The sequence below is a fragment of the Methylocystis bryophila genome (assembly GCF_027925445.1).
Classification (GTDB): Bacteria; Pseudomonadota; Alphaproteobacteria; order Rhizobiales; family Beijerinckiaceae; genus Methylocystis; species Methylocystis bryophila.
On the sequence record NZ_AP027149.1, the window covers coordinates 738,328 to 795,261 of the forward strand.

General features: G+C 64.6%; 47 protein-coding genes and 1 tRNA gene (2 of these 48 cut by a window edge). 26 read left to right on the plus strand and 22 right to left on the minus strand.

Annotated features, from left to right (window positions below):
- Both holA and QMG80_RS03470 read right to left on the minus strand, forming a co-directional pair.
- On the minus strand, nt 1–765 hold the 5' portion of the coding sequence (gene holA / locus QMG80_RS03465; protein WP_085771546.1) for a DNA polymerase III subunit delta. 240 nt of this gene lie to the left of the window's left edge; 765 of the gene's 1,005 nt are visible here — the first part of the coding sequence; it begins with the start codon at nt 763–765; the stop codon falls past the left edge of the window.
- A 59-nt stretch (nt 766–824) separates the two neighbouring features.
- Nucleotides 825–1,148, minus strand: a complete 324-nt coding sequence (locus QMG80_RS03470) for a DUF1476 domain-containing protein (protein ID WP_085771547.1) — start codon at nt 1,146–1,148, stop codon at nt 825–827.
- A 253-nt stretch (nt 1,149–1,401) separates the two neighbouring features.
- Here QMG80_RS03470 and QMG80_RS03475 point away from each other — a divergent pair, with 253 nt between their 5' ends.
- Both QMG80_RS03475 and QMG80_RS03480 read left to right on the plus strand, forming a co-directional pair.
- Entirely contained in the window at nt 1,402–2,187 is a 786-nt protein-coding gene (locus tag QMG80_RS03475; RefSeq protein ID WP_245300200.1) for a hypothetical protein, read from the plus strand.
- Between the two features lie 21 nt (nt 2,188–2,208).
- Nucleotides 2,209–3,000 carry a hypothetical protein gene (locus QMG80_RS03480; protein ID WP_158658704.1) on the plus strand — a complete coding sequence of 264 codons (792 nt, stop codon included), beginning with the start codon at nt 2,209–2,211 and terminating at the stop codon, nt 2,998–3,000.
- A 21-nt stretch (nt 3,001–3,021) separates the two neighbouring features.
- On the opposite strand, the gene QMG80_RS03485 is transcribed toward QMG80_RS03480, so the two are convergent.
- The 4 genes from QMG80_RS03485 to QMG80_RS03500 form a co-directional block, all read right to left on the minus strand.
- Nucleotides 3,022–3,678, minus strand: a complete 657-nt coding sequence (locus QMG80_RS03485) for a sterol desaturase family protein (RefSeq protein ID WP_085771549.1) — start codon at nt 3,676–3,678, stop codon at nt 3,022–3,024.
- 4 nt (nt 3,679–3,682) lie between these two features.
- A complete protein-coding gene (locus tag QMG80_RS03490) occupies nt 3,683–4,663 on the minus strand; it encodes a fatty acid desaturase (protein WP_085771550.1) in 981 nt (326 codons plus the stop codon).
- A 27-nt stretch (nt 4,664–4,690) separates the two neighbouring features.
- The gene (locus QMG80_RS03495; protein ID WP_085771551.1) at nt 4,691–5,875 is read right to left on the minus strand and encodes a hypothetical protein; all 1,185 of its coding nucleotides are present in this window, start codon (nt 5,873–5,875) and stop codon (nt 4,691–4,693) included.
- 78 nt (nt 5,876–5,953) lie between these two features.
- Nucleotides 5,954–7,189 carry an aminotransferase class I/II-fold pyridoxal phosphate-dependent enzyme gene (locus tag QMG80_RS03500; RefSeq protein ID WP_085773650.1) on the minus strand — a complete coding sequence of 412 codons (1,236 nt, stop codon included), beginning with the start codon at nt 7,187–7,189 and terminating at the stop codon, nt 5,954–5,956.
- A gap of 306 nt (nt 7,190–7,495) precedes the next feature.
- On the opposite strand from QMG80_RS03500, the gene QMG80_RS03505 reads away from it, so the two are divergent.
- The 6 genes from QMG80_RS03505 to QMG80_RS03530 all read left to right on the plus strand — a co-directional run bounded on the left by QMG80_RS03505 (nt 7,496) and on the right by QMG80_RS03530 (nt 12,742).
- Nucleotides 7,496–7,571 (plus strand) — tRNA-Ala (locus QMG80_RS03505).
- A gap of 427 nt (nt 7,572–7,998) precedes the next feature.
- The gene (gene kaiC / locus QMG80_RS03510; protein WP_085771552.1) at nt 7,999–9,675 is read left to right on the plus strand and encodes a circadian clock protein KaiC; all 1,677 of its coding nucleotides are present in this window, start codon (nt 7,999–8,001) and stop codon (nt 9,673–9,675) included.
- Nucleotides 9,672–9,953, plus strand: coding sequence for a circadian clock KaiB family protein (locus tag QMG80_RS03515; protein WP_085771553.1), 282 nt, complete (start codon nt 9,672–9,674; stop codon nt 9,951–9,953). Before kaiC ends, QMG80_RS03515 begins: the two co-directional genes overlap by 4 nt.
- An 11-nt stretch (nt 9,954–9,964) precedes the next feature.
- Nucleotides 9,965–10,252, plus strand: coding sequence for a circadian clock KaiB family protein (locus QMG80_RS03520; protein WP_085771554.1), 288 nt, complete (start codon nt 9,965–9,967; stop codon nt 10,250–10,252).
- 7 nt (nt 10,253–10,259) lie between these two features.
- The gene (locus QMG80_RS03525) at nt 10,260–12,260 is read left to right on the plus strand and encodes a PAS domain-containing hybrid sensor histidine kinase/response regulator (protein WP_085771555.1); all 2,001 of its coding nucleotides are present in this window, start codon (nt 10,260–10,262) and stop codon (nt 12,258–12,260) included.
- Nucleotides 12,261–12,421: 161 nt separating this feature from the next.
- Nucleotides 12,422–12,742, plus strand: coding sequence for a hypothetical protein (locus tag QMG80_RS03530; protein WP_085771556.1), 321 nt, complete (start codon nt 12,422–12,424; stop codon nt 12,740–12,742).
- Nucleotides 12,743–12,797: 55 nt separating this feature from the next.
- Here QMG80_RS03530 and QMG80_RS03535 read toward each other — a convergent pair whose 3' ends face one another.
- From QMG80_RS03535 to QMG80_RS03565, 7 genes are all read right to left on the minus strand, one after another.
- The gene (locus tag QMG80_RS03535; RefSeq protein WP_085771557.1) at nt 12,798–13,109 is read right to left on the minus strand and encodes a CBS domain-containing protein; all 312 of its coding nucleotides are present in this window, start codon (nt 13,107–13,109) and stop codon (nt 12,798–12,800) included.
- A 71-nt stretch (nt 13,110–13,180) separates the two neighbouring features.
- Complete coding sequence (locus tag QMG80_RS03540; RefSeq protein WP_085771558.1) at nt 13,181–15,391, minus strand: amylo-alpha-1,6-glucosidase; 2,211 nt, start codon at nt 15,389–15,391, stop codon at nt 13,181–13,183.
- A 101-nt stretch (nt 15,392–15,492) separates the two neighbouring features.
- Nucleotides 15,493–16,578, minus strand: coding sequence for a glycosyltransferase family 4 protein (locus QMG80_RS03545; protein WP_085771559.1), 1,086 nt, complete (start codon nt 16,576–16,578; stop codon nt 15,493–15,495).
- A gap of 211 nt (nt 16,579–16,789) precedes the next feature.
- Nucleotides 16,790–17,608 carry a class I SAM-dependent methyltransferase gene (locus tag QMG80_RS03550; protein WP_085771561.1) on the minus strand — a complete coding sequence of 273 codons (819 nt, stop codon included), beginning with the start codon at nt 17,606–17,608 and terminating at the stop codon, nt 16,790–16,792.
- 94 nt (nt 17,609–17,702) lie between these two features.
- A complete protein-coding gene (locus QMG80_RS03555; RefSeq protein WP_085771562.1) occupies nt 17,703–18,005 on the minus strand; it encodes a nucleotidyltransferase family protein in 303 nt (100 codons plus the stop codon).
- Nucleotides 18,006–18,018: 13 nt separating this feature from the next.
- Complete coding sequence (locus QMG80_RS03560) at nt 18,019–18,228, minus strand: nucleotidyltransferase substrate binding protein (RefSeq protein ID WP_199769053.1); 210 nt, start codon at nt 18,226–18,228, stop codon at nt 18,019–18,021.
- Entirely contained in the window at nt 18,194–18,496 is a 303-nt protein-coding gene (locus tag QMG80_RS03565; RefSeq protein ID WP_199769054.1) for a nucleotidyltransferase substrate binding protein, read from the minus strand. Before QMG80_RS03565 ends, QMG80_RS03560 begins: the two co-directional genes overlap by 35 nt.
- A 78-nt stretch (nt 18,497–18,574) precedes the next feature.
- Between QMG80_RS03565 and QMG80_RS03570 the strand changes: the two genes are divergently transcribed.
- The 3 genes from QMG80_RS03570 (at nt 18,575) to QMG80_RS03580 (ending at nt 21,923) form a co-directional block, all read left to right on the plus strand.
- Nucleotides 18,575–18,862, plus strand: coding sequence for a TonB-dependent receptor plug domain-containing protein (locus QMG80_RS03570; protein ID WP_085771563.1), 288 nt, complete (start codon nt 18,575–18,577; stop codon nt 18,860–18,862).
- A 101-nt stretch (nt 18,863–18,963) separates the two neighbouring features.
- Nucleotides 18,964–20,370 (plus strand): class II fumarate hydratase, encoded by a 1,407-nt coding sequence (gene fumC, locus QMG80_RS03575; RefSeq protein ID WP_085771564.1) that lies wholly within the window; start codon nt 18,964–18,966, stop codon nt 20,368–20,370.
- A 29-nt stretch (nt 20,371–20,399) separates the two neighbouring features.
- On the plus strand, nt 20,400–21,923 hold the full coding sequence (locus QMG80_RS03580; protein WP_102938195.1) for an acetate--CoA ligase: 1,524 nt from the start codon (nt 20,400–20,402) through the stop codon (nt 21,921–21,923).
- Here QMG80_RS03580 and QMG80_RS03585 read toward each other — a convergent pair.
- On the minus strand, nt 21,920–22,126 hold the full coding sequence (locus QMG80_RS03585) for a tautomerase family protein (protein WP_085773651.1): 207 nt from the start codon (nt 22,124–22,126) through the stop codon (nt 21,920–21,922). The two genes, QMG80_RS03580 and QMG80_RS03585, sit on opposite strands and share 4 nt — an antisense overlap.
- A gap of 229 nt (nt 22,127–22,355) precedes the next feature.
- On the opposite strand from QMG80_RS03585, the gene QMG80_RS03590 reads away from it, so the two are divergent.
- Together QMG80_RS03590 and QMG80_RS03595 are read left to right on the plus strand one after the other, a co-directional pair.
- Nucleotides 22,356–22,676 carry a hypothetical protein gene (locus QMG80_RS03590; RefSeq protein ID WP_085771566.1) on the plus strand — a complete coding sequence of 107 codons (321 nt, stop codon included), beginning with the start codon at nt 22,356–22,358 and terminating at the stop codon, nt 22,674–22,676.
- 231 nt (nt 22,677–22,907) lie between these two features.
- Complete coding sequence (locus QMG80_RS03595; protein WP_085771567.1) at nt 22,908–23,201, plus strand: hypothetical protein; 294 nt, start codon at nt 22,908–22,910, stop codon at nt 23,199–23,201.
- A 147-nt stretch (nt 23,202–23,348) separates the two neighbouring features.
- On the opposite strand, the gene QMG80_RS03600 is transcribed toward QMG80_RS03595, so the two are convergent.
- Nucleotides 23,349–24,188 carry an outer membrane protein gene (locus QMG80_RS03600; protein ID WP_085771568.1) on the minus strand — a complete coding sequence of 280 codons (840 nt, stop codon included), beginning with the start codon at nt 24,186–24,188 and terminating at the stop codon, nt 23,349–23,351.
- A gap of 257 nt (nt 24,189–24,445) precedes the next feature.
- Nucleotides 24,446–24,832, minus strand: coding sequence for an AprI/Inh family metalloprotease inhibitor (locus QMG80_RS03605; protein WP_085771569.1), 387 nt, complete (start codon nt 24,830–24,832; stop codon nt 24,446–24,448).
- 351 nt (nt 24,833–25,183) lie between these two features.
- On the opposite strand from QMG80_RS03605, the gene QMG80_RS03610 reads away from it, so the two are divergent.
- Nucleotides 25,184–30,385, plus strand: coding sequence for a hypothetical protein (locus QMG80_RS03610; RefSeq protein ID WP_102938085.1), 5,202 nt, complete (start codon nt 25,184–25,186; stop codon nt 30,383–30,385).
- A 154-nt stretch (nt 30,386–30,539) separates the two neighbouring features.
- Nucleotides 30,540–36,365, plus strand: coding sequence for an alpha-2-macroglobulin family protein (locus tag QMG80_RS03615; RefSeq protein WP_085773653.1), 5,826 nt, complete (start codon nt 30,540–30,542; stop codon nt 36,363–36,365).
- A 31-nt stretch (nt 36,366–36,396) separates the two neighbouring features.
- On the opposite strand, the gene QMG80_RS03620 is transcribed toward QMG80_RS03615, so the two are convergent.
- Nucleotides 36,397–36,909: a P-loop nucleotide/nucleoside kinase family protein gene (locus tag QMG80_RS03620; RefSeq protein ID WP_085771570.1), complete on the minus strand. Its 513-nt coding sequence runs from the start codon at nt 36,907–36,909 to the stop codon at nt 36,397–36,399.
- Nucleotides 36,910–37,088: 179 nt separating this feature from the next.
- Between QMG80_RS03620 and QMG80_RS03625 the strand changes: the two genes are divergently transcribed.
- Nucleotides 37,089–38,384, plus strand: coding sequence for an O-acetylhomoserine aminocarboxypropyltransferase/cysteine synthase family protein (locus QMG80_RS03625; RefSeq protein ID WP_085771571.1), 1,296 nt, complete (start codon nt 37,089–37,091; stop codon nt 38,382–38,384).
- Nucleotides 38,385–38,517: 133 nt separating this feature from the next.
- On the opposite strand, the gene QMG80_RS03630 is transcribed toward QMG80_RS03625, so the two are convergent.
- Nucleotides 38,518–39,198, minus strand: coding sequence for a sulfate transporter family protein (locus QMG80_RS03630; protein WP_102938086.1), 681 nt, complete (start codon nt 39,196–39,198; stop codon nt 38,518–38,520).
- Nucleotides 39,199–39,352: 154 nt separating this feature from the next.
- On the opposite strand from QMG80_RS03630, the gene QMG80_RS03635 reads away from it, so the two are divergent.
- Both QMG80_RS03635 and QMG80_RS03640 read left to right on the plus strand, forming a co-directional pair.
- Complete coding sequence (locus QMG80_RS03635) at nt 39,353–41,173, plus strand: aminopeptidase P family protein (protein ID WP_085771572.1); 1,821 nt, start codon at nt 39,353–39,355, stop codon at nt 41,171–41,173.
- A 210-nt stretch (nt 41,174–41,383) separates the two neighbouring features.
- Nucleotides 41,384–42,625, plus strand: a complete 1,242-nt coding sequence (locus tag QMG80_RS03640) for a hypothetical protein (RefSeq protein ID WP_085771573.1) — start codon at nt 41,384–41,386, stop codon at nt 42,623–42,625.
- A 58-nt stretch (nt 42,626–42,683) separates the two neighbouring features.
- On the opposite strand, the gene QMG80_RS03645 is transcribed toward QMG80_RS03640, so the two are convergent.
- Complete coding sequence (locus QMG80_RS03645) at nt 42,684–45,248, minus strand: PAS domain-containing sensor histidine kinase (protein WP_085771574.1); 2,565 nt, start codon at nt 45,246–45,248, stop codon at nt 42,684–42,686.
- A gap of 301 nt (nt 45,249–45,549) precedes the next feature.
- Between QMG80_RS03645 and QMG80_RS03650 the strand changes: the two genes are divergently transcribed.
- Together QMG80_RS03650 and QMG80_RS03655 are read left to right on the plus strand one after the other, a co-directional pair.
- Complete coding sequence (locus QMG80_RS03650; RefSeq protein WP_085773655.1) at nt 45,550–45,909, plus strand: phasin; 360 nt, start codon at nt 45,550–45,552, stop codon at nt 45,907–45,909.
- A gap of 204 nt (nt 45,910–46,113) precedes the next feature.
- On the plus strand, nt 46,114–46,626 hold the full coding sequence (locus QMG80_RS03655; protein WP_085771575.1) for a hypothetical protein: 513 nt from the start codon (nt 46,114–46,116) through the stop codon (nt 46,624–46,626).
- Nucleotides 46,627–47,043: 417 nt separating this feature from the next.
- Here the strand turns inward: QMG80_RS03655 and QMG80_RS03660 are convergent, their stop codons facing one another.
- A complete protein-coding gene (locus QMG80_RS03660; RefSeq protein WP_085771576.1) occupies nt 47,044–49,341 on the minus strand; it encodes a glycosyltransferase family protein in 2,298 nt (765 codons plus the stop codon).
- 452 nt (nt 49,342–49,793) lie between these two features.
- On the minus strand, nt 49,794–50,672 hold the full coding sequence (locus QMG80_RS03665) for an S-methyl-5'-thioadenosine phosphorylase (protein WP_085771577.1): 879 nt from the start codon (nt 50,670–50,672) through the stop codon (nt 49,794–49,796).
- Between the two features lie 308 nt (nt 50,673–50,980).
- Between QMG80_RS03665 and QMG80_RS03670 the strand changes: the two genes are divergently transcribed.
- From QMG80_RS03670 to QMG80_RS03690, 5 genes are all read left to right on the plus strand, one after another.
- The gene (locus tag QMG80_RS03670; protein ID WP_085771578.1) at nt 50,981–51,544 is read left to right on the plus strand and encodes a F0F1 ATP synthase subunit delta; all 564 of its coding nucleotides are present in this window, start codon (nt 50,981–50,983) and stop codon (nt 51,542–51,544) included.
- Nucleotides 51,544–53,076, plus strand: coding sequence for a F0F1 ATP synthase subunit alpha (gene atpA, locus QMG80_RS03675; protein WP_085771579.1), 1,533 nt, complete (start codon nt 51,544–51,546; stop codon nt 53,074–53,076). The genes QMG80_RS03670 and atpA overlap by 1 nt, the downstream gene beginning before the upstream one ends.
- A gap of 103 nt (nt 53,077–53,179) precedes the next feature.
- Nucleotides 53,180–54,064, plus strand: a complete 885-nt coding sequence (locus QMG80_RS03680; RefSeq protein WP_085771580.1) for a F0F1 ATP synthase subunit gamma — start codon at nt 53,180–53,182, stop codon at nt 54,062–54,064.
- Between the two features lie 19 nt (nt 54,065–54,083).
- Nucleotides 54,084–55,529: a F0F1 ATP synthase subunit beta gene (gene atpD / locus QMG80_RS03685; protein WP_085771581.1), complete on the plus strand. Its 1,446-nt coding sequence runs from the start codon at nt 54,084–54,086 to the stop codon at nt 55,527–55,529.
- A 184-nt stretch (nt 55,530–55,713) separates the two neighbouring features.
- The gene (locus QMG80_RS03690) at nt 55,714–56,103 is read left to right on the plus strand and encodes a F0F1 ATP synthase subunit epsilon (protein WP_085771582.1); all 390 of its coding nucleotides are present in this window, start codon (nt 55,714–55,716) and stop codon (nt 56,101–56,103) included.
- A gap of 164 nt (nt 56,104–56,267) precedes the next feature.
- On the opposite strand, the gene QMG80_RS03695 is transcribed toward QMG80_RS03690, so the two are convergent.
- Nucleotides 56,268–56,537 (minus strand): BQ00720 family protein, encoded by a 270-nt coding sequence (locus tag QMG80_RS03695; protein WP_085771583.1) that lies wholly within the window; start codon nt 56,535–56,537, stop codon nt 56,268–56,270.
- 369 nt (nt 56,538–56,906) lie between these two features.
- On the opposite strand from QMG80_RS03695, the gene QMG80_RS03700 reads away from it, so the two are divergent.
- Nucleotides 56,907–56,934: the 5' end (the start) of an MFS transporter gene (locus QMG80_RS03700; RefSeq protein ID WP_085771584.1), read on the plus strand. 1,220 nt of this gene lie beyond the right edge of the window; 28 of the gene's 1,248 nt are visible here — the first part of the coding sequence; the start codon lies at nt 56,907–56,909; its stop codon lies beyond the right edge, outside the window.

A 56,934-nucleotide genomic window follows, 5' to 3' on the forward strand; every position in this document is an offset into this window, starting at 1 on the left:
CGCATAGCGCAGCGCGCCAGAGATAAGCTGCGTGGCGTCGGCGCCCTTGGTCAGCGCGTCGTCGAGTTCGGCTCCCGCCGCGCTCATGTCGCCCGAAAAGGCCTCGAGCGTCGCTGCGTCTGTCGCGATCGAGGAGGCGTGGGCGACGATCTCCGCGACATCCGCCGCTTCAATCCGCCCGCGTCCGTGCATGTAAAGGACGAGTTTTTGCAGTTCCGCGCGGCTCATCAGCCGATCTTCGCCAAGCGCCGCCTGCAGGAGCGCGCGCGCCTCGGGCGCGATGGCGAGAGAGGCCTCAGCCAGGCTTTTCTCGATCAAAGCGGCGACATCGGCGTCGCTGTCGGGCGCGCAGTCGAGCGCGGCGCCCAGTTTCGAGCCTTCGATGAGCTTGCGCAGCGGCGCGTCCCGACGCAACGCGCCGGCGGTGACGATCACGCTGCAGCCGACCGGCGGCGCGCGCAGCAACATCTCGATCGCCGGGACGAAAGACTTCGCGCTCGCCTCGACGAGCAGCGCCCGCCGGCCGCCAAAGAGCGGCGCCGTATTGGCCTCGTCGACGAGCGTCAACGGATCGGTCGCGACAGCGTCTCCCGAAAGCTCCACGAACTGAAACGGATCGTGGCGATCGTCGACGCGGCGGTCGACGAGCCTGAGGGCGCTTTCGCGCACGAGCCCGGCGTCCGCGCCATGCAACAGGAACAGGAAAATATTTTCCGGCGGGGCGGCGACGAATCGCTCGACGTCGTTCTTCCTAATCGCGACCATGGCTCATCATCATGGTTGCGCCGTCGCCCGCGGCTTCCGTTCCTACTCGCCGGCCTTGCCTACTTGCCGGCCTTGATCTCCGCCGTCGCCGTCGCCAGCAGCTCGTCCATCATGCGGCGCACCTGATGCTCGGACTGGTCGACGCCGGCCGCCTGGAAATCCTTGATCACGCGCTCGAGCACGATCTGGCTGGCGTTGGCGGCGGTCTCCGCGGCGACGAGGTCATTGGCGTAAATACGCGCCTGCTCGGGCGACTTGCCGAGCTTTTCCGCCGCCCAGAGACCCAAGAGCTTGTTGCGGCGGGCTTCGGCGCGAAATTGCAGCTCCTCCTCGTGAACGAAGGTTTTCTCGAAGGTGTCCTCCCGCTTGTCGAAGGTGCTCATATTTCGTCCTCAAGTCTTTCGGCTTCGTCCGCATCACGGCGGCCCGCCAGGGATATACTGAGATCAAGACGAAAATCCAATGGCCGGCGACTCCTATCTTCGCCATCGGGAGAGACTCGGCTGCGAGTTTTGGGCGCCTGGCGTGCGGGGCTCGAAGAGACCTAGGTGGAATGGACGACGCGCGATTTTGCTGACGATTTGCGCATTCATGGCATAAGGTTCGGAATGCTAAGCTTCTTTACAGGAGACGGCGATGGCGAAGGCGGCATCTTGGGTCAGCTCAGCCCCTGGCGGACAGGGCCATCGATGTTGGAACAAGAGCTTCGAGCGCGCCACCCGATTTCGGAGGGCGGCGGCGATCGCTCTTTCGATCCTGTGTTTTCTCGGCGCCGAGACCAAAGCGGAGCCCGGCGGGAGCGCGCCCAGCCGCGGGGCGGGAAGCGCCGCGCAGAATCTGGCGCCGAGCGACCGGAGTTATCTGAATATCTCGCCCATCTTCAGCGAGCTCGTGTTGTTTTCCGCGCCCGGCGGATTCGGCGTCGTGTTCGAGAAGACCGAGAACACAGGGACCTTCTACATCCGTGAAATGGTCCCCAAGGGGGAATCGGCCGAGCGATGGTCGCAGATGATCACGGTCACCGGCGCGCAAGGCCTCGCCGCCAACCCGGGCGTGACGGCCCAATCCTTTCTCGAGCGCATGGCCGACGGTTTCAAGCAGGCCTGTCCAACGACATTTTCCGCAAAGCCTCTCGGCGAGAAAAGGATCAGCGGGCACGAAGCCTTCGTTCTTCTGGCCGGGTGCGGCGCGCTGCAGGCGCAAGGGGCAGCGCATAGCGAAGCCGCGCTGCTCATCGGCGTGAAAGGCGCCCAGGATTATTACACAATCCAATGGGCGGAGCGCGGAGCCGCGTCAAACGAGCCGCTCGATCTGAGCGGCGCAAAATGGCAAGAGAGGCTTGCGAAGCTGGAACCGATCAAGTTCTGCCTTCGGAAAGCGGGCGAGGCGCCGCCCTACCCGAGCTGCATCGCGCAAAAGTGACCTGTGCGCATCGGGGTCATCATGAACCGAATTCACGGCCGCAACATCTTCATCGTGAGCCTCGCGGGGGTGCTCCAGCCGATAGGACCGGGGCTCTTCCTGGAGCGGGCGACGGCTTCACGCTTCTCGGCCTTATGGATTCGAGTCGGGCGCGGCGAGGGGATGGACCCAAATCTCGCCATGCCGGAATTGGATGGACTGCGCCGAAGCCTCAAGGACGCGGACGTCGACCTTTGGGGCTGGCACGTCTCTTTCTGCGCGACGCCGTCGGCCGCGCGCAAAGAGGCCGATCTCGCCCTGGAATGGGTCGAGCGCCATGAGCTCGACGGGCTCGTTCTCGATCTCGAGAAGACGCCGGACACCCCGAGATTTCAGGGCGGCCCGCGCGAGGCGGAAATCTACGCCGGCAGGCTGGCCGAGGGCCTCGCCGCCAAAGGCCGGGGGATAGCGCTTTCGACGCATGACCAACCCTCGCTTCATCCTGACGCGCCGCTCGAGACGGCCCTGGGGATCGTCGAGGATGTGACGCCTCAGGTCTATTACCGCTCCGCCGCGGTCGCGCGGCGCTTCAAAAAATCGCTCAGGGAATATGAGGCGCTGATCGGCAAGGATGCGATCCGGCGCCGCTACAAGCCGACCGGCAACATCACGACTTCGGCGAATTTGCCGCTGCATAGCCCCGCGGCCTCGCTCGCCGCGACGCGAAGCTTTCTCCATCTCGTCCGCAAGACGGGCTGCGACGCCTACAGCTTCTGGTGCTGGGACGCCGCGCCGCGCGAGATCTGGGACTTTTTGCGCCACGAGCCGGTGTGAGCGCGGAGAATCTTGGCGCGCTCAGACCGCCGCCGAGCCCGGCGTGTCGTCCTTGCGATAGGCCGTCCCGAAAGCGGAGTCCAACCAGAAGGCGTGGACGCCGAAGCCGCGCGTCGCGTCGCGGAAGTGATGCAGCATGTGCAGGCGGCGAACATGACGGCCGAGCGCCGATTTCGGCTGTCCGTGATGCGTCCAGTAATGCACGCAGTCGTAGAGCACATAGCCCGTCATGAACCCTGCGAGCGCCGGCCAGCAGAAGGGCGCGCCAAACAGCACGCGCCCGACGCAAAGCGCGATCAGTATGATCGGGCCGGAGAGAAGCGGCGGCATCACGAGCCGAAGCGGATCGTTCGGATAGATGTGATGCACGCCGTGGATGAGGAACTGGAAGCGCGGCCCCAGCCCGAAGGGCAGGGGATAAACAGGATGGAAGAGGAAGCGGTGACCGAAATATTCGGTCAAGGTCCAGAGCCCGTAACCGATGAGAACTCCGACGACGATCAGGGGGAGGCCGAGCTGCGTCGCCGAATAGATGAGGAGCCCCAGGATGATCGGAACATAGATGACCACGGGGGTCAGATGATGGACGCGCGACAGCCTGTCGAGCAGGTCATTTTCGAAAATGCGCGGCGAGGCGGCGAGCGGATCGGGGAGGCGCGTAGCGTTATCGACGGTCATGCGGTCACTCCGCCGGCTGCGTTGTGAGATTTCCCGTCTCGACGTTCTGAGAACGCGTGCGAAGCGAATATCTCGGATCGAAGATGAAGGTGAAGAACAGCGCGATCCAGGAGCGATGGCAGGCCAGATCGTCGTAAAAGTCGGGCGCCATCGCCTTGAGCTGCGGCAGTCGCGTCCAGGGGATCTCGTGGAAGTCGTGATGTTCGTTGTGATAGCCGATGTTGAGCGCCAGCGTGTTGCACGGGCCGTAATAATCGAAGGTTCCCTGGTCGGGCGCGAAGGCGAAATGCTCCTGCACCCAGCGCGCGCTCAGAAAGTGCAGGCCGCCCACTGAAAACCAGAAGGAGAGGAAAAAATAAAGCAGCGCGTTCGGACCGAAGGCCCAGAGCACGAGAAGGTCGAAGACCACGATCACCGCAATATTGATATAGGTCCATTGCCCCATAATGGGCACCGCGCCCTTGAGGCGCGAAAGCCGCATGAGCTGGATCGCGGGGAAGAAGAAGAGCCAGACCGCCTTGCGCCAGGAGCTGTCTCCGACCCATTCCACCTCCCAGCGACTCGGCACGTCGGCGTCGTAGTCATAGGCTGAAAGATGCGAATGGTGCTTGATGTGATAGCAGCGAAAGCCCATCGCCGTCGGAAAGCCGTTCGAGAGATCGGCGAGCAGCGCATTGAGCTTGTTCGCGAATGGGCTTTTGAACACGCAATTGTGGATCGAATCGTGAATGATCACGAAATTTGCGTGATTGGCGAAGGCGCCGACGCAATAGGCCAAGAGCAGCGTCAACGGCCAATAGGCGAGACCGAGCCATCCGAGTACAGCCGCGATGGCGAGCTGCAGGAGGAAGAGCGCCGCGGTGATCTTGAAGGTCAGAATATCCGTGCCGAACAGCTCGCGTACCTGTGGATATTTGGCGAGGATCGCATTTCGCCGCTCGACATGCGAGCGGTCGGCGCCCGTGCTGGTGAGAGAGAGGGTCATGCGTCTTCGGCTCCTGAGCGGTTTCGTCTATATGCGTTTCTCGTAGATTCGGTGCGTCTTGGTGATCTTACCGCCAAAGAGCTCGATCGGCTTGCGCATGGCGAGATTGTTCTCGAGCACCCAGCCGGCTTCGATTTCCTGGATCGTCGATGCGTTCTTTCCGCGCCGCCGAATTTCCTCGACCATCGTCATCAGAATTGCGCCGCCCGTCGCGCTGCCCTGCATCTCCTTGCGCATGCCGAGCAGCAGGAGCTTGATGGCGCTGTATTTATGGCTGCGAAGCCGCAAGATGACCTTGATCGCGCCGGCTGGCAGGACGCTTCCGTCGAGATCGCCGATGATCTCGAATAAATTCGGTATCGCCACGGCGAAGGCGACGGGCTGACCGTCGAGCTCGGCGACGATCGTCAGATCGGGCGTCGTCACGAAGCCGAGCACGTCGGTGATGGAGTTGAACTCATCGAGCGTGAAGGGGACATAGCCCCAATTGCCGCGCCAACCGTCGTTGAAGAGATCCGTCATCAGCTGCGTCTCTCCCTTCTTCAACCGGGAGAAATCGACCTCGCGCAGCTTCAGCCGCTCCTTCCACTCCTTGCGATTCGTCATTCGCTCGACGACGTCCGTCGTGCTGGAGTCGTTGGCGACGGAATAGGAATAGACGTCGCGCGCCTTGGCGTAGCCCAGCGCCTCGAGGTGACGACTGAGATAGGCCGGGTGCCATGGCGTCAGAAACACTGGCAACGCCTCGAAACCGTCGACCAGAATCCCCATCTCGCCATTGATCGAGGGCGAGAAGGGTCCGTGAATGAGCGTCGCGCCGCGCGCCTTAAGCCAAGATTCAGCGGCGCTCGTCAGCGCGCGCACGGTTCCGAGATCGTCCTCCGCATCGAGGGAGCCGAATTGGAAACGCGACGCTTCAACGGGCGCGAATTCCGGCTTGTAGACCTGCGCCATGATGCGGCCGATCCATCGGCCGTCGCGCCGGGCCAGGAATTCCTGCGCCTCGACGAGCTTGAAATGCGGATTGAGCTTGTGGCCGTGCAGCGTCCAGCGCTCGACGTCGAGCGGGGCCGTAAAGCCTTTCATGCCCCGGTAAAGAAGTCTCGGCAGTTTATTGTATGTCAGAAAATGCGCGAAGCCCTTCGCCTCGACGACCTCGACTTGCGGCCTGGAGGCGAGACTCTTCGCTTCAGCAATTTCGCTTTGAATCATGGGGAAAGCCTACCTGTGTTCGGCGCATCGTCATCAGCGGCATATCGACGCAGTAGCGCTTGTCTTCAACCCTACGCGTCACGCGCCGGCCATGGCGGATGCGACCATCTGGCGCGCCTCCTGCGAAGCCGGCGGCATGTCGCGCAAGCAGTCGATCACGCCTTTGATCTCGTCTCGCGTATGGCTGGCCGAGAGGAAGAAGCGAAGCCGCGGTTGATCTTTCGGCACGCCGATCTGCACGATCGGGGGCACGTAATAGCCTTTGTCCAATAGTCGCTGCGACGCCCACATCGTGTCGATGTCGTCCTGGAAAAGGATCGGCACGACGCCGCGACCGATCGCATGACCCGTCGAGAACCCCGCTTCGTTGGCGTAATCGCGAAAAAACGTCGCATTGTCGGCGAGACGGCCGATGCGCCAGCTTTCCTCCTGCATCAAGCGCAGCGCCGTGCGGGCGGAGGCCAGAATCACCGGAGAAAGCCCGACGCTGTAGACAAAGCCCGGCAAGGTGTAGCGGAACCAGTCGATGACTTTCTTCCTGCCGCAGACATAGCCGCCGCAAGAAGCGAGCGTCTTCGACATCGTGCCGACGAGGAGGTCGACTCGATCCGGATCGACGCCCGCATGTTCCGGCAGCCCGCGTCCGGTCTCGCCCAAAACGCCGAGACAATGGGCCTCGTCGAGCATCAGCCAGAATTGATGCTTGTCGCGTAATTCGACGAGCCGTGGCAGATCGCAGGTGTCGCCGTCCATGCTGTAAAGGCCTTCGACGACGACCAGAACGTAGCGATATTCCTCGCGATGGCGGGCGAGAAGATGCTCGAGATGGTCGAGGTCGTTGTGCCGGAATTTGATGACATGCGCGACGGAGGCGTCTGTTCCGGCGAGAATGCTGTTGTGCGCGAGCTCGTCGATGAAGATCGCATCGCGCTTGCCCATGAGCCAGGCGATCGTCGTCACATTGGCGAGATAGCCCGAGACGAGCGTGAGGGCGCTCTCGAAGCCGAGGAATTTGGCGATATCCGCCTCGAAGGGCTTGTGCGTCGAGCGCTCGCCGCCGACGAGGCGGGACGCCAGGGCGCCGACCCCGAGATTGTCGAGCTCGCGCTTGGCCTCGGCGACGATCTGCGGGTGCTTCGAAAGGCCGAGATAGTCGTAATTGGCGAAGCTGACGAAATGGGTTCCGGAAGCCTCGAGCTCAGCCTTGAGCTTGTCGATCTGCGCGAAGAAAGGGTCCCAGAACTCCAGTAACGCATTGCCTGCAAAGCGGAATCGTCTCGCCGCATAGTCGGAGAGGCTCTTGTGCTTAGTCACTTCGTTTCGGCCCTCGCTCCCGGCGCGGAGCGGCCGGCGAATCATGTCGCCAAGACACTGCATGCAAAACACTGCATGAACGAGCGCCCCGACAGGAAGGCGCTCCTTTACACTTTTGCGGCGCCCCGCGCCAGAGCGAGGCCCAGGCCAGAAAGCCAGGGGCCTTCGCGAAAAGCGCTTCGCGGAAACGCCTCGGCCCGGAGGCGAAACACGGCTCTTGCCGCGCGGGGCCTGCTCCATTATAGAGCCCCGATCGCTGCGACGGCTGTTGCGGCGAAGGCCGGATTCCCAAGCCGGCAAAAGCGTGGGGCCATAGCTCAGTTGGGAGAGCGCTTCAATGGCATTGAAGAGGTCGTCGGTTCGATTCCGTCTGGCTCCACCAATAAAATCAAACTGATAAATCGGGCCGCGCGGCGAGAAAGCGCGGCCGACCGATCCCAGCTCCGCATCCGGCGCGCCCCAATTGTGGGCGAGAGCGGGGCGCGCGGCGTCACGGTTCTGTCCGTCCGGAATCAATGTGGCGGCCGAAATCGCAAAATATCCAGCTTACCAAACGAACAGTCGATCGCCCTGGGTCCCGCCTCGCGGCGTCATATGTTCTTCTACGTAGCGCGTTGCTGCGCGCTCAGTCGCGCGCCCGCGTCTGTATGACCGAAGCCGGTGACTTATCCGCCGCAAACTGAAAGTCCAGCGGCGACGCGTTTCGTCGCACTATGCTCTAGAATTCTCGGCGCGCTGGACTTCACATTGACGCCGTGTGCAATATTGAATCTAGCTCAAATTGAATTGCGAACGCCGCGCTGGACGCCATGATCGAAACCGTCTCGAAAGCCCCTTCGGGAATTGCTGGACTCGATGAAATTACCGGCGGCGGACTCCCGCAAGGGCGCCCGACCCTCGTCGCCGGCGGCGCGGGCAGCGGCAAGACCCTGCTCGCCATGACTTTCCTGCTCGAAGGCGCGCTGCGCTACGACGAGCCTGGCGTATTCATCTGCTTTGAAGAGACGGAAAAGGAGCTTGCAGCCAACGTCGCCTCGCTCGGCTACGATCTCAACGCCATGGTCGCCGAAAAGAAATTCGCTCTGGATTACGTCCACGTCGAACGCAATGAGATCGAGGAGACCGGCGAATACGACCTCGAGGGCCTCTTCGTGCGCATTGGCCTCGCCATCGATGAGATCGGGGCAAAACGCGTCGCGCTCGACACGATCGAAGCGCTGTTCACGGGCTTTTCCAATCTCGGCGCGCTGCGCGCCGAGCTGCGTCGCCTATTTCGTTGGTTGAAGGATCGCGGGGTGACCGCGATCATCACGGGCGAGCGCGGCGAAGGAACTCTCACCCGTCACGGTCTCGAGGAATATGTCTCGGACTGCGTCATCCTGCTCGATCATCGGGTCATCGATCAAATCGCCACGCGCCGGCTGCGCGTCGTCAAATATCGCGGGAGCGAGCACGGGACCAACGAATATCCGTTTCTCATCGACAAGAGCGGCATTTCGGTTCTGCCCGTCACGTCGCTGGAGCTTGCCCATTCGGCCTCCGGGGAACGCATCCTCAGCGGCGTTCCGGGCCTCGACGAGATGCTCGGAGGGGAAGGGTTCTGGCGCGCTTCGAGCATATTGATGTCGGGCGGCGCAGGCAGCGGCAAGACGACGATCGCCGCGCAATTCGTCGCGGAGGCGTGTCGGCGCGGCGAGCGGGCACTTTATTTCGCCTTCGAGGAAAGCCCCGGCCAAATTGCCCGCAATATGCGTTCGGTCGGGATCGATCTGAGCCCCGGACTCGAGTCCGGCGCGCTACGCTTCGTCGCGGCGCGCCCCACGCTCACCGGTCTCGAGATGCATCTCGCCCGCATGCACCGGGAGGTGGAGCAATTTTTGCCGCAAGTCGTCGTGATCGATCCAATCATCAATTTCGCGGCTGTCGGCAGCGTTACGGAAGTGCGGTCCATGCTGCTGCGCTTGATCGACTATCTCAAAAGCCTGGGCGTCACCGCGCTTTTCACTGCCGTGGAGGGCGGTCGCGCCCCGGATACGGAGCAAGCGGCGGTTTCCTCGCTCATGGACGCCTGGGTGCGGCTGCAGATGATTGAAGGGTCAGGCGAACGCAATCGCGCGCTTTACGTTATCAAGGCGCGGGGCATCGCGCATTCGAACCAGGTGCGGGAGTTTATCTTGACCGATCACGGCGTCGTCTTGCGCGACGCCTATCTTGGCCTCGGCGGCGTGCTGACAGGCGCGGCTCGTGTCGCTCAAGAGGCGCGCGAGAGCGAGGCTGAAGCGGAACGACAGTTGCTCATCGCCGGCAAGACGCAGGAAATAGAGCGGAAACGGCAGGAGGTGGCGGCTCGGATCGCAGCGCTTCAGGCCGAGCTCGCCGACGAGGAAAGCCAGGCCGAGTTATTTTTCGCCCGTCAGCGATCCGCAACGGCTTCGGCCGCGTCGACGCGCCAAGGCCTCGCAAGGCGGCGGGGAGCGGCGAAATGAGCGACCGGAAGTGGAGTCTGCGGCTTTACATCGCGGGAAAGACGCCCAAATCCGTCACGGCGATCGCCAATTTGAAAAAACTGTGCGACGAGCGTCTGGGCGGACAATATCAGGTGGAGGTCATCGATCTCGTCGAGCGTCCCGAGCTCGCCCGGGCGGATCAGATCGTCGCCATTCCGACCCTGGTGCGGAAGCTGCCGCCGCCGCTCAAGAAAATCATCGGCGACCTGTCAGACCAGGCGCGCGTCCTCAAAGGCTTGGAGCTCGAGCGTCTATAGGGAGCCTCGCGATGGATGCAGCTCTGAAGGAACATGTGAATCTGCGGCTGTTCATCAGCGGCGCGACCGCCGGCTCGATGCGCGCCGTCTCCGCGGTGCGCCGCCTTTGCGAAGAACGCCTTGCTGGGCGATTCTCACTCGAAGTCACCGACATTTATCAAGAGCCCGAAGCAGCGCGCCGCTACCAGCTCGTCGCTCTGCCGGCTCTGGTGAAGCTCGCGCCGGCGCCCAAGCGCCTGTTCATCGGCAACATGACAGAGACTGGGCGCCTTGTCGCTGAACTCGACGCGCTCGTGTGAGGCTTCCATGCAGGGGCAAGGCGTAAATCAGCTCGGTCGCCAATTGTCTCCGGTCGGCGTCGAAGCGGAAGAAACTCTCCAAGCCATCGTCGTCGGCGAAGCCGACGCGCTCGTCATCGAGACCAAGAACGGGCCGCGCGTTTACACGCTCAAGGACTCGAACGACGCCTATCGGCTTCTGGTCGAAAATATGGCGCAAGCGGCGCTGGTTCTCGAGGCCGAGGGCACGGTTTTGTATTGCAACGGCCGCCTGCCGGAGCTTCTGTCGCGCAAAAACGTCATTGGCCACAACTTCTTGGAATGCGTCGCGCCTGCCCAAAGAGAGCGCGCGGAAGGATTGCTGCGCGAGGGCGCGGTGAGACCGGCGAGCGCCGAATTCTCGCTCCTCGCCGCGAACGGCTCGTCGGTCGCTGTGCAGGCGGCGGCGACACCGCTAGAGTTCAACGAGCAGGCGAGCGTCGCGCTCGTGGTGAGCGCGCTGGACGACATCGAGGCGCTCAAAGTCTCCGAGACGAAATTGCGCGCGAGCGAAGAGCGCTTGCGACGCGTGCTCGAGACAGAGGCCGTGGGCGTTCTCTTTTTCGATCGCGAGGGCGTGCTCATCGAGGCCAATGACGTGTTCCTCCGCATGGTCGGCTACGAGCGCGCCGACATCGACGCAAAGCGGTTGGATTGGCGCAGCTTCACCCCGCCGGACGGGATCGCCGAAGCCAAAAAGCAGATGGCGCAATATCTGCAGGTTGGCCGCATCGGGCCGCACGAGAGGGAATATCTTCACAAGGACGGCTCTCGCCGCTGGATGCTGTTCTCCGGGCGCGATCTCGGCGACGGAACCTTCAGCCAGTTTTGCGTCGACATTAGCGATCGCAAGCGCGCCGAAGCCGGTCTGCAGGAAGCGGGCCGCCGCAAGGACGCCTTCCTCGCGACGCTCGCCCATGAGCTGCGCAATCCGCTCGCCGCCATCAGCAACGGGTTGGGAGCGCTGCAGCGCCTGAACACCGAAGATCCAGATGATCTCCACGTCATGTTGAGGCGCCAGGCTGCGCATCTGGTGCATCTTGTCGACGACCTGCTGGAGGTCTCGCGCATATCGAGAGGCAAGATCGAGCTGCGCAAGCAGCCCGTCGATCTTTCCGAGATGGTCCGCCAAGCGGTCGAGGCGAGCGGCCCGATGATCGAGAGCAAAGGTCATGAGCTCACGGTTCGGCTCGACGAGGCGCCGCTGATCGTCGAGGGAGACGCGACACGGCTGTCGCAGGTCGTGACCAATCTTCTGGATAACGCCGCCAAATTCACGCCGCGCGGCGGGCGAATCTTTATCGAGACGGGGCGCGCCGGGAACACGGCCACGCTGCTGGTTCGGGACAGCGGCGTCGGCGTCTCGCCTGAAGAATTGGCGACGATCTTTGATCTTTTCGTTCAGCTCGACCCCTCGGTGCGAGGCTCCCAGGGCGGGCTCGGCATCGGGCTTGCGCTCTCGCGCCAGCTCGTCGAGCTGCATGGCGGCCGCATTGAGGCGCGCAGCTCCGGCCTCGGATGCGGCTCAGAGTTTTACGTTCAGCTGCCGCTCATACAGCAAATATCGAGCAACGCGCCGGGTCCGCGCGTCGTTGCGCCTAGGCCGCGCGGCGATTCCGCGCCGACGAGGGTGCTGATCGTCGATGACGATGCGGATGTCGCGGAAAGCCTCTCCTTGCTTCTCCGTTGTCTCGGCATCGGGACGCGCATCGCGAATAACGCGTCGGCCGCCCTCGCGGCCGTTGCGGACTCGGCGCCGCAGCTCGTCTTTCTCGACCTCGGCATGCCCGGCGTGGACGGCTATGAAACGGCGCGGCGCATCCGCGCGCTGCCCGAAGGCAAGTCGCTGATCCTCGCTGCGCTCAGCGGATGGGGCCGCGAAGAAGACAAGCAGCGCGCCGCGGCCGCCGGCTTCGACCATCATTTCGTCAAGCCGATCGAGTTGGACGCCATAGAGGCGCTCATCGCAGCTCTACCGCGCGTCGTGTAGCTTCCAAAACGCCCCGCTGGCCCAACTGTGCGGCGAAATACGTACGACCGCACCGGTACTTTTCACAATTTCGAGTCTTCTCAACTCTCCTTTCTTACAGATTGAGACCGAAACCATGATCCCGAATTCCGACGCTTGCGCGTCATTCGAGGAGACAAGCCATGTCGATCAATTTCGACACCCACAGGGCGCCGCGCCCGCAGCTAAAGCCGAGGCCGGAGCTTCCGCCTTTCGTGCGAAACTACATTGATTGCGTGCGTGGAAATCCGCAAATCAGCGGCCGAGTGCCGATCGACTATCTCGATAAGCTTTGGGTCCAAGCGACCGACTTTGCTAAACGCAACGGAGTCGATTGTCCGATCCATCGTGAAGAGCTGGACGCGCTGCGCATCGTTGTGGAAGCGAGGATGACCGCATCGCAGGCGAGGCGCTTGGATCAGACGATGCTCGTGGAAGAAGAAGGCTTGCTGTCGCTCGCCTGACCCCGCACCGCGCCACGCAGACGGTCGCGTTTCGCGCCATGTCCTAGCACGAAGCTTAGCGAGGACCCCGTCCTGTTCGAGGCTTTCCCTCGGACTTGGCCTCGGCCGCCTGCTCGACCCCGTCGTCGTTGAAACAATAGCCGATCTTCTCGATCATAACCTCCCGTATTCTCGCGTCGGCGGCGACGCCTTTCGCAATTCCGCGCACGACGATGTCGGGGTCGGTGACGATGCCGATCAGGCGGTCGCTTTCGCCGACGGGCAAAGCTCCGATGTCGTCCACAGCCATCGCCTTGGCGGCTTCGACGGTGCTCTGATCGGGTTGCAGGAGCGTGAGGCGCCGCGTCATGACTTCGGCGACTTTCACGTGAACCTCCCCATCTGGCTGTCGGCTAGATCACGCTGCGTTCAGGCGGGACCGCTCGAGGGCGGCACCATCTAAAGCGTCACTTCCACCCGCGCATGGCCGTTGTCGTCGGAGCTCAACGCGCTCACCGAAACGTCCGCGCCATGGCGGCGAACCAAGAGATCGATGCTGCTGTTCCCGACGGCGAGCGAGCGGATCGCCACCTCGTCGAGAAACGGCGGCAATTTCGGTTGCCGTAGCCGCACGCGATGCGCGCCGGGTTCGAACTCGAGGCCGAGGCTCGCCTGCAACAGCGCGAAGGGCGCGCAGGACGACCAGGCCTGTGGCGTGCAGGCCACAGGATAGAGCGTGGGACCTTTGCCACGCATGCGCTGAAAGCCGCAGAAGAGTTCCGGTAGCCGCCGCAAGTCCATGTAGCACGCGGCGTCGAAGAGTCCGGAGAATAGAGTCTGCAAGCCGTGCTTGAGGCCGTAGCGCGCCATCCCCATGCCAATGAGCGCATTGTCGTGCGGCCAGATGGAGCCGTTGTGGTAAGACATCGGGTTGTAGCGGATCTCGCCGGCCGCGATCGTGCGGACGCCCCAGCCGGAAAAGAACGGCTTTTTCAGAAGCTGGTCGCCGACTTGGGCGGCGCGATGGGCCGGCGCAATGCCGGCGAATAGCAGGTGCCCCGCGTTCGAGGAGCGAATGGCGCAACGACGCTTGTCGCCATCGAGCGCCATCGCGTAAGTTCCGATCTCCTCGCACCAAAACGCGTCGTCGAATCGGGCGGCAAGCGCCTCCGCCTCTTGCGTGAGACGCTCGGCTCGTTTCACATCACCGAGAGCAACGGCGATCTTCGCCGCAGCGCGTTTGGCCGCAAAGACGTAGCCCTGCACTTCGCATAGCGCGATCGGACCTTGCGCGAGCGCGCCGTCGGCGTGGAAGACGGAATCGGACGAATCCTTCCAGCCCTGATTGACGAGTCCGTTCTCGTCGGCCCGGAAATATTCAACGAAGCCGTCTCCATCGCGATCGCCGTCACAGTCGATCCAGTTCAAAGCCGCGTCAATGCTGGGCCAAAGCTCGGAGATCGTGTCCAGGTCGCCCGTGCGCTCGAGATAGAGTCCGGCGAGCGTCACGAATAACGGCGTGCCATCCACCGAGCCGTAATAGCGCGCGAAAGGCACCTCGCCGAGCCGCGCCATTTCGCCCCGTCTGATCTCGTGGACGATCTTGCCGGGCTGCGCGTCGGCCTCCGGCTTCGTCTCTACGGCTTGCGTCGCCGCGAGATATTTTAGAACGGCTTTGGCGACCGCAGGCTCGATCCAGAGCGTCTCTATCGCCGTTATGATCGAGTCGCGCCCGAAATTCGTGCTGAACCAAGGCACGCCGGCGTAGGGGAAAGGTCCGTGCGCGGTCTCCGTCACGAGCATATAGAGGTCCGCCATGGAGCGGCGGAGCACTTCGTTGAAGACATTGTTCGACGTCTCGACGGTCGCTGCGCCTGACGCCAAGCCGCGCAGCTCGCGTCGCGCCCGTCGCGTCGCCAGCAGGAAGCTACGGGGCGCGTTGACATGGTCTTCGTCCTGCATGCAGCGAAAGGTGAAGAACACTGACGCCCTGCCGCCTGCGGCGAGATTGATGCGATAGCGCGCGCGGCCTCGATCGAGCGCTGACGGGCGAGGATCGAAATCGATGACCGTGCGCCTGACGACGTCGTCGAGCCCGCGATAGGCGATGATGGCGCGATCCTTCGAAATCTCGGACCGTTTTTCCCCGCGGCTCGCGCGATGCTTCCCGCGCACCTCGAAAATATCGGCGAAATCCGCGTCAAAGAGAATGTCGAGGTCGATCCAGGAATTGGCGGCCGCGAAGTTCCGCAGCCCCAGGCGTTCGTAGCAACCGCTGCGCCACAAGAATTTAGAGCGCAGGATGTGCACCATGTCGCGTTCCAAGACGAGCGCGCCGTTCTCTCCCTCCAAAAGGTCCGGATTGGTGAGATCGACGCTCAGCGCCGCATTATTGTCCTCGATCTTCGAGCTCAGCAGCAACGGACGTTGGCTGTTGACGAGAATCTGGAGGGAAGAAAGGAAGCGCGTGTCGTCGTGAAACAGCCCCTGAGGACTACCGAAGCCCGGAATAATGTCTCCGTGACGGTCGAAGATCCCGAATGTGTCGCCGTGCTTCAGCGTGCGCGTGCTGAGCTCGGAGAGCGACTCGGTCGCGGCGATGTAGAATTGCGAAGGAGGCGCATCCTGCGTCCCCTTGGCGCTTGTGGCGGGAAACGCGGGCTCTTTCATGAGTCGCTCGATCCTGTCCGAAAGCTCCCGCGGGCGTTGACGCCTCGCCTGAGAGCGCGTCCCGATCGCGTGGAATCGCGCGCACTTTCTCGGGACATGCTCTAGGCGCGCAAGAGCGGGAAATCTTGCGAAGCGGGCGCTGCCGCGCCTCTGGCGCCCGTTGTCTGCAGGCGCGCGAGTCGTTCGTAGAGTCTTACATAGCTGCGCGCCATGATTTCGGCGGTGAAGCGCGCCTCGAAGCAGCGACGCACGGCGGCGCGGTCGAGGCCGTCGATGGCGCCCGCGGCCGCCACAGCCTCTTCCAGGCTGTCGACGATGAATCCGCTCACGCCATGCTCGATAATTTCCGGCACGGACCCGCGCCGATGCGCGATGACCGGCGTGCCGCAAGCCATCGCTTCGATCATGACGAGGCCGAAAGGCTCGGGCCAATCGATCGGGAACAACAGAGCCTTCGCCTGGCCCAGAAACGCGCCCTTCTGATCCTCGCCGATCTCCCCGATAAATTCGACATGCGATTGGTTGAGGAGCGGCCGCACCATTTCCTTGAAGTATTCTTGGTCGGCCATGTCGACCTTCGCCGCGATCTTTAGCTTCATCCCGGCCCGCCGCGCGATCTCGATCGCGGTCGTCGGCCCCTTTTCCGGGGAGATCCTGCCGAGAAACGCCAGATAGCCGCCCGACGCCTCGCGCGAGAGCGCATAGAGATCACGCGGAAGGCCATGCGGCACGGTCGCGACGAAATTGGCGCGCAGCGGCCGCCGCTGATGCGCCGAGATCGAGACGAGCGGCGTTCGATGGAACTCGTGAAAGAGCGGGGCCAGCTCCGGGAAATCGAGCCTGCCGTGCATCGTCGTCACAGCGACTGCCGCCAGATCACGCAGCATCGGAAAGTGCATGTAATCAGTATGGAAATGCAAAACGTCAAATTCGTCTAAGCGCTGACGGACATGCTCGAGTTGCAGCACGTTATAGGGGGCGGGATCGCGGACCCGCGACAGACGCAAAGGTCGGGGCGCGCTGGCGACAAGCTCCGCTGCGGTGCGCGATCCGCCGCTGGCGAAGAGCGTCACCTCATGGCCTTGGCGCACCAGCTCTTCCGTCAAATAGGAGACGATCCGCTCGGTTCCGCCGTAGAGAGTGGGCGGCACGCTTTCCATCAACGGAGAAATTTGCGCAATTCTCATTGTCCGACCCGATCGAACCGGCGAGCGGCCAAACCTCGCGCGCCGCTCTCTCGAGGCGGCTGAAGCCCAGCGGCATAGGCTATGATTGCGGGGAGGAGGACCATCGGGAGAGTCAACGTCTCCATCGGCAAAATGTTCCGACGCAAGACGCCGAGAGGCGACGCGAGCCTCTCGCAACGCTCTCTTGCAATTCGCGATTCGCGACTGCGTCTCAGCTGCAGAAAGTGCAGAGCGTGTAGTGATCGAAGAGTCGCGAGCCCGCCGTCTTCTCCGGCCAATAGAGTCGGTGAAGCTCGGCGATGGTGAAGCGGTCGGCGACGCACAGGCCGATTCTTCCAGCCAGGCTCTCGACGTCGCTCATGCCGTAAGTCCAGGGCGCGCCCATCGCAGCGAAGCGCTCGACGACGGCGGTGATCTCGGGGTCGCCGGTTTCCTTCGCGATCACTTCCGGAGCAAGGTAATCGAAGGAGATGGAGAAGCGCCGCAGATTTTGCGCGATGCTTTCGAGCACGCCCGTGACGGCGGCGCGGCTCAGATACATCGTATTGCCTTCCCAGATGAAATGCGTCGGAAGCGAGAAATCGAAGCCGTTGCGCGCGAGAAGCTCGCCAAGGTCCTCAGTGACGTAATCGCCTCCGATATAGGCGGCGCCCGGCGGGATCCCTCTCTCTTCGAGCCGCTTACGCTTGAAGGAGAGGATGGCTGGGTTGTCGATCTCGAAAAAGGCGACGCCGGGCTTGGCCTTCCTCTGCGCGCGCGTGTCGAGCCCGGCGCCGAGGATCACCACTTGGCGGGAGCCGTTCTCAAGTTGCGCGTCGAGCCGGTCGTCGAGATAACGCGTTCTGACCCACACATTGACCTTGACCGGCGGGAAGAACGCATAAATGCGATCCGCCGCGCGCTTCGTTTCCTCGTCGAGAAACGCCTGCACGATCGGGTCGCGATAAAGGGGATTCGGCTTGAGGTTCTCTTCGGCCCGGAATTCCGCGACGACGAAAGCCGTGCCTGGGACGTTCTGAACGAGACTCATGGCCTGCTCGCAGTGTTCGATTGACCGGCGGCCGCGCCGCATGTGCGCTGGCTTAGCTTGCGCTATAACCCGCGACGAAGCAAGCAAGCGCCTTCTATTCCGCTTTTTGCACGAGGATTCTCCTTGCCTCGATGATTTGGCGGAACGTCGCATTCGTCGTCGCCCAATCCACAAGGTCGACCTTCCAAGGCAGATCGCTTTCCGAGAAAGCCTCGCGCAGAACGGCGAGCGTGTCGAGCGGGAGCGGCGTGTCGCCGATCAGCGCGAGATCGAGGTCCGAATAAGGTTTTGCGGCGCCCGTGGCGCGCGAGCCGAACGCCCAGACTTCCCGGCCGGGAACCACGGAGCGCAAAATCCCGCTGACGATCGCCCATTCCTTAGGATTGAGATTTAGCATCTTCGGCGCATCCCTATTCACGGCTGCGTCGCCTCAGTTGGTCGCGGAGGTATTTTGCCTCCGCGAGGAAAGGTTCGACGCCGGAGACGACGCTCAACGCCTTGGCCTCGTTATAGGCGTGGCTGACGATGTTGCGCATGTCGCGGAATTTCCGCCACGCCGGCCAGTCCCCGAGCAAGAGCCCGCGCTCATTGCCGGTGCGAATGAGATCCTGAAAGGCCATCGTATTCGCTCGGCGTGGCGGAGGTTGCCTCCAGGTAGCGCTTCAGCATCTTATGACTGAGCTCATAGGTGAATTCGAAGCGTTGAATCAGCCCGTCGCGAATTTGCGCGTCCGAGACATCCATGTGGTAGCGGGCGAGCCCCTCCCCGAGTCGGTCGATCGCGTTTTCCAGGGAGCTAATGTCCAGGGTCACGCGAAACTCTCCAATGTAATCCGGGGGAGCCGGACCGACGGCTCCGGTGATCGCTCCGGCGCGAGCGAGCGTCAAGCCGCGCCTTGAAGACAGGGTCCGGCGCGCGCAACCCGGTCGCGCCCTCGCGCGTTCTATACGCGAAGGAGGCCACCGATGTCCCCCCGTGTCCCGTTCATGCTGCTCCTCACAGGGATGCTGAGCCTCGCCGCCGCCCCGGAGGCTCTCGCCAAGAAGCGCAAGACCCACGCAGGTCCGGGGGCGGCGCTCGCCGAGCACGGCTATTACACGCCTTATCTCACCGGGCCGAACGGCGAACGCACGCCGATCATGGAGGTTCCGGGCTCGGCCACCGTCATCAACCGGCAGATTCTCGACGACCAGCAGGCGACCACGCTCGAGCAGGCGCTGCGCAACGTGTCCGGCGTCACGGTGCGCCACTGACGGGCCCCGCCCCGAAGATTGCCGCAAGGCGCAAAATCTCCCATAGGAAGGGCTTCGCGCGCGCCTTGCGCGCCACCACCCATTGACGAGACGAAGACGACATGACGAGCGCAAACAGCCGCCTGGAGCGCGACTCCTTTGGCGATATCGCAGTTCCTTCCAGCGCTTATTGGGGCGCGCAGACGCAGCGCTCGGTCGAGAATTTTCCGATCGGCGGCCAGCGCATGCCGATCGAGATCGTCCATGCGCTCGCCCGCATCAAGCGCGCCGCCGCCGAGGTCAACGCCGCCAAGGGACTGATCGACAAAAATATCGCTGAGGCGATCGTCGCAGCGGCCCAGGAGGTCATCGACGGCAAGCTCGATCAGCATTTCCCGCTCGTCGTCTGGCAGACGGGCTCGGGAACGCAGTCCAACATGAACGTCAATGAGGTGATCGCCAACCGGGCCAATGAGGGGCTCGGCGCGCCGCTCGGCGCCAAGGCGCCCGTGCACCCCAACGATCACGTCAATTACGGCCAGTCCTCGAACGACTGCTTCCCGACCGCGATCCACATCGCGGCGGCCCTCGTTGTCTCGGGCCGGTTGATCCCGGCGGTGAAGCGCCTGCACGAGGCGCTCGACGCCAAGGCCAAGGCCTATGCCGATATCGTCAAGATCGGCCGCACTCATCTGCAGGACGCGACGCCGGTCACCCTCGGCCAGGAATTCTCGGGCTACGCAGCGCAGGCGGGCTATGCCGCGGCGCGGCTGGAGAAGACGCTTCCGGACCTCTTGGGCCTCGCCCAGGGCGGCACGGCGGTCGGCACCGGATTGAACACCGCGCCCGGCTTCGCCGAGGAGGTCGCGGCGAACCTCGCCGAGCAGACGGACCTGCCTTTCGTGACCGCGCCGAACAAGTTCGAGGCGCTCGCCGCGCATGACGCGATCGTATTCGCGCATGGCGCGATCAACGCGCTTGCGACAGGTCTCTACAAGATCGCGAGCGACATTCGCCTGATGGGCTGCGGCCCGCGCGCCGGCTTCGCCGAGCTGCGTCTGCCCGAGAACGAGCCGGGCTCCTCGATCATGCCGGGCAAGGTGAATCCAACGCAAGTCGAGGCGATCACGATGATCTGCGCCCGCGTCTTCGGCAATCATCAGACGATCACCTTCTCGGCGTCGCAGGGGCATCTCGAGCTCAACGTCATGAAGCCCGTCATCGGCTTCGCCTTCCTCGAATCCGTCGCGCTGCTCGCCGACGGCATCGACAGCTTCATTCTGCGATGCCTCGACGGGCTCGAGCCGGACGAAGCCAACATCAAGCGCTTCCTGGAGCGCTCGCTGATGCTGGTGACCGCGCTCGCGCCGAAGATCGGCTATGATGCGGCGAGCAAGATCGCGCGCGCCGCGCATAAAAACGGCACGAGCTTGAAAGAGGAGGCCCTCGCCTCCGGCAAGGTCACCGAAGCCGAGTTCGACGCGATCGTGCGGCCGGAAAAAATGCTCGCGCCGGGCGAGGAGGGGTGAGGCGAGAGTCTCGTTGAAGGCGCATGAACATGGCTCATTCCGCGCGCGAAGCCGTTCCCGCGCGTTTCAACCTTGCGCGCTATTGCCTTGCGGAGAACGCGCGCACGCAACCCGGCCGCGTCGGGCTCACCATTGTCGGCGACGCGGACGCGCTGCGGCTCTCCTATCGAGACATTGACGAGAAGGTGCGCCGGCTCGCCGCCGGATTGCGCGCGCTGGGCTTGCCGCGCGGCGCGCGCGTCATGATCCGAATGGGCAATGAAGCCAATGCGGCGCTCGCCTATTTCGCGGCGATCGCGGCGGGTTATGTCGCGCTCATCGCCTCCTCGCAGCTCACCTTCGAGGAAGCGGCGTTCTTGCGCGCCGACAGCGGCGCCGAGGCGCTGCTGCTTGGCGCCGAATTCGAGTCCGAACCCCACGCCGGCGACGGCTTTCACGCGCTGCGCGGCGAGTCCCTCGCAAGACTGTTCGAGACGGCGCCCCAGGAGGGTTACGAGGACACGGGATGCGACGAGCCCGCCTATCTCGTTTACACCTCGGGCACGACGAGCCGCCCGAAAGGCGTGCTGCATGCGCATCGCGCCGCATGGGCGCGCCGTCTCATGTATCCGCATTGGATGGGCCTGACGCGCGCCGACACGATGCTGCATGCGGGCGCGATCAACTGGACCTACACGCTCGGCGTCGGGGTCGTCGATCCCTTCGCCTGCGGCGCCGAGGCCGTGCTTTATAATGGCAAACCGGATCCTTCGGTCTGGGCCCGGCTCATCGAGGAGAGGCGCGCGACGATTTTCGCCGCCGTGCCGGGCGTCTATCGACAAATTCTCAAACAGGGCGGGCTCGAGTCCCACGATCTGTCGTCCCTTCGCCACGGGCTGTCGGCGGGCGCGTCGCTGCCGCCGCAGCTTCTCGACGAGTGGCGGGCCCGCGTCGGTAAGGAGATTTTCGAAGCCTATGGCATGAGCGAGATCTCGACCTTCGTCTCGAGCGGCCCCACGACTCCCGTTCGTCCCGGCTCGCCGGGAAGGCCGCAGCCCGGAAGAATCGTCGCGGCGCTGCCGCGCGACGGCGGGACGGAGCCGCTGCCGACCGGCGAGACCGGCCTCCTCGCCGTGCGCGAGGACGAGCCGGGCTTGATGCTGCGCTATTGGAATCGCGACGCCGAGGAGCGCGAGGCGCGGCGGGGCGCGTGGTTCGTCTCGGGCGACCTCGTCTCTTTCGACGCCGACGGCTATGTCCATCTGCACGGGCGCGCCGACGAGCTCATGAACGCGGGCGGCTATCGGGTCTCGCCCGCCGAGGTCGAGCGCTGCCTCCTCGCTCATCCCGATGTCGCGGAGGCCGCGGTCGCCGAGCGGCCGGGACGCGACGAGGGAACCTCGATCATCAAGGCCTATGTGGTCCCACGCGACGGCCGCGATCCGCAGGAGAGCGAGCTGCTCGCCTTTTGCGCGGAGCATCTTGCGGCTTACAAGCGCCCGCGCGCCGTGCTGCGACTCGAGCGCCTTCCGCGCAACGCCAATGGAAAGCTCATGCGCGCGGCGTTGCCCTAATCTGGCTGTTGCGCTTTTTTCCAATCGTCCGTCAGGAGTCCCGCAAAGCCCCAATCTGCTTCTTCAATCTCCTGGATAACGATATGAATATGTTCGGGGCGCTTGCCGAGCACGCGAACTAACGACTCGGTAAAATCTTTGACAATTTCAGCCTTTTGCGCGCGGGACGCCCCTTTTGTGATCTGGACATTGATATACGGCATCGCCCGCTCCCAAAGTTCAAAAAACCATTCCACCATAGCGGTCGTAAGGGCCGTCGCCTATCGGCGCGCGCCGACGCGGGGTCTCCGACATCCTCGATCCTGAACGACGGCTGAACGAACCGCTCAGCTTTCATTCACGGGCTCGCTCTTAACTTTTGCGCAACGGTTCGATTTCGACCGGCGCCGAGAAGGTTTAGGCGGCGCCCGCGAGTCGTTGGAAAGGTCAGCCATGATCTCAAAGCGCGCCAAAATTTTCGCCGTCGCGACATTGTCGACGCTTCTTCTCGCCTCTCCGGCGCTCGCCGGCGGCTGGGGATATGGACCTCGCTGGGGCTACGGCCACGGCTATGGAGGCGGCTACGGCTGGGGCGCGGCTGCGGCGGCCGGCGCGCTCGGCGGTCTCGCCGTGGGCCTCATCGCGTCGCAGGCGGCGGCCTATCCCGCCCCCTATCCTTACTATTACGGGCCGCGCTGCGGCGTCGTGAACGAGCCGCTCTACGACTCTTACGGCTATGTCGCGGGCTATCGTCCAACCCGAGTTTGCGAGTGACGATCGGCAGCATGCCGCCTCGTTCCCGCAAGCCCCGTCGCCTTCCCAGCTCCCCGCCCCAAAGGGCGACGGGTTCGGCCTCTCGGAGCCATTCTCCGGGAGGCCGTCTTTTCTGTATCTTGCGACGCGAAAGCGAATCCGTTGAGCGCCGCGTGATCTGAGTGGGTGGCTCGGACGCTTCCAAGCCGTTATGAATACGAGACGAGTCGGATCAGCGGAGGAAGCTGCGTCATGGCCTCAATACGTCTCAACGTCTTCGCCTTCGCGGCGATCTCATGCCTCCTCCTCGCGTCGACGGCGCGCGCGGATGGGTGGTGGGAGCCGGAGCCTCTCGCCAGCGGATGGGCGCCCAAGCCCGATCCGAAGCTGGATCCGGCGCTCCATACGATGTTCAATCTCGTCGCGGCGCCGACGTCCTGGCCGCTCCTGTTTCCGCTATGGGCGCCGCGCTGCTACGTCGTCGTTGCGCCTGTGTCCAATCACGGCCGCGCGCGCTCGGATCAACCGACGCAAGTCTGCGAGTGACGTTCCTTCGCGGGCCGGGCAAAGCGCTTCGGGCTAGTGCATTTCCCGCTCGAACGGAATCGTTCGAGCGATAAGGAACCGAGCCAAATCAATAGTTTAGAGCATGTCCTGACCGGAAAACCGCTTCGCACTTTTCCGGGACATGCTCTAAAGCCGAAGCCCTGAGAATTTGTAATTCACCCCGAATTTGGCGGTGTGGACGCCGCTGACTGTGTCCGAGTTTGTCCAGCGAAAATTGCAAGAGCAATAGCCGTATGACGACTGGGTGTTGTCTATCGCAAAATACAAATATTCGATCTTCAGGGAGACATTCTCCCAGCCTCGAAGCGGAAGCGCATATTCCACGCCGCCGCCGACGGCGAAAGTAAGTTGGTTGACCGAGCTGCTGGTGCTCAAATGCGGCAAGGGGCTGATGACGTCTTCCTTCTTGACCGCAAAATAGCTGGTGTCGATGGTCGTGAAGAGCGCCGCCGCTTTTGCATAGATGAGCACGTTCTCGACTGCGTAGCCGATGCGCCCGCCGACCAGGCCATAGCCGTAATGGCTGCCGATGCTGGTTCGATGCCTCGAGCCCTCGGACACAACATCGCCGATGAGCGCGCTGTAAGAGAGCTGATTGACGTCCCTGCCGGAGCCGTATTCTCCCAGATAGCCGTATTCGCCCTCGACGCCGAGCACCAACGGAATTTGGGGAAGCTGCAGATTATAGCCGATCGTCGCGCCGCCTATGGGAGAGGCGTCGAGGCCATATCCATAAGGGCTGCTGAACGGCCGAAACCAGAAATTGAAATTATCCAGCCGGATCGGCTCGGTCGTGTTGAGCCGTCCGCCGCTCGCGCCGCCGACAAAACCCCCGACATAGAAGCCTTCCCAGTTGCGGGTCGCCGCGAGCTCGCTCGGCGGAGACGGCTCTCTGAAATCTGCGGCCAGAGCCGGAGAGAACGGTAGCGCAGCGAGAAGCGCGACGAGCGAGGGATAGTTTCTCATGGCGCCGCCAATGTGACGACCGCCGTCCCGGATCGAACGCAAAGCGTCAAGAACGAGGCGGCAGTTCAGACAATGTTGACGGAAGATTTAGCCGATTAGGGTAAACTGACGATTAATCCCGCCCGCCGCCTAGATCACGCTGCGTTCAGGCGGAATCGCCTGAACGCAGAAAACGTGATCGATTCTAAAAGTTTAGAGCGCGATTGGCGCGAAAAACCGGTTTCCACTTTTTCGCATCGCGCTCTAGCGCCGAAGGCTCACATCGGGCGCAGGCTCAAGGCTTTGCCTTCCTTGGCGTCGCGCCGCCAGACGCCCCCGGACTCGCGATCGAAATGAGCTTTATGGCCCTTGCGCGCGACAAGCGACAGACGGCCATGATCCATGCTCCAGGCGACGGGATCGAAGACGACGAGGCCGTTGTCGCGGCAGGCGGGAGCCAGTTGCGCCTTGAAGCCGCCCGCGGCCGGCCGCGGCTCGAGAGTCAGCATGCAGCCCGTGTCCTTATCCTCCGCGCGAAGGATCGCGTAGCGACCCGCAGCCTCGGCGCGCGATTCCGCCTGAGCGGAGACCAGCGACGCAAAGAGGGCCGCCGCGATGACAGAGAACCGCAATGTGTCGCGTCTTGCAAATATTCCGAACGCCATCCAGTCGAACTCCAAGGGTGAGCCTGCGTCTCCGCCAGTCCGCGGCGCTTCGCCTTCCGGCGCGCATGCCGAAGAATAATTCGGCAATTAAACCTTTGTAGCGAGGGTTTCTTGACATGCGGCCAAACGTCGCGTCAAGGCGCGCGGACGCGCCTTCGCCCCGCGAGCCTTAAGTGCCAAAACGTCACGAGATTTTCCTTCGAGGAGGGCGGCGGCGCTCTAGAAAATCTCCCTGTGGATCAGAGGAGACTAGCGAATCCCTATTCGCAAATATCTGTGAAATTTTGGCGGATTCGCTCTAAGCTAGCGCCTCGAAACTGGCCGCCTCGGCCTCGGCCCTTCGGGAGTCTTATGCGGCAGCTCGTTTTCGCCTTCCGCGCTTCGATCCACGCGAGCGCGCTGGGAGTGCTGATCCTCCTGGTCGCTCCCACGGCGCAAGCCTTGGCGGAGAAGGGCGGAAGCGCGGCTTCGGCCCGGCTCTCCCCGTCGGAACTGCCCGCCGACCACGACGGCGCCGCAATGCTTTCTGTTCCTGCCGCGGGGCGCTACGCGATTCGTGTCCGGAGCCCCTCCGGCGCGCGTATAGAGCTCGTCGACATGATCGAAGGCCCTTTGGACGCCGCCGGCGCTCCGGGCGGCCGCGACGGGCGCATCGACGCCATTCTCGACCAGGGCGTTTATAAGCTGCGCGTTTCCGGCGCGAAGGGCGCGTCCGGCGCGGCCCGGCTTTCCGCCGAGCCCTTCCAGGAGCTCAATGAGCGGCGGCTCCCGCTCGCTCCAGAGACTATCCAAAGCGCCGAGCTCACTGATCTGCAGCAACGCTCTTATGCGATCGAGGTCGGCCCCGAGGGGCGGATCTACGTCGAAGCCATCGGCCGCAGCCTCGCCGATCTTCGGCTTTGGCGCGAGAATGGCGAGCTCCTCGATCTTGCCTTCGAGAAGCGGGGCGCCGAGCCCAAGCCCGGGCGCCCGATGACCCGCATCCGTCTCGAAGGCCCCGTCGCCCAGGGCCGCTACACCGTCACCGCCTATGGCGGGGAGCCGATCGTCTGGAGCGAGGGCGGCAAGGCGCAGCCCTTCATGATCCGGCTGGCGTCGCCGACGCCGCTCGACGCGGGCGTCGCCGAAGGAACGCTCGGTCCTTTTGGCTCGGCGCGCTTCGTCGCCCAGCCGAACAGCAACGCTTTTCGATTGGAGGCGCCGCAGCCGGCGCCGCTACGCCTCGACGAATGGCGTGGCGGCCAACGCCGAGGCTTCGCGGAGATTGCAAAGAAAAGCCGCGACGCCTTCGCGACGCTGCGCGACGAGCATGAAGAGACCGAGCCCGCGACTCTCGAAGTCTCGGGCGTGGAAGGGCAAGCCTACAGACTGCACGCGTTGCACAGCGACGCGCGCTTTTCGATAGAGGCTGCGGGCCCGTATCTCATCGGGCTCGACGTCGCAGGCCAAGGCGCGGATGAAGTCCCCGCGACGGCGATTTTCGCGCGCATCGAAAGAGACGGCAAAACCCGCGTGCTCGCCTCCGACGCGCCGCGCGTCAGCCCTCGCCGGCCCTGGCGCGGCCGATTCAATCTGCGTGGGCCCACGGGCCTTCTTTTCGAGATGGCCGAGGCCGGTCCCCTTGCGGTTGAGGCGAAGGGCGTGAGCCTGCGCCCCACGATCGAGCCGGCGCTCTCCGACGGACTGGCTCCGCGCGCCGACGGCAAGCGCCCCGGACGCTACGACCTCGCAAAGGGCTTCTACCTTCTCTCCCTCGACCCGGCCCAAGGCGCGGGCGGCGTGGTCGACGTCACGCTCGGCGCGCCGGGAGTGGCGGCCCCCGAGCCCGCCCCGACACCGGCGCGCCTCGGCATTTCCTTCGGCGAGCAGAAGCTCGAGAGAGACGGCGCTTATCTCATTCTCGGCAATGTCGCGCCCGAGCTCATCGTCGGCCCGCGCGTCGTCGCTCTCCCCTCGGATCTCTCCAGGGGACCGCTCGCTCTTTGGCAGGGCGCGGGCGAGACGATCTCGATCCCGGTGCTCGAACCCAAGGACGGCCGGATCGTCGCCCATAATGCGCGCGGCGCCGAAATCCTTTTCAAGCTCGGCCCCAAGACCGTCCACGACGGGATTGCGTTGCAGCGTCTGACGATCGATCCGAGCGGAGAGGAGCGCGCCCTCGGGCTGTCTTTCGTCGCCAATCCCGCGACGGCGCAAGCCGCACCGGAGGGCGGAGAGGCGAAGGAAGAAAAGCCGGAGAAGAAGACAGCGAAGGGCGCGAAGCCGGGGCATGCTCCGCTCGCGGCAAGCCCGGGTCGGCCGGTCTATTTCGACCTCGGTCGGGACGAAACGCGGGAAATTCGCTTCGAGGCGCCCGAAGGCGGTCTCTACCGGGTCGAGACGCTCGGCCGGCTGAAGACCCACGTCGCGGTCGCCTCGAACGTCTCGACCCATCTCGGCGAGGGCGAGGACGATGGGCCGGGCCACAACGGCCTCGTCGTGACCTATCTGCGCGCCGGCCCTTATCGTGCCCTGGTGACCGCGAAGGAGTCGGCGGGTCGCGTCGGGCTTGCGGTCACTCCCGTCGCCCGCGTCGAGACGGCGACGCTCGCGGGCGAGGGCTCAGCGCGCGCGACCCTCGATCCTGGCAAGGGCGCGGCGATTCCTTTCGACATCGCGACAGCCGGGCCTTACCGGCTCGATCTCTATGGTCTCGGGAGAGCGTGGCGCGCGCGCCTCGAGGACAAAGACGGCTGGCCGCTCGCGAAGCCCGGCTCGATCACGCGGCTCGATCGCGCCTTCGAGAAGGGGGGCTATCGTCTCGTCGCGCTGCCAGAGGCCGTCGAGGCGCGTCTCGCCTTCCGCCTCGCGCGCGTCGAGCCGGAGAAGCTGCTTTCCGGCCACGGTCCGCATCCCTTGCCCTTCGACGCTCCGCAAAAGTTGCAATGGCGCGAGCCGGCGGCGCGCGGCGCCAAGCGCGACCCGGACGTCTGGCGGTTTTCGCTCAAAGGCGACGCGCAGATCACGCTGTCGCTGTCCGAAGGAATGATCGGCGACGTCATCCGCGGTGAAAATGAGGTGGTCGGCAAGGTCGCCGGAGGCCGCAACCTCGAGCAGCGCCTGCCGGCTGGCGACTATCGAGTCGAGACGCGGGCGCTCTCGAGCGACGACCGGCTCGACTATGAAATTTCGCTTTCGTCGAAGGAGCTGCAGCCGGAGGCGCCGCGCGTCGTCGAGCTCCCCGCCAAGCTGACTTTCGCTCTCGCGAAAGAATCCCTCGTTGATTTGACGAGCTTCGGCGACAAGGCGTTTCACGGCGTTCTGAAGAACGAGAAAGGCGAGGTCGTCGAGCAGCTTTCTGGCCGCACGAACGATTGGAACATGGCCTTGGCGCGCCGCCTGCCCGCGGGCGCCTATCGTCTGTCGCTGCATGGTTTCGGCGTCGCGGCGCCTCGCGAGACGCCGGACGAGGAGCTGAGCGAAAGCCCGCAGAGCGTCGGGGGCGAGGAAGGCCAGGATCAGAAGGACGCGGCTCCGCCGGCGCGGCCTTCGGGGATAGAAATGCGCCTCGCATTCCCCGAGGAGCGCGACGAGGGCGCGCTGGCGAAGATCAATTCCAGGACCTTCGCCGGCAAGTTTGCGCATGTGCTCGCTCTGCCTGCCGCGGAGCCGGGCATGCTGGCCATGGTCGTCGCGAAATCACCGGATGAGGTCGCGCTCTCGATCGAGCGGCGGGACGAGGCGGGCGTGTGGCGGGCAGTCGGCGCGAGGCGGGGCCTGTCGCCCTTCGCGGCCTGGCTCGCGCCGACGGACGGCTCCGCCTGGCGCGTCGTCGCCTGGACGGTCGGCGACGCCGGCGCGCCGATCGAGCTCGCCTATCGCGACGTCGATCGCACCGGCCAACGGCCGGGCGAGATCGCGCTGAAGCCCGTCGCGGATGCGCCCGTACAGCCCTGCGTCGGCCTTGCGAATCTGGGCGGGCCCTCGATCGTCGAGATCGGGGATTGGCCCTTCGAGCTTCTCGCCGGCTCCTCGCCCGGCCAGTTGCTCCATCCCGTCAAGGCCGGAGCGCTGGCGTCACAAACTCAAAGCCTCTGGCTCGCCTCTGGCGGGGGCGACTGCCAGGGGAAGCTCTCGGTGGCGCCGCTCGATTGGCGCGGCGAGGAAATCGCTCTCGATCTCGGCGCCGGGGAGACCGCTTTCGCGCCTAGCGGTTCACCGCCGAGCGGCAAGGTCCGGCTGTTCTACGCGAAGAGCCTTGACGGACGCGTGGGTCTCGACGCCGGCCGCGGCATGGCGGTGGCGTCGGACGCGACGCTGGCGCCTGCCGGCGACGCGCCGCTGCGGCTCTGGAACGCCGGCGGCGCCGGGCCTCTGCGCCTCAGCCTTCGCGCCCTCGATGTGACACTCGATGCGCTGGCGCGCGCCGAGGGGGCTTTTCGGACGACCCTCGCGCCCATGAGCGCCAAGCCCGTCGCGCTCACGATCGGCGAGGCGCCGCTGGCGCTGGAGATTCCTGCCGGAGTCGCGGTCTTCTCCGCGCCGGACGATCCCGCGCGACTGGCGCTTTACGGCGGCGGGACGGCGCTCGCCGCGACGCATCACGGGGTCGGAAAGTCCTCGAAACTCTGGCTCGTCAATCTCACCGACGCGCCCGCGCCCCTCTCGCTGCAGGCCGCGCCGGGCGCGCGCCAAACGCTCGACGGCCCGCATGTCCTCCAAGGCTTTTTCGGCGCGGCCGGCCAGATCGTCGCGCCCGTCGCGCCGCAAAAAGGCGACGTGCTGGTTACGCCGAACGTGACGATTCGCTTCGTTTCCGCAGCGGGGGCAGTTCGCGAGGGCGCGCGTATCGCGCTCGACGGCCCGGGGATCGCCATTCTGGACCACGCGCCGGGCCTTGCGGCGATGGGCATTGAGCGCGACGGCAAGGGTCCCTGGCCCGAGGCCGAGGCCAAAGCCGTGGCGCTCCCGCAGCGCGTCGCGCTTTCCGGTCCCGCAGCGCGCTTTCTCTTCACGGCCAAGGCGCCGGCGCTGCTCGTCGCGAGCGGCGCGGCTCCGGCGATCGCGCGCTTCAGTCAAGGCGGGCGCCGCGATCTCGAGGCCTTCCCCAATGGCGTCCGCCTGAGCCGCTTCGTCGCGGCGGGCGACGCCCTGCTTGACCTCTATTCGCCGCATGACGGCCCGCTTTCCGGCGCGCTCGATCTTTCGTTGAAGCCCGCGATCGAGGCGCATGACGGCGTCAACGCCGCCGCGACGCTCGCGCCGGGCGACGTTGCGCTCTCCTTTTTTGACGTCAAGGACGAAGCCGAGATCGGTCTCGGCCTTCGATCCGATCCCGACCGCGTGACGATGCGGCTCCTGTCGAAAGACGGCGATCTTCTGGGCGAGGGCGTCGCGCAAAAAAAGAAGCTCTCCCCAGGCCGTTATTTCGTCGAGGCGAGAGCGCCGGCGGCGGGCGCGACGACCGTCGTGCGGCTCGCGATCTTCGGCCTCTCGCCGCCGCCCGCCGGCCCGCCCGAGGACGTCGTCGCCGATTATCTCGACAAGGCGGGGCTGAAGAAGAGCAGAAAGTGATGAGCTCGCTTCGCGCTAATTGGCTCCGCGCCTGTCGCCCCCAGGATTTGCGCGCCGGGTGGCGCGCGGTCCACGTCGAAGGGACCGCACGCCTCGAGGCGCACGGCGGTCCCCAACCGATTTCGCTAGGCGTTTGAAAGGCTGGACGCTCGACATGAAGAAACTCCTCCTTGCGCTTTTCCTCGCCGTCTTCGCCGTCGCGGCGGACAATCCGCTGCGCGCGCAAAGCCTCGATTTCACCCAGCGCGCCGATGGCGCTCGCGTGGTGCCGGAGCGTTTTTTGCGCGAGTGGGACCCGATCACGATCTTCTTTGCCGGGGACGCCGGCCCCAAGACCGGCGGGCCGGCCGAGGCGCATGAAAAATTCGCGACGATCCTCGACGAGCCGGCCGGCGAATGGCGCTGGCTCGGTCCGCGCGCCCTGCAGTTTCGACCCGCCGAAGCTTGGGCGCCATTGAAGCGCGTGACGATCAGGACCGGCGAGACGGAGAGGCGGCTTGTCTCTCTGCTGCCGACGCCCGTTTCGACTCTTCCCGCCGCCGGCGCCGATCCTGTTCCGGAGCTGACGCAAGTCGCGCTGACCTTCGCAACGCCGGTCGATCTCGCCGCGCTCTCGCGTCTCGTCTCGATCGAGGTCCGCCGTGCGCCGGGAGTCGCCGAGGGCGAGCGCCTCGCCCAAAAGGACTTCGACATCGCCCCGATTGAGCGCGGCGCGCGCAACGAACAGCAGAACTATGTGGTCAGGCTGCGCAACCCGATCGGCGAGGGCAAGGTGGCGATTCTGCGCCTGAAGCTCGCCGACGAGCCGGGCTTCGAGGACGAAATCTTCGAGCTGCGCGCCGCGACCTCGCCGCCCTTCGCCGTGCTCGATGCGAGCTGCGGCCGCGGCTGGAACGACGAGAAGCTCGATGCGGCGCTGCGCTGCGCTTCAAACGGAGGCAATGCGAACGGCGACTCCGCTTTTTCGGCGGCGAGCGCGCGGCGCATCACGCTGCGTTTTTCCGCCGAGCCGCAGGCGCTGTCGATCCTCGAGGCGCGCGAGGCGCTGCGCATCGCGCCGCCGGTGGACGACCTTTCGCTTGAGCCCGATGGAAACAGCTTGCGCATCGCGGCAAAATTCCTGTCCGACCGCGTCTATGAGATCTCACTCGCTCCGGGCGCCTTGCGCGACTCGCAAGGGCGGCCGCTCGCGCGCGCTTTCTCGCAGCGCTTCGCCTTCTCGCGCGACACGCCGGCGCTGCAATGGGATGCGGGCTACGGCCTCGTCGAGCGCTTCGGGCCGCAGATTCTGCCGCTGCGCGGGCGCGGCTATGAGCACGCGGATATCCGCATCCACCCGATCGATCCGCTCTCGCGCGATTTTTGGCCGTTCCCCTCGCAGGGTGTCGCGACGCTCGACGCCGACGCGCCGCCGCTTCCCGGCAATGAGCCTCAGCGCTGGGCGGAGCCCGCCGACATCCAAGCCAATGCGATCAAGGATCGAATCAAGGCCCTGGGCTCGCCGGCCGTCTCGCGGCTCGCCCCGCTGCCGCTGCGCCGCGCCGGCGCTGACGCGCGCTTCGGCCTCGATCTTTCCGAAGATTTCGCGCGCATCAAGGGTCGCGAGCAGCCCGGCGCCTATCTCGTCGGATTGCGCGCGCCGGGCGAAGCCGCGCGGCGTTGGCTGCGCGTGATCGTCACCGACCTTTCGCTCTCCGCGATCGAGGAGCCCGCAGGCGTCCGCTTCGTTGTGACGTCGCTTGCGATGGCGCGGCCCGTCTCGGGCGCCGAGATCCGCATCGAGGGCGTCAAGGACGATAAGTTCGTGACGCTCGCGCAAGGCGTCACCGATGAATTCGGCTATTTCGCCTGGCCGCTCGCAAAGCGCGGCGAAGCGGAGTTGCGTCGCGTCGTCGTGCAGAAGGGCCTCGACACGCTCGTCGTCGATCCCGAGAGCGCGCCCGCCGAATACGCCAAGGAGAACTGGACGAAGCCCGAGGCCGCATGGCTTTCCTGGACGACCGATCCCCAGCTGCCGCGCGTCGAGGCGCCGCGCACCCTCTGCCATCTCTTCAGCGAACGGCCGATCTACCGGCCCGAGGAGCCGGTGCACATCAAGGGCTATGTGCGGAGCTATTCGGGCGGCGCGCTCACGCCCGCGAAGGCCGCTGGCGCCTTGGTCATCAACGCCCCGGGCGGACAGGAATGGCGCATTCCCGTAAAGCCCGACGCGCTCGGAAATTTTTATCACAAATTCGACGCCGAGACGCAGGCGACGGGCGACTACTCCGTCAAATACGAGCCCGCCGCCGCAAAGCCGAAGGAGGCCGAGAAGAAAGCCGACGCGGGGAATAGCGCGCAGACGCCAGAAGAGGGACAGGACCAGACCGCCGCCGCGCCCGCGCCGATCGAGGACGCGTCCTGCGGCGCCTTCACATTCAAGAAAGAGGCCTATCGTCTTCCGACCTTCGAGGTCGTGCTGAACGCGCCGCAAATGACGCCGCTCGACGGCGAGTTCAGCGTGGATCTGATCGCCCGCTATTTCGCCGGAGGCCTGGCGGCCGATCGGCCGGTCAAATGGCGCGCCGCGCAATTTCCCTATGTCTTTCAGCCGCCGGGTCGCGAAGGCTTCCTCTTCTCGACCGACCAGCGCTTTTCAGGCGAGAGCAAGTTCAAATCCACCGCCGTGCTCGAGCGCGATCAACGCACCGACGCCGGCGGCGCGGCGCGCATGAGCTTCGACACGACGATCGAGCCCACGGCGCAGCCGCGGCGTTATTCAATCGAGGCGACGGTGACGGGCGACGACGGCGTCGAGGTCCGCAATGTTGCGAATGTGATCGCCGTGCCGCCCTTCGTGCTCGGCGTGAAGACGCCGCGCTATGTGGAGCGCCCCGGAACGATCGCGCCCGAGCTCATCGCCATCGACGGCAAGGGCCAGGCGGTCGAAAACCTGCCGATGACGCTGCGTCTCATCAAGCGCAATTGGATCTCGACGCTGCAGGCCTCGGACTTCGCGCAAGGCGCCGCGAAATATGTGACGCAGATCGAGGACGAGACGATTCTGGAGCGCAAGGTCGCGAGCGCCAAGGAGGCGCAAAAAATAGAGCTCGAGATCAAGAACGCCGGCGTCTATCTCGTGCAGCTCGAGGCCTATGACCGGATCGGTCGGCGCCAGCAGGTCAGCGTCGATTTCTTCGTCGGCGGAGACACGCCGGTGACCTTCAGACGCGCGCCCTCCGCCATGGCGACCGTCACCTCCGACAAGGAGAAATACGCGCCCGGCGAAACCGCGACGCTGCTCGTGCAATCGCCTTTCCAGAAGGCGCGGGCGCTCGCGATCGTCGAGCAGCCGGACGGACGTTACGACTATCAGTTCTTCGACATCGCCAACGGCTTCGGGCGTTTCACCCTCACCTTGAAGAAAGAGCAGACGCCCAAGCTCGCCGTACATTTCCTCATCATGCGCGGCCGCCTCAAGGACAGCGGCGAGAATGCGAGTGCGAGCTTCGATCAGGGCAAGCCCATCACGATCGCCGCGACCAAATGGATCGAGGTGACGCCGGTCAAGAATATCGTCGCCGTCAAGCTCGACGCGCCGCAGAAGGCTCGGCCCGGCCAGGAGGTCGAGGTGACGCTCACCCTTGCGGATGACCAAGGCAAGCCGCTCGCGGGCGAAGCGACCTTCTGGATGGTCGATCAGGCGGTGCTCTCTCTCGCCAAGGAGCAGCCGCTCGATCCGCTCACGAATTTCATCGTGCCGCGAGAGACGAAGATGGCCGCGCGCGACACGCGGAACATGGCCTTCGGCGTCATCCCGCTCGAGGAAATCCCTGGCGGCGACGGCGGGCTCGACGAATGGGGCGCCGAGACGAATATTTCGGTGCGCAAGAATTTCACGCCCGTTCCGATCTATCTGCCGAGCGTCAAGGTCGGCCCTGAGGGCAGCGTGAAGATCAAGGTGAAGCTTCCCGACACGCTCACCGTCTTCAAGCTGCGCGCCAAGGCCGTGAGCGGCGCCGACCGCTTCGGCTTCGCGGGCGGCGAAATGCTCATCCGCCAGGAGCTCGTGGCGCAACCCCTGCTGCCGCGCTTCGTGCGTCCAGGCGATACGCTCGACCTTGGATTGGTCGCGCGCGTCGTCGAGGGCGCGGGCGGCGGCGGCTCGGCCTCGATCGTCGCCAAAGGCTTGGAGCTTGCGGGCGCGACGACGCAGAAGCTCGATTGGCCGCAGGGCAAGCCCGCGCGCGTCGCGTTGCGCGCCTCTGTTCCGAAGCCGAAAGCCGGCGTCGAGACGGTGAAGCTCGGCTTCAGAATCGAGCGCGACGCCGATCATGCGAAGGACGCGGTCGAGGTCGACCTGCCGATCAAGCCCGATCGCATTCCGACGCAGCGTTTCGAGGTCGTCGAGATCGGCCCCGGCGAGACGAAGACTCTTTCGCCGATTGACGAGCCGATCCGTCCGGCGAGCTTCTCGCGCAGAATCGTCTTCGCGGGCGACCCGGCCGTTGCGAAGCTCGTCGCCGGACTGAACGCGCTCGTGCAATATCCCTATGGCTGCACTGAGCAGCGGGTCTCGTTGGCGCGCGCCGCGCTCGCGCTGAAGGCCTTCTCGCCGCTTCTCTCGGCCGCGGGCTTCGAGGGCCGCGTATCGTCGGCGACCAAAGCCACGGCGCAAGCGATCGATCAGGCGATCGACAATGACGGTCTCGTCGCCTTTTGGCCGCGCGCGCAGGGCAATGTGTCGCTGACCGCCTGGGCCTATGCGTTTTTGAGCGAAGCCGCCAAGGCCGGCGAGCCAGTGGATAAGACGCTTACGGAGCGTCTCGCCAATGCGTTGAAAAACGCGCTGCGCTCCGACTTCCCCCGGCTTCTGCGCGGCGAGGAGCTGCGCGAGCGGGCGACGGCGCTGGCGGCGCTCGGCGAAGGCGGCAAGCTCGACGACGCCTATCTCGCCGAATTCACGCGCCAAGCGGATTTCCTGCCGGCGAGCGCCATTGCGGAGCTCGCATCGGCGGCGACTGCGCAAGGCTCGAGCGCGGATCAGCGGATCGTGGCCTCGCTCATCGACACCTTGTGGACCCGCGTGAAATTCATGCAGCGCGGCGGGCAGAAGGTCTATGGCGGGCAGGCGGAGGACAATGGCAATCCGATCATCCTGCCGAATGAAGCGCGCGCGCTCGCCCTGATGACGCGCGCGACGGCGCTCGGCGCGCCGACGGATCCGCGCTCGGGCCTGTTGCGCGACGCGCTGCTGCGGCTCGGCGAGGGCGACGGCTGGGGGGAGACCGACGCCGATTCCGCGGCCATTCGCGCGCTCGCCGAAAGCTGGAGGCGGCCCTCGGCGCCCATCGTTCTGACGCTGACGCCAGGACAGGCCGCGCCGCAAAAACTCACGATCGACGCCAATGCGCCCGCGCAGAATTTTACGACCGGCGAGAACGCGCCGCTTACGGTCTCGAACGGCGCCAATGCGCCGGTCGTGGCGCTCGTCGAGACGCGCTTCGAGGCGGCGGAGCCCGGCGCCAAGGCGAAGGCGGATTCGCGCGGCTTCGCGCTGACGCGCGCGCTTTGGCGCGTCAAAAGCGACGGGGCCGCAGCGGAGAGAGCGGAGCCGGACGCCAACGGCGTCATCAAGGTCAAGGCGGGCGAAGCGATCGAGGAGGTCGCGGAGCTCGTCAATCCGCAGGACCGAACCCATGTCGCGATCTCGCTGCCGCTCGCGGCGGGGTTCGAGCCTCTGAACCCCAATCTCGCAACGGCGCCGCGCGAGGCGCAGCCCTCGGCGCCTTTGACGCTCGCGCCGAGTTGGACGAGCTATGGCGACGACCGCGTGTTCTACGCCTATGACAGCTTGCCCAAGGGCAATTACCGCTTCGTCTTCCGCGTGAGGGCGCAGACGAAGGGAAGCTTCACGCAGCCCTCGGGCGTCGCGGAGACGATGTATAAGAAGGGGATCCTCGGAACGAGCGCGGGCGCGCGCGTCGAGATTGGGGAGTGAATGCGGTCCGCGAGTTCGAAGCTCCCGTTTCTCAGCACGCGACAACCACGCCGCGGAGCGCCGCAACTTCTTCTGCGCTCGGCGGCTCCCACAAGGTTTCGACAAAGTCGAACATCTCGCGCGTCACGTCGAAAGGCAGCTGATTACTCGTCCCACGCCCGTCATTGCGCAGGCCCACGCGGCGCCATCGTTCTTCGGCGGAAATATCGAGGACATGCAGCTTGACGGCCAGCGAGGCCTGTGCCGCGAGCGCGGCGTATCGCGCCCTCAATTTCGCGCTGCCGAAGCCCCAGTCCAGCACGACCGGTAGGCCGCGGCCCGCAACCTCGCTCGCCACGCGCCACATCTGCGCGTAGCAGCGTTCGATCCGCTCGATCGACCAAGCCGGGTCCAAAGGTTGAGGCGTATCCATCCAAAAAAGCGCCGTCATCCACTCGTCGATGGAAAAGCGAACCGCGCCGATCTCGGCGCAAAGCTTGATTGCGTAGGTCGTCTTTCCGGCCCCCGTCGAGCCGCAGATGAAATGAATCAATTGTCGCTTCATCACCTTTATCCGCTCCGCGCCTAGAGCATGTCCCGGAAAAGTGCGAAGCGGTTTTCCGGTCAGGACATGCTCCAAACTTTTGATTTGGCGCGATTCCTTATCGCTCGAACGATTCCGTTCGAGCGGGAAACGCGCTAGGGCTAAGCTCCGCCCGATTTTCCTTCGCGAGAACCAAACCCATGGCCATCGAGTCAAAACATCCCGAGACTTTGCAGCTTCACGCTGGCTGGCGCGCCGATGCGACGAACGGCGCCGTGGCCGTGCCGATCTATCAGACGACGAGCTATCAGTTCCGGGATACGGAGCACGCCGCCAATCTCTTCGCGCTGAAAGAGCTCGGCCATATCTATACGCGCATCGGCAATCCGACGACGAGCGTGCTCGAGGCGCGGCTTGCGGCGATCGAAGGCGGCGCGGCGGCGCTGGCGCTCTCCTCCGGTCAGGCGGCTTCGGCCTTCGCCGTGCAAAATCTCGCAAAAGTCGGCGACAATGTCGTCTCCTCCACCGATCTTTACGGCGGCACCTGGAATCTCTTCGCCAACACGCTCAAGGACCAGGGCCTCGAGGTTCGCTTCGTCGATCCGTCGGACCCGGAGAATTTTCGGCGCGCGACGGATGAGAGAACCCGCGCCTATTACGCCGAGACGCTGCCCAATCCCAAGCTTATCGTCTTCCCCATCGCGGAGGTCGCCGCCATCGGGCGCGAGCTCGGCATTCCGCTCATCATGGACAACACGGCCGCGCCGATCCTCGCGCGCCCGCTCGATCACGGCGCGGCGGTCGTCGTCTATTCGACGACGAAATATCTAGGCGGTCATGGAACATCGATCGGCGGGATGATCATCGACGGCGGCAATTTCGATTGGGAAAAATTTCCGCAGCGCCAGCCCGCGCTGAACACGCCCGATCCTTCCTATCACGGCGCGGTCTGGGTCGAGGCCGTGAAGCCCATCGGCCCCGTCGCCTATGCGATCAAGGCGCGCACGACGCTGCTGCGCGATCTCGGCGCCGCGCCTTCGCCCTTCAACGCCTTTCTCACCTTGCAGGGAATCGAGACGCTGACGCTGCGCATGGAGCGCCATGCGCAAAATGCGAACGCCGTCGCGGCGTTCCTCGCGAAGCGCTCGGAGGTGACGAAAGTCATTCATCCGTCGCTGCAAACCGGCGAAGCCCGGGCGCGCGCCGACAAATATCTCAAAGGCGGCTATGGCGCGCTCGTCGGCTTCGAGCTCAGGGGCGGGTCAGAGGCGGGGCGGCGTTTCATCGACGCGCTGCAGATGTTCTACCACGTCGCCAATATCGGCGACGCGCGCAGCCTCGCGATCCATCCCGCCACGACGACGCATTCGCAGCTTGCGCCGGAAGTGCAGCTCAGAACGGGCGTGACGGAAGGCTATGTGCGTCTCTCGATCGGCATCGAGCATATCGACGATATTTTGGCCGATCTCGAACGGGGCCTGAAGGCGGCGGGGTAGTCTTAGGCCCCCTCCCTTACCCTCCCCCGCTTCGCGGGAGAGGGAAGCGGCCAGCGCTTCGCAGAGCCTCGATGACGCCCGCAACCTCACTCCCTCTCCCGCGAAGCGGGGGAGGGTAAGGGAGGGGGCGTTCTTACGCCGCGGCGAGATCGGGCGACAACATCTTGTGAACGCGCACCATGAAGGCCGTCGCGAAGAGCGGCGTCAACAGGTTCAACCCCGGCGTCGCGACGAAGATCGCGATGAAGAGACCCGCGATGAAGAGCTTCAAACTATTGAGGCTGCGCATGTCTTCGGCCTCGGCGCCGCCGCGAAAACGCATGGCGGCGAGCATGAAATATTCTCGTCCGAACAGATAGGCGTTGGCGAGGAAAAAGGCGATCAGATTGATCCCCGGCACGAGCAGCAGCATCAGCGCGACGAGGTTGACGCCGAGCGAGACGAAGGAGAAGCGAATCGCCGAGCGCAGCGCCTCGACATGATGCGCCGGCGTTCCTTGGCGGCCGGCGGGATAAATCTCGCGTTCGACCACGCTGGCGAGATCGTCGATGAAAAATCCCGCGACGAAGATCGACACCGGGCCGATCAGGAAGGCGAGCGCGAAGACGATGCCGAAGCCCGTCGCGAAGGCGAGGATACTGTGCAGCAACGGATGCTGGACCGCCACCACCGAAAGGGCGAGGCGATCGAGCCCGGCCCAGGCCAGCGCGAGCAGGAGGAGGGTGAGGCCGAGGCTCTTGAGGAGAACCGAGCGAAAGGGCGGCGTCGGGATCTGGCGTAGCGCGTCGAAAGCGGCGTCGAGCATCGCGAGCATCAAAGGGTCTCCCCAGGGTTGCCGCACACATGGCGCCGCAAGCGCAGCCGCGCAAGAGGCGCGAGGCTTGCGCGCTCCGTCCCTCGCGGAGCCGCTTTGTCCCGTCGCGCGCGCGGCCCTTGCCACTCCTTCGGTCCGGGACTAGCTTGCCGGCATGTTCGAAGCGAAATTCCAAAGCTTTGCCGACGCCGAGCACGGCGGGGAAGCCGGGGTCAGACTCAAAGCGCTGCGCGCGCGGCTCGCCGAGCTCGGCCTCGACGGCTTCATCGTGCCGCGCGCCGACGAGCATCAAAATGAATATGTCGCGCCCTGCAGCGAGCGCCTCGCCTGGCTGACCGGCTTTTCGGGCTCGGCCGGCCTTGCGATCGTGCTGAAGAAGGAAGCGGCGATCTTCGTCGACGGCCGCTATGTCTTGCAGGTCAAAGAGGAGATCGACGCCAAGCTCTTCAGCCCGCAAGAGCTGGCGGCGACGCCGCCCACGCGCTGGCTCGCCGAGCGCGTCCAAAAAGGCGCGCGCATTGGTTACGACCCTTTCGTCCACACCAATCGTCAGATCGACGCTTTCGCCAAGGCGCTCGGGGTCAAGCGAGCCGAGCTCGTTCCGGTCCAGCCCAATCCCGTGGATGAGATCTGGAAGGACCGACCGGCGCCGCCGCTCGGGGCTGTGCGGCTGCATCCGGCCCGGCTGGCCGGAAAGGGCGTCGCCGAAAAGCTCGCGGAGCTGAGGCGCGGTTTCGACGGCGCCAATGCGCTGCTGCTCTCCGACCCGCATTCGATCGCCTGGACTTTCAACATTCGCGGCTCGGACGTGGCGCACACGCCGATCGCGCTCGCCTTCGCGCTGATCCCCGCGCGCGGCGCGCCGACGCTTTATCTCGACGGCCGCAAGATCAGGGGCGAAGCCCGCGAGACTTTGGAGAAAGTTCTGGAGATCGCCCCGGCGCACAATCTACGGCGTGACCTGGAGGCGCTCGGAGAGAAGAAAAAGATCGTGCTCTTCGATCAGGCGACGGCGCCGGTGCTTCTCGTCGAGGCCTTGCGCGAAGCCGGCGGCAAACCGCGTCTCGTCGAGGACCCGGCGGCCCTGCCGAAAGCGATCAAAAACGTGCGCGAGCTCGCGGGGATGAGGATCGCGCATGTGCGCGACGGGTTAGCGCTGACACGGTTTCTCGCCTGGTTCGAGAAGGAGGCCCTCGAAGGCGAGCTCACGGAAATCGGCGCGGCGCAGGCGCTCGAAACCTTTCGCCGCGAGAGCGGGCTGTTGCGCGACATCTCCTTTCCGACCATCTCGGCCTTTGGCCCGCATGCGGCGATCCCGCACTACCGCGTCACCGAGCGCAGCAATCTCAAGATCCAGCACGGCGTTTATCTCGTCGATTCAGGTGGCCAATATCTGGATGGCACGACCGATGTGACGCGCACGGTGGCGGTCGGCTATGCGGCGCGCCCGTTGCGCGAGCATTTCACCCGCGTGTTGAAAGGTCATATCGCGATCGCGAGAGCGGTCTTTCCCAAAGGCGTGACGGGCGCGCAGCTCGATGCGATGGCGCGACGACCGCTCTGGGAGGCGGGGCTCGATTTCGATCACGGTGTGGGCCACGGCGTCGGCGCCTATCTCAGCGTGCATGAGGGGCCGCAGCGCATCGCCCGAATGGGGCACACGCCGCTCGAGCCCGGCATGATCCTCTCCAACGAACCCGGCTATTATCGCGCAGGCGAATATGGGATCCGCCTTGAGAATCTCATCATCGTCGAGGCGCGCGAGATTAAGGGCGCCGAGCGCGACATGCTCGGCTTCGAGACGATCACGCTCGCGCCCTTTGATCTCAACCTCGTCGAGCCCGCGCTGCTCGCGCCCGAGGAAGTCGACTGGCTCAACGCCTATCACGCGCGCGTGAGAAACACGCTCTCGCCGCTCGCAGACAGCGAGACGCGGAGCTGGCTCAAGAAGGCGACAAAGCGGCTTCCGCTTTAGAGACGCCCTGTCCTCGTGATTCGCGTCGCGAGGCCTGAATACATCAGTCTATATTTCGGACATGCTGATCATGATCTAGGCATTGTTGTATTTTCGCAACATGGATTGAAAATCGCTCTGAGCGCCAGCTGAGCTATTGCCGAATCGATATGTATTGTGATTGCATAATGATGCGCCTCTCGCGCAGCCAGCCAGTTATAGGAGCTAAAGATGCGGGCCTCTTCGCGCGCAATCCCTCGGTCACGACTCTATTCGTGTTGGCGGCGCGGCTTCCTCGCAAATCTCGGCGCGGCGGCTCTCCTCGCGTCGGCGTCAGCCGCGCAGGCCGTGGATTCATCGGCGTCGGGCGCCGATTCCGGGCATGCCGACATGAGCGTGACGACCGACATGAGCCTCGGCTCCGACCATGGCGGACCCGGGATGCCGGGCGCTCATATTCCGGCCGGCGTCACCGGCGCGTATATGGTTCCCGCCGGTGAAGGCATGGCGAATTTCACGCCGAGCTTCATGCACATGAGCGGCAATTACATCGGCTCCTCGCAGGTCTCTCCCGCGCAGATCGCCTCCTCCGTCTTTTCCGGACAATGGATGAAGATGACGATGAGCATGGGGGGCATGATGCCGCCGAAGACCATGATCAAGCCAGTCATGCTGCGTATCATTCCATCGAGCATGGACATGCAGATGTACATGCTCAATACGATGTACGGATTGACGGACAAGCTGAACCTGATGTTCATGGCGAGCTATGCCGAAAAATCCATGACGATGACGACCTTTGCCGGCATGTCGGGCGTGGCCGTTCTCGGTCAAAGCTCCGGAACCACCTATGGCTTCAATGACGCCATGATCGGCGGGGCCTACAGAATTTATCAGGACACGATCAATCATCTTCAGTTCAATCTCATGCTTGCGCTGCCCATCGGCACGCAGGATCGAACGGTCCAGATGCTCAGTCCGATGGGCGCCTATATGACGATGCGCGCCCCCTACGCCATGCAGATTGGCACGGGAACCGTCGATCTGGTGCCGACCGTCGCTTATTCCGGAATTTTCGGCGCTTGGTCCTGGGGTGCTCTGTATCGCGGGCGGTTCCCGCTCGACTACAACAGCGAGGGCTATCAATTCGGCGCGGCGAACGAGCTCACGGCCTGGGGCGGCTACAGCTTCTTCAAAGGGGTGACCGCCACCGCGCGCATCGCCGCGAGCACGCAAGACCATGTTCATGGCGCCGACGCGCTGATCACGGGCCTCTCGCCGCCGGCCAACCCGCTCTACTATGGCGGCAAACATCTCGACATGTTCGGGGGCCTCGAGATCGCCGGCCACCCGTGGGGTTTCGGACACACGGTCCTCGGCGTCGAAGCAGGCGGCCCGCTGTATCAGGAGGTGAACGGGCCGCAACTCGGCAGAGGTTGGCAGCTTTCTCTGACGGGACGCGTCATGTTCTAAGCTGGGAACTCTCGCCGAAGCCTCGGGCCGGCGCGCAATTGGAATGCAGCTTGGGAGTTCATTCCGCGGCGGCGGCGGCCGCCGCCGCAGGGAAGGCGATCTCGATCAACGTGCCTTCGTTCTTGCGGCTTTGGATGAGGAAGCTCGCGCGATTGGCTTCGATCAGCGCCTTCGTCACCGGAAGGCCGAGCCCCGTGCCATGCGAGGGGCGTGTGCTCGGCACTTGACGAAAGGGCTCGAGCGCGAGCGCGATCTCGTCGTTCGACATGCCGATGCCCGTGTCCTTCACGCGCAGAAGAACATGGCCGTCGTCCGCCGACGCGCTGGAGACGATCACTTGGCCGCCCGGCTCGTTGAATTTGATCGCGTTGGAAAGCAGGTTGAGCAGGATTTGGCGCAAGGAGCGCTCGTCGGCGACGATGCGCGGCAGCCGCGGCGCGAGCGACAGCCGCATGATGACGCGCTCCCGATTGGCCTCGTTTTGCATGATCGAGACGCATTCCTCGATCACGGCGTTCGCGTCGAGCCGTTCGACGGCCAGCTGCATCTTGCCCGCCTCGATCTTGGAGAGATCCAAAAGGTCGTTGACGAGGCTCAGCACATGCGCGCCGGAGCTGTGCACGTCCTTCAAATATTCTTTGTAGCGCTCGGAGCCGAGCGGACCGAGACGCTCCTCCATCATCACCTCGGCGAAGCCCATGATCGCGCTGATGGGGGTGCGGATCTCATGCGAGATTCGCGCGAGAAACGCGGTCTTCGCCGCGCTCGCGCGTTCGGCTTCGGCTCTTGCCTCCTGCGCCTCGCTCATGAGCTCCCGCGGCGCCTCGCTCGTGGCGGCGCAGAATATATGCCTCGCGCCGAGCCGGCGCGCGGTGAGGCGCCAGAGCGTCCCCGTCGGATCGCGCAGCCGAATGAGATCGACGCAAGCGGCGCTCTCGAAGGCCTCGCCGAGCGAAAGACCGAGAAGTCGCGCCCGCGTTCGATGGCATTCGTCCTCGCCGACCAGGGGCGCCAGCTCCTGAGCGCATATTTCGTCCGGCGTCTTGCCGAAGAGCTTTGCGAAGGCGCTATTGGCCCTCTCGACGCGCCCGTCGTTGGCGATCAACGCCGCCGGCGCCGGACTTTGCTCAAAGCTCGCGTCGAGCAGAGCCAGCCGGGCCCCGAGCCCGGCGATCTCGGCGTCTTTCGCGCGCAGCCGCGCGTCTTCGGAGGCTTTCCGCGAGCTCTGGCGACGCAGACTGATCAGCGTCGCCGGCGCGCCCTCCCAATCGATCGTCTGCAAATGCGCTTCGACGTCGATCGGCGCGTTGTCCTGCGCTCTCAGCTCGACTTCCGTCACCTGTCCGCCAAGCGGCGGGCGCCCCGTGAAAATGCGCGCGAGACCGCCGTCCGCCGCCAAAGCCGCCAGATCGGCGTAGCCGAGCTCGTCGAGCAGGGCGCGATTGGCGTAGAGCGGTTCCGATCCTCTCGCGACGATGACGCCGAAAGGCAGGAGGCCGAGCAGCTTCGCTTCGTGGCGGAGGCTTTCCTCTCTATCGACCGCTGGCGCGCGGCTCTGTCCTAACGCCTTGGCCACCTGGTCGATCAGCCCGCGGGCCGACCCGAGCGCAGGCGTGGGCGGCGCATCGCCCAAGGCTCTCCCGATCTCCTCAAAGGCGTCGCGCTCGGAGGCGCTCAGCCGATCGGATGTCTCCCGATGCGGGGCGCCCGATGGCCGCAGAGCGACGACGTTGTCGATTGCCGGCTCTCTATGCGCTGTCGCCACTGGCGCGGCGGGCGGCGGCGCTTGTTCCTCGATCGGAGGCGGATTGCGGGTCTCCGCCTCATCGAGGCGCAGCAGCCCAAAGCCTTGAAAGCCGAGGAAGCTGCGCGCCTCGTCGAAAATCGGCATGCCGCCGAGGAAGGTCGGGGCCTTGCAGTCGGGTTTTTCAATCGGCCAGTCGACCCTGATTCCGCTCCAGGAACGCCGAGAAGCGAGGGCCTCCCCGAAGGCGGGACCGAGATCGAGCGCCCGCGCGACGTCTTCGACGGAGCGTCCGCATAGCGCCGCGTATTTTGCCCCGACCACTTCCGAAAGAATGGGCGAGGTCTCGATGAAAACGCCCTCGGCGTCGGTCTTCCACAAGAACCGCGGCGCGCTCTGTCCGTAGCGCGCGGCCAAAGCGGCCCGAACTTCGTTTGCGTCGTCGGCGGTCGATGAAGGAGAGGCGGCGCGCTCTGACCCCTTGGGCGCAACGTTTGTTGCGGGCGGCTCTGACCGCAGGCCAAGAGCCGCGAGCACGAACAACGGATCGCGAGGCGCCTGTTCAAGGCGGCGGCAGAGGATCGTCACCGCACGAGGTCCGTCGCGAAGCTCGATCGGCGCGCGCTCCAGTCGCGGCGCCGCGCTATGCCGCGCGGATTCGATAAGGGCCTCGAGCCTGGAGGCCCCTTCTTCTTCCCCCAAGAGACCGCTTGCGTCGACGTGATCGCCGAGCGCCGCGAGCGCGGCCTCATTGCGATAGACGATCCGCACCGGGCCGCCGACAAAGGCGACGATAGGGGCGCCAGAGGCCTCGAGCGCGGCGAAAGCGGGATCGGCGGCAATGAGAGCCGCGGCGGCTTGGCGCTCCTCCTCGACCATCTTGGGTTGTTCCCGCCTGTTTTCGGCGCCGGACGATCCTTGCCCGCCTTTGCTTTCAATTAACGCAAGATTAACCGCTCTCTGCCCTGCGGTCCACGCTATGACTCAGGATTTTAAGGATTTGGGCGTTCATCGTAAATTCGGCAATGGCGTGCGCGAAAACTTTCCCCCAGCGCGTTTCTGGCGCTATGTTGCGCTGCACAATTTTTTGGTCCATACTGTTTTGCGCTGGCACGATTCGCGAAGCCCCCGCGGGCGCGGGGCCGGATTTTGCGAGAGTTACATAAGCGTGGAGAGAAAGATGTCCGCTTCGAACTATCAGATTCCCAGCGAAATGCGTGATTTTGCCGAAAAAAGCGTCGAACAGGCTCGCAAAGCCTTTGAAGGCTTCTCCGGAGCCGCGCAAAAAGCAATTTCCTCCGTTGACGCTTCGGCCGTTCCCTTCAGCGAAGGGGCCAAGGATTTGAGCATCAAGGCGCTTTCCTACGCGGAAGCCAATGTCAAGGCGAGCTTCGATCTCGCGCAGAAGCTCGTCCAGGCGAAGGACGCTCAGGAAGTCCTGGCGCTCCAATCGGATTTCTTGAAGTCGCAGTTCGAGTCGTTCCAGGAGCAGGCCAAGGAGCTCGGCGCTCTTTTCCAGAAGGCCGCCTCGCCGAGGTAAGGCTTGCCGGCAGGAACGCGACGCAAAGAAACGGAAGCCGCTCCTTCGCAGGAGGCGCCCCCGTTCTTTGGCGTCGCTCATGTTTTCTGCGTTCAGGCGGTTTTTTCGTCTGAACGGCAGCATGATCTAGGGTCGCCGTTCCCGGCAAGGACGCGGGCGCGTCTCCGTGGAGAGCAAACAAGCAGCCCAGAAAGGAGCCTAGATATGACGAAGCAAAGACCGGGCCCAGACGAGAAGGTCGGCTCGACGCGCACGCGCGGAGCCAAGATTCCCTCGGCCGCGGCGATTCCACCGGCCGAGGAGAGCGTCTCACCCGTCGAAGCGACGGTTTCGCTCGCGGAAGAGGAGCAGCCCGCAGCCTTCGCGGCGCCCGTCGTCTCCGAAGCGGCGCCGGAAGTCGCTCCTCCGGCTCCTCCGGCTCCTGCGTCCGAGCCCGTCGAGCCCGCAGCGCAGATTGTCTTGCTGGCCAGCGAGGCTGAGGCGGATCTGCGTGAGCAGCCGTCGGCCTTCTCCTTCTCCTGGTCCGTCAAGAGCCTGGAGTTCTGGAGGGAGAACACACAAGCGTTTTATCGTCTTGCGAGCGAGCTCGGCGCCGCCCGGACGCCCGGCGAGATCGTCGAGGCGCATTCGAGATTCGCGGTCGAACGCCTGCGCGCTTTCGGCCGTCACGCCGAAGAAATGTCTACGGTCCGAGTGAAATATTTTTACGCGGCATAGAGCGAATTTCCCAGAGCTGGACTTTCGCGCCTAGAGCGCGTCCCGATCGCGTGGAATCACGCGATCGAAAGGGACTCGCTCCAGATCAAAAACTGAGAGCATGTCCTGACCGGAGAAGCGCTTCGCACTTTTCCGTGACATGCTCTAGAATTCGCTCCCGCCTGGATGTGGCGCGAATTCTTCCGGCGCGAGCGGCTCCCGCGAGAGCGCAGGTCGCGACAAAGCGCGCTCTAACCTTCCCAAAATCGATCACGCTGCGTTTGAGCGATTTCGCTGAAACGCGGCGCGATCGCGCTTCGCATGTCCGGCGCCGAATGACCCTCGGGGAAGGCGTATTGTGGTGGTCGCCGCCTCGGCGAGCTGGTGTGACGCCAGCATAAATTTGATATTGATATCAACGCCGTCAGACCCGCCGGCTCAGCCCAGCCATCCCTTGAGGGCGCCGCGCAGGGGCTCAAACCGAAATTCAATTCGGTGGCGCCCTTCCGGCGCATCGACGGCGCGAAACATCACATTGGCCCGAAGCACCGGCGTCTCGACCCCGTCGACATAGGCGAACCACCAGGGGTGCCAGACGTCGTTCAAGACGAGCCAGCCGCCGCCCGGAGGCGCTACGACGTCCACGACAACGCGCGTGTTTTCGTATGATGCGATACGCGCCTCGCCGGAATGAATTGTTCCGGCGTGTCGGCACATGGTCGGCTTCTCGAGCAGCACGGTCTCGTGAAAATCGACGTTGGGCCAGACGCCGTCCTCCATCATGTCTTCGAAATTGGCGCGCTGCACGCAGGCTGGCAGCAGCACGCGCGGCAGCGCCCGCGAATATTCGTAGACGTGAGCGTCTTTCGTCCGGGCGATCTCGACGACGTCGCCCGGCTCGAGACGCGGATCGATCTCTTCGATTGGAACGCCCGTCGCAATATAGCGAAGGCCGAGCAGATCCGAGATCGGCGAGCGATAGCGGGGATAAAGTTTCGAGAATCGGCGCTGGTCCGGCAGCGCAACATGGTCGATCGCGCCGGTCGTGTCCTCGAAGAGCTTGAGGCGAATCGGATTGTAGCCGAGATCGTGATCGAGATCGTGAACGAGGCTCGCGTTCGGCCAATGGAAGTCGATCGCCGCGAGCTCGATGCGATCGCGGTGGTCCGGCGGCTGCCCCTTGAGCTTCTCTTTCAGTAAAGCGATCGTTTCGTTCTTCGTCCCCGCTCGCAGCACGTCGAACTGCGAAGGCGGCAGCGCCGTCGACTCATTGGGCTTGTTGCTCACGCCGAGGTCGAGCGCGGTTGCGGCGCCGATCAGCGCGAGCGCCGCGACGCCTTGCGAGGAGGCGAGCCGAGGCGCGAAGATCGCGACGCCGATGGCGAGCGCCCATGAGAAGGCGGCGATCATGAGTGGCCCGCTTACTTGAGCAAGCCTGCCCTTGTCGACGGCGACGCCGACACAAAGCGCGAGCAGCAGCGTCGCGAGAAGCGCGAGCGCCCCCAGATTGGCGCGCGCCTCGCCTTTGAGCAGCAGGCTCAGCCCATAGCCGCCGAGTAGCGCGAGAATGACGCCGATAAGAAAGGTCGCGTCGGCTGGCCGCCGCCACAGATCGACGCCGGGAATGTGGAAGATCGCGGCAAAAAGCGGCGTGTAACGGCCGAGCGCATAGATGACGAGGACGGCCAGTGCGGCGACGAAGAATCTGATCTCCGCCGGTGCGAGGAAACGCTTTCCAAAACTTGCGGCCAGAGCGACGAGCGGCAGCGCGCCGAGATAGATCGTCGCCATGTTGCGCGCGAGGTAAATATCGGTCGTGCCGAAAGCCTGCGACGGCGGTCCCCAGAAATCCTTGAGCGGCCCGTCAACGCCGAAGAGATTGGCGCAGATGAGCGTGAAAAAAGAGCCGGGCGGCAGCGAGCCCTTGAAGGCGCCGTCGAGATCGATCGAAGGGCGGTTCGATTGCGCGGCCAGGAGCAGCGTGAAGAGCAGAGGGACCGCGATGAGCGCGCCGCCAGCGAGGGCGCCGGAGACGAGCGGGCGGATTGCGGTCTTCCAGCTTGCGGCGTCGGTCGCGAATCGAAACACGGCATAGGCCGCGAGCAGCAGCACGGAAAGAAAGGCGATCTGATCGCGCCCCAGCACCATGAAGGCTGCGGAGACCCCGGCCGCCGCGCCCCAGAGCGCCGAGCGCCCGTCGAGCGCGCGCGCCAAGAGCCAGAGCGTCACGGGGAGCCAGGCGAGGCTCATGATCTGGCCTGTATGCTGAATGCGCCAGCTCGCCGAGCCCCCGAATGCGAAAGCCAGAGCCGCGAGTAGAGCGCCGCCGGCATGCCAACCACGGTCGCGGAAATAGGCCATCAGCGCGAGGCCGCCCATCGCGAGCATGGCGAGGATGATGAAGTCCTCGAGCCAGAAAGAGGGTTCGGGGACGATCGCCGCGGCCAGGAGGAAGAAGGGCGAAAAGATTAGCGATTGCGGATCGGCGATCTGCGGCATGCCCGCGAAGACGTTGGGCGTCCAAAAAGGCGATTCCCCCCGATGCAGCGCATGCGCGAGGAAAGCGAATTGCGGCTGGAAATGCGCCTTGGCGTCCCAGGGGATCGTGTATTCGCCCGAAAGAAAGGGATAGGCGAGCGCCAGCGCGCAGAGGAGGAATATCCCGCCGGCGGAGCGGTAGAGTCCGGCGTCTTCGCCTTGCGGCGCCGCGCGAATCTGCGCTTCCCACGCCTTCATGCCGAAGGGCCTTGAAAAGGGGGCTCGCGACGCAGAGCCTCAAGAGGTTTTGAGCGCCCACATCCTTCGAGACGCGTCCTGCGGACGCTCCTCAGGATGAGGGCGGGGGAGTTCAACCGGCTGGCTAATGCCCCACTACTCATCAGTCCCCTCGCCCTGAGGAGCGCCCGCAGGGCGCGTCTCGAAGGGCGCTCCGCGCCCGCTTCCACCTCGCGGCGCATTATTCCCGCGCAATAGCTGCTGTCTCGGCAAAGCGCGATGTAAATGCTCGCTCCCGACACGCAACGCTTCCTTTCGACTCATCCTTCGAGACGCCCGCTTCGCGGGCTCCTCAGGATGAGGGCTCGCGGATTCACTCTACAGACCAGCGCCCCCTCGCCCTGAGGAGCGCCCTGAGGGCGCGTCTCGAAGGGCGCTGTGTCAGCGCATGGGCGCCATCGCGCAGAGCGCGTTCACCTTGCGCGATTCAGCCGTCCCATGACGGCGTCGAGCTTTTTCAGCAGCGCCGCGTCGCGCGCTTCGGGCGCGGTGATGATCGCATTGTCGAGCGCGCGGTCGGAGCCGATGGGGCAGGGCTCATGCGTCTCGGGGAAATCGTGCAGCAGCCGCGCGAGCAGCCGGCTCGCGCTCGCGGCGTTCTTCTTCACGACATCGATCACGGCGGCCACGTCGACATTGTCGTGTTCTGGATGCCAGCAATCGAAATCGGTCACCATTGCGATCGTCGCATAAGAGATCTCCGCCTCGCGGGCGAGCTTGGCCTCCGGCAACGCGGTCATGCCGATGACGTCATAGCCCGCGTTCTTGTAGGTCAGCGATTCCGCGTAGGTCGAGAATTGCGGTCCTTCGATGCAAACGTAAGTCCCGCCCGCAACGCAGGCCACCTCTTCGGCCTGCGCCGCCGCATGAATGCGCTCGGCGAGCTGTGGCGCGACTGGGTGCGCCATGGAGACATGCGCGACGCAGCCGTCGCCGAAAAAGGAGGAGGCGCGCGAGAAGGTGCGGTCGACGAACTGATCCACGAGGACGAAGAGTCCGGGATAGAGTTCCGCCCGAAAGGAGCCGCAGGCGGAGACCGACACGATGTCTGTGACCCCGACGCGTTTCAGCGCGTCGATATTCGCGCGATAATTGATGCCGGAAGGCGAAAACGCATGACCGCGCCCGTGGCGCGGCAGAAACACGGCGTTTGTTTTGCCGATGCGTCCGAAGCGCAACGCGTCGGAGGGCGCGCCCCAGGGCGTGTCAATCCGCTCCTCGCGCACGTCCTCCAAGCCGGGGAGGTCATAGACTCCCGAGCCTCCGATGATGCCCACGACGGCCGCCGTCATCTCGATCTCCCCCGTTTTCAGCACGCCTTCGCACCTGCGGCGCGATCGGAGCCTTAGATAGCTCGCGCAGACCTTGCTGTCGCGACATTTTCGTCTCGGCCCCGATCGCCCAAGAATTGGCCATTTCGCAGGGTTGCACGTCAAATTGGCCTGTGTTAGGGGAGCCGCGCGTCGGAGCCCTGGACGTTGCAGTCCGGGCTCCTCCCGACCTTACCGTCGCTCAAGCGCTCCATGCTGCATCGCGGCCGCGTTTCCCAAGCGCGTCCGGAGAGCAAAAAAGCGACGCCGATCTGAAAGAGCAAGGCCAAGTGGCTCAAGAAGGAGTCGACCTTTCCAGCGTCGCAGGACGCTATGCTTTCGCCTTGCATGAGCTCGCGACGGAACGCGGCGCAAGCGAAGCGGTGTCGGAGGCGCTGAAAACCTTCCGGCAGTTCTACGACGAAAGTCCGGACCTGCGTTTGCTGATGCAGAGTCCCGCCTTTTCCGCCGCTGAGCAGCTTCAGGCGCTCGACGCCCTGCTCAAGAACGCGAACATCGAGGGCGTCGCCGCCAACTTTCTTCGCCTCGTCGCGGCCAAGCGCCGTCTTTTCGTTCTACCCTCGATAATCGACGCCTATCAGCGCCTCGAGGAACAGGCGAAAGGCCTCACGCGCGTTGAGGCGACGGTGGCCAAACCGCTTCTCCCCTCGCAGGAGCTCGCCTTGCGCGACGCCGTGCAGAACGCTGCGGGCGGCAAGGCGGTCAGCCTCGAAGTTAAAACCGATCCGACGATCGTCGGCGGCATCATCGTCAAGCTTGGCTCGCGGATGGTCGACGCCTCCCTGAGGACCAAGCTCAACTCCATTCGAACACGCATGAAAGAGGTCGGCTGATGCATGACGTCCGCGCCGCGGAAATCTCCGCGATCTTGAAGCAAGAGATCGCCAATTTCGGCAATGAGGCTGAGGTCAGCGAGGTCGGCCAGGTGCTCTCGGTGGGCGACGGCATCGCCCGCGTCTATGGTCTGGACAATGTCCAGGCCGGCGAAACCGTCGAGTTCGAGAACGGCGTGCGCGGCATGGCCCTGAATCTCGAAAGCGACAATGTCGGCGTCGTGATCTTCGGCTCCGACCGCGACATTAAGGAAGGCCAGACGGTCAAGCGCTCGGGCGCCATCGTCGACGTTCCGGTCGGCCGCGAGCTTCTGGGCCGCGTCGTCGACGCGCTCGGCAATCCGATCGACGGGAAGGGTCCGATCAAGACGGAAAAGCGCGCCCGCGTCGATGTGAAGGCGCCCGGCATCATTCCGCGCAAGTCCGTGCATGAGCCCATGGCGACCGGCCTCAAGGCGGTCGACGCGCTGATCCCGATCGGCCGCGGCCAGCGCGAGCTGATCATCGGCGACCGCCAGACCGGCAAGACCGCGATTGCGCTCGACACGATCCTCAACCAGAAGTCGCTCAACGAGGGCACGGACGAGAAGGCGAAGCTCTACTGCGTCTACGTCGCCATCGGCCAGAAGCGCTCGACCGTCGCGCAATTCGTGAAGGTGCTCGAGGAGCGCGGCGCGCTCGAATATTCGATCATCGTCGCGGCGACGGCCTCGGACCCGGCGCCGATGCAGTTCCTCGCGCCCTTCTCCGGCTGCGCGATGGGCGAGTTCTTCCGCGACAACGGCGCTCACGCCGTGATCATCTACGACGATCTCTCCAAGCAGGCCGTCGCCTATCGCCAGATGTCGCTGCTGCTGCGTCGCCCGCCGGGCCGCGAAGCCTATCCCGGCGACGTGTTCTATCTGCACTCGCGTCTTCTGGAGCGCGCAGCCAAGCTCAATGACGAGCGCGGCGCCGGCTCGTTGACGGCGCTCCCCGTCATCGAGACGCAGGCGAACGACGTTTCGGCTTACATCCCGACGAACGTCATCTCGATCACCGACGGCCAGATCTTCCTCGAGACCGACCTCTTCTACCAGGGCATCCGCCCCGCCGTGAACGTGGGTCTGTCCGTGTCTCGCGTGGGCTCCTCCGCCCAGACGAAGGCGACCAAGAAGGTCGCCGGCAAGATCAAGGGCGAGCTCGCGCAATATCGCGAGATGGCGGCCTTCGCGCAGTTCGGCTCCGACCTCGACGCGGTGACGCAGCGCTTGCTCAATCGCGGCGCGCGCTTGACAGAGCTCCTGAAGCAGCCGCAGTTCTCTCCGCTCAAGATGGAAGAGCAGTGCTGCGTGATCTACGCCGGCGTCAACGGCTACCTCGATCCGCTGCCGGTCAATCGCGTCAAGGCGTTTGAGGACGGGCTGCTGACGCTGCTGCGCACCCAGCACAACGATCTGCTGGAGGCGATCCGCACGTCGAAGGATCTTTCGGACGACTCGGCTGCGAAGCTGAAGAGCGTCGTCGAAGGCTTCGCGAAGGCGTTCGCTTGATGGGCGAATAGGGAGTGGCGAATGGCGAGTAGTCAGATACTCCTCGCCGTCCCTCTCTGTTCACTCATCGCTACTCACTACTCGCTTCCAAAGAAGAGCGCCCATGCCCTCGCTGAAGGATCTTCGCAACCGCATTTCTTCCGTCAAGGCGACGCAGAAGATCACCAAAGCCATGCAGATGGTCGCGGCGGCGAAGCTGCGCCGCGCCCAGCAGGCGGCCGAGGCCGCGCGCCCCTACGCCGAGCGCATGGAGAGCGTGCTGGCCAATCTCGCCGGCGGCATTTCGGCGGGCGGCGCGCCGGCGCTGCTCAGCGGCAATGGGAAGGACGACACGCATCTTCTCGTCGTCGCGACCGCCGAGCGCGGGCTCTGCGGGGCCTTCAACTCCTCCATCGTGCGGCTTGCCCGCGAGCATGCCCAACGCCTTCAGGGCCAGGGCAAGAGCGTGAAGATTCTCTGCATCGGCAAGAAGGGCTACGACCAGCTTCGCCGACAGTTCGAGAAAGACATCATCGAGCTGATCGAGCTGCGCGGCCTGCGCCAGATCGGCTTCGAGAACGCCGATCCGATCGGCAAGAAGGTGATCCGGCTGTTTGAAGAGGGGCAGTTCGACGTTGCGACGCTCTTCTACTCGCGCTTCAAATCGGTCATCTCGCAGATTCCGACAGCGCTGCAGCTCATCCCGGCGCAGATCCCGGTCAATGAGAACGCGCCCGCCGCTTCCGGCGCGCAGGCCGCCTATGAATACGAACCCGGCCAGGACGAGATCCTCGCCGATCTCCTGCCGCGCAACATCTCCGTGCAGATCTTCCGCGGTCTGCTCGAGAACGCCGCCTCCGAACAGGGCGCGCGGATGAGCGCGATGGACAGCGCGACGCGCAACGCCGGCGACATGATCAAGAAGCAGACGATGCAGTACAACCGCTCGCGGCAGGCGATGATCACCAAGGAACTCATCGAGATCATTTCGGGCGCCGAGGCGCTCTGAGAAAGAAAGAGGACGTAAAATGGCGACGGGCAACCAAGCTACGGGGCGCATCACGCAGGTCATCGGCGCGGTCGTCGACGTGGCTTTCGAGGGGAATCTTCCGGAAATCCTGAACGCGCTTGAGACCGAGAACCAGGGGCAGCGCCTCGTGCTCGAGGTCGCGCAGCATTTGGGCGAGAACACCGTGCGCGCGATCGCGATGGACTCGTCGGAAGGCCTGACCCGCGGACAAGCCGTCACCGACACGGGCGCCCCGATCTCGGTCCCCGTCGGAGACGAGACGCTCGGCCGCATCATCAACGTCATCGGCGAGCCGGTGGATGAGGCCGGCCCGCTGAACACGCAGGCCCGCCGCGCGATCCATCAGCCGGCGCCCTCCTACGCCGAGCAGGCCACCGAGGCGCACATCCTCGAGACCGGCATCAAGGTCGTCGATCTGCTTGCTCCTTACGCGAGAGGCGGCAAGATCGGCCTCTTCGGCGGCGCGGGCGTCGGCAAGACCGTGCTGATCATGGAGCTCATCAACAACATCGCCAAGGCGCATGGCGGCTACTCGGTCTTCGCGGGCGTCGGCGAGCGCACGCGCGAGGGCAACGACCTCTATCACGAGATGATCGAGTCCAAGGTCAACATCGACCCCAAGGAGAACAACGGCTCGACCGCTGGCTCCAAATGCGCCCTGGTCTATGGCCAGATGAACGAGCCGCCGGGCGCCCGCATGCGCGTCGCGCTCTCCGGCCTCACGGTCGCCGAGGACTTCCGCGACCGCGGCCAGGACGTGCTGTTCTTCGTGGACAACATCTTCCGCTTCACGCAAGCGGGCTCGGAAGTGTCGGCGCTGCTCGGCCGTATTCCTTCGGCGGTGGGCTATCAGCCAACGCTTGCGACGGACATGGGCGCGCTGCAGGAGCGGATCACCACGACGACCAAGGGCTCGATCACCTCGGTTCAGGCCATTTACGTCCCGGCCGACGACTTGACCGACCCCGCGCCCGCGACTTCCTTCGCGCATCTGGACGCCACGACCGTGCTGTCGCGCTCCATCGCGGAAAAGGGCATCTATCCGGCCGTCGACCCGCTCGACTCGACCTCGCGCATGCTCTCCCCCGCCATCGTCGGCGAGGAGCACTATGAGGTCGCGCGCAGAGTGCAGTCGACGCTGCAGCGCTATAAGTCGCTGCAGGACATCATCGCCATTCTCGGCATGGACGAGCTCTCGGAAGAGGACAAGCTCGTCGTGGCGCGCGCCCGTAAGATCGAGCGCTTCCTGTCGCAGCCCTTCCACGTCGCCGAAGTCTTCACCGGCTCGCCCGGCAAGCTCGTGTCGCTCGCCGATACGATCAAGGGCTTCAAGGGCCTCGTGAACGGCGACTACGACCACCTGCCGGAAGCCGCCTTCTATATGGTCGGCACCATCGACGAAGCCGTCGAGAAGGCGGCTAAGCTCGCCAAGGAAGCGGCGTAAACGCGAACGCAAACGAGTCTGCGCTCCCTTCTCTCCCAGCGGGAGAAGACGCCCCTCGAAGGGCGACGGATGAGGGGTCGGCGGGCGCAGACTAGGACAAAATAGAGGTTGGAGGGCCCCTCATCCGGCCTTCGGCCGCCTTCTCCCGCGAAGGGAGAAGGGGAAGCCTCCCGAGGGTTCGCCTATGACAGCATTCCACTTCGAGCTCGTCTCCCCCGAAAAGCTCCTCTTCTCAGGAGAGGTGCAATCCGTCGTCGCGCCGGGGTCGGACGGCCAATTCACCGTGCTCGCGCATCACGCGCCGGTCATGACGACTCTCAGAGCCGGCGTCGTGACGATCAACGGCGACGAGAAGCTTTTCGTGCGCGGCGGTTTCGCCGATGTTTCCGCGAGGGGATTCACGATCCTCGCCGAGCAGGCCATCGCGATCAGAGACGTCGACGCGGCCAAGCTGGATCAGGACATCAAAAACGCGCGCGAGGACGTCGCCGACGCCAAAACCGACGAGGCGCGGCGCAACGCGGATGATAAGCTCCAGCAACTGCAAGAGCTGCGCGCCGCTATTGGCGGGTGACCCGAGTACGGCCTCTCCTGTCAGATCAGGGTTCGAAGCGCGCCGGCTGGGCGGGCCTCTCCTGCGCCCAGCCTAGGGAGCCCGCAAAACGGGCCTTTCCAAGCGTGAAAGCTGCCGACAGCTAAGAAGGCCGCATCCCCGTTCCCCATTCCCTGGGAGCAGACTTAGTGCAGGCTGACGGGCAGCAATTGGTTTTCATAGGCGCTGCCCAAGGCGCCTTCCTTGGTGTCGGCGAGCACGATCGGCTGACCGTCGGCCGAGAGCAGGGCGAAGACCGTGAGCCCTGGGGCCAGCTCCGGCGCCTGCGGATAAAGCCGCGTCACGTCCTCGGACCGCATCGTCCGCACATAGGCCAGCGCACCCGCGCCGAGATGCGCGAATTGCTCCGGCGTCAACTGCGGAGTCCGGGTTTCGGATGAGGTTTTGGGCTGCATAACCAATCTCCCGGCGGCTCTATGAGCCCACCCCTTGCGGCGCCTCCCCAAGCAGCGCGCCTAGAAGATTAAATACGTAGGCATCGTTGGATTTTAAAGACCTCGCCGGCGCGTCCCGCTCCAGCGGGTCCTGACCTTCTTGAATGGGGCTGCATCGGCCGGGGTGAAGCCACAAACAGCGAAACTCACCTCCGACGACAATACGACACTGGAGGGGCCAGACGCTGGCCCGACCCGCGCTATCTGCGGATACAAGCGATTAGACGAAGCAGAACGAGGCGCCGCCTAGGCCGCGATGCGAAAAAGCGGGAACCTGTTTTTCGCGCGAATCGCGCGCCGAAACTTTGGATCTAGGGGAGCGCCGCGACCATGGCTTTCACCGCGCTCGACGGGCTTA

Excerpts from the sequence above, each read along its gene's own strand:
- QMG80_RS03470 (WP_085771547.1), bottom strand. The coding sequence starts at position 1,148 with ATGAGCACCTTCGACAAGCGGGAGGACACCTTCGAGAAAACCTTCGTT.
- QMG80_RS03475 (WP_245300200.1), top strand. The coding sequence starts at position 1,402 with ATGGCGAAGGCGGCATCTTGGGTCAGCTCAGCCCCTGGCGGACAGGGC.
- QMG80_RS03480 (WP_158658704.1), top strand. The coding sequence starts at position 2,209 with ATGAACCGAATTCACGGCCGCAACATCTTCATCGTGAGCCTCGCGGGG.
- QMG80_RS03485 (WP_085771549.1), bottom strand. The coding sequence starts at position 3,678 with ATGACCGTCGATAACGCTACGCGCCTCCCCGATCCGCTCGCCGCCTCG.
- QMG80_RS03490 (WP_085771550.1), bottom strand. The coding sequence starts at position 4,663 with ATGACCCTCTCTCTCACCAGCACGGGCGCCGACCGCTCGCATGTCGAG.
- QMG80_RS03495 (WP_085771551.1), bottom strand. The coding sequence starts at position 5,875 with ATGATTCAAAGCGAAATTGCTGAAGCGAAGAGTCTCGCCTCCAGGCCG.
- kaiC (WP_085771552.1), top strand. The coding sequence starts at position 7,999 with ATGATCGAAACCGTCTCGAAAGCCCCTTCGGGAATTGCTGGACTCGAT.
- QMG80_RS03515 (WP_085771553.1), top strand. The coding sequence starts at position 9,672 with ATGAGCGACCGGAAGTGGAGTCTGCGGCTTTACATCGCGGGAAAGACG.
- QMG80_RS03520 (WP_085771554.1), top strand. The coding sequence starts at position 9,965 with ATGGATGCAGCTCTGAAGGAACATGTGAATCTGCGGCTGTTCATCAGC.
- QMG80_RS03525 (WP_085771555.1), top strand. The coding sequence starts at position 10,260 with ATGCAGGGGCAAGGCGTAAATCAGCTCGGTCGCCAATTGTCTCCGGTC.
- QMG80_RS03530 (WP_085771556.1), top strand. The coding sequence starts at position 12,422 with ATGTCGATCAATTTCGACACCCACAGGGCGCCGCGCCCGCAGCTAAAG.
- QMG80_RS03540 (WP_085771558.1), bottom strand. The coding sequence starts at position 15,391 with ATGAAAGAGCCCGCGTTTCCCGCCACAAGCGCCAAGGGGACGCAGGAT.
- QMG80_RS03545 (WP_085771559.1), bottom strand. The coding sequence starts at position 16,578 with ATGAGAATTGCGCAAATTTCTCCGTTGATGGAAAGCGTGCCGCCCACT.
- QMG80_RS03550 (WP_085771561.1), bottom strand. The coding sequence starts at position 17,608 with ATGAGTCTCGTTCAGAACGTCCCAGGCACGGCTTTCGTCGTCGCGGAA.
- QMG80_RS03555 (WP_085771562.1), bottom strand. The coding sequence starts at position 18,005 with ATGCTAAATCTCAATCCTAAGGAATGGGCGATCGTCAGCGGGATTTTG.
- QMG80_RS03560 (WP_199769053.1), bottom strand. The coding sequence starts at position 18,228 with ATGGCCTTTCAGGATCTCATTCGCACCGGCAATGAGCGCGGGCTCTTG.
- QMG80_RS03570 (WP_085771563.1), top strand. The coding sequence starts at position 18,575 with ATGTCCCCCCGTGTCCCGTTCATGCTGCTCCTCACAGGGATGCTGAGC.
- fumC (WP_085771564.1), top strand. The coding sequence starts at position 18,964 with ATGACGAGCGCAAACAGCCGCCTGGAGCGCGACTCCTTTGGCGATATC.
- QMG80_RS03580 (WP_102938195.1), top strand. The coding sequence starts at position 20,400 with ATGGCTCATTCCGCGCGCGAAGCCGTTCCCGCGCGTTTCAACCTTGCG.
- QMG80_RS03585 (WP_085773651.1), bottom strand. The coding sequence starts at position 22,126 with ATGCCGTATATCAATGTCCAGATCACAAAAGGGGCGTCCCGCGCGCAA.
- QMG80_RS03590 (WP_085771566.1), top strand. The coding sequence starts at position 22,356 with ATGATCTCAAAGCGCGCCAAAATTTTCGCCGTCGCGACATTGTCGACG.
- QMG80_RS03595 (WP_085771567.1), top strand. The coding sequence starts at position 22,908 with ATGGCCTCAATACGTCTCAACGTCTTCGCCTTCGCGGCGATCTCATGC.
- QMG80_RS03600 (WP_085771568.1), bottom strand. The coding sequence starts at position 24,188 with ATGAGAAACTATCCCTCGCTCGTCGCGCTTCTCGCTGCGCTACCGTTC.
- QMG80_RS03605 (WP_085771569.1), bottom strand. The coding sequence starts at position 24,832 with ATGGCGTTCGGAATATTTGCAAGACGCGACACATTGCGGTTCTCTGTC.
- QMG80_RS03610 (WP_102938085.1), top strand. The coding sequence starts at position 25,184 with ATGCGGCAGCTCGTTTTCGCCTTCCGCGCTTCGATCCACGCGAGCGCG.
- QMG80_RS03615 (WP_085773653.1), top strand. The coding sequence starts at position 30,540 with ATGAAGAAACTCCTCCTTGCGCTTTTCCTCGCCGTCTTCGCCGTCGCG.
- QMG80_RS03620 (WP_085771570.1), bottom strand. The coding sequence starts at position 36,909 with ATGAAGCGACAATTGATTCATTTCATCTGCGGCTCGACGGGGGCCGGA.
- QMG80_RS03625 (WP_085771571.1), top strand. The coding sequence starts at position 37,089 with ATGGCCATCGAGTCAAAACATCCCGAGACTTTGCAGCTTCACGCTGGC.
- QMG80_RS03630 (WP_102938086.1), bottom strand. The coding sequence starts at position 39,198 with ATGCTCGCGATGCTCGACGCCGCTTTCGACGCGCTACGCCAGATCCCG.
- QMG80_RS03635 (WP_085771572.1), top strand. The coding sequence starts at position 39,353 with ATGTTCGAAGCGAAATTCCAAAGCTTTGCCGACGCCGAGCACGGCGGG.
- QMG80_RS03640 (WP_085771573.1), top strand. The coding sequence starts at position 41,384 with ATGCGGGCCTCTTCGCGCGCAATCCCTCGGTCACGACTCTATTCGTGT.
- QMG80_RS03645 (WP_085771574.1), bottom strand. The coding sequence starts at position 45,248 with ATGGTCGAGGAGGAGCGCCAAGCCGCCGCGGCTCTCATTGCCGCCGAT.
- QMG80_RS03650 (WP_085773655.1), top strand. The coding sequence starts at position 45,550 with ATGTCCGCTTCGAACTATCAGATTCCCAGCGAAATGCGTGATTTTGCC.
- QMG80_RS03655 (WP_085771575.1), top strand. The coding sequence starts at position 46,114 with ATGACGAAGCAAAGACCGGGCCCAGACGAGAAGGTCGGCTCGACGCGC.
- QMG80_RS03660 (WP_085771576.1), bottom strand. The coding sequence starts at position 49,341 with ATGAAGGCGTGGGAAGCGCAGATTCGCGCGGCGCCGCAAGGCGAAGAC.
- QMG80_RS03665 (WP_085771577.1), bottom strand. The coding sequence starts at position 50,672 with ATGACGGCGGCCGTCGTGGGCATCATCGGAGGCTCGGGAGTCTATGAC.
- atpA (WP_085771579.1), top strand. The coding sequence starts at position 51,544 with ATGCATGACGTCCGCGCCGCGGAAATCTCCGCGATCTTGAAGCAAGAG.
- QMG80_RS03680 (WP_085771580.1), top strand. The coding sequence starts at position 53,180 with ATGCCCTCGCTGAAGGATCTTCGCAACCGCATTTCTTCCGTCAAGGCG.
- atpD (WP_085771581.1), top strand. The coding sequence starts at position 54,084 with ATGGCGACGGGCAACCAAGCTACGGGGCGCATCACGCAGGTCATCGGC.
- QMG80_RS03690 (WP_085771582.1), top strand. The coding sequence starts at position 55,714 with ATGACAGCATTCCACTTCGAGCTCGTCTCCCCCGAAAAGCTCCTCTTC.
- QMG80_RS03695 (WP_085771583.1), bottom strand. The coding sequence starts at position 56,537 with ATGCAGCCCAAAACCTCATCCGAAACCCGGACTCCGCAGTTGACGCCG.